58 protein-coding genes (2 of these 58 only partly in view) are annotated in these 54,712 nt (G+C 67.9%); 30 read left to right on the plus strand and 28 right to left on the minus strand.

Annotation, left to right across the window (positions count from 1 at the left end; translation table 11 throughout):
• Positions 1–930, minus strand: partial view of a PE-PPE domain-containing protein gene (locus AC5Y3P_RS01910; RefSeq protein ID WP_500044175.1) — the beginning only. It extends 1,338 nt beyond the left edge of the window; only the first 930 of its 2,268 coding nucleotides appear in the window; it begins with the start codon at positions 928–930; its stop codon lies off the left edge, out of view.
• A gap of 696 nt (positions 931–1,626) precedes the next feature.
• Between AC5Y3P_RS01910 and AC5Y3P_RS01915 the strand changes: the two genes are divergently transcribed.
• Together AC5Y3P_RS01915 and AC5Y3P_RS01920 are read left to right on the plus strand one after the other, a co-directional pair.
• Entirely contained in the window at positions 1,627–3,693 is a 2,067-nt protein-coding gene (locus tag AC5Y3P_RS01915; RefSeq protein ID WP_500044176.1) for a hypothetical protein, read from the plus strand.
• Between the two features lie 99 nt (positions 3,694–3,792).
• The gene (locus AC5Y3P_RS01920) at positions 3,793–4,665 is read left to right on the plus strand and encodes a peptidoglycan recognition protein family protein (protein ID WP_500044177.1); all 873 of its coding nucleotides are present in this window, start codon (positions 3,793–3,795) and stop codon (positions 4,663–4,665) included.
• Here AC5Y3P_RS01920 and AC5Y3P_RS01925 read toward each other — a convergent pair.
• Genes AC5Y3P_RS01925 through AC5Y3P_RS01935 form a run of 3 tightly spaced genes read right to left on the minus strand, consistent with a single transcriptional unit; the run spans position 4,660 to position 6,928 of the window.
• Positions 4,660–6,021 (minus strand): alpha/beta hydrolase-fold protein, encoded by a 1,362-nt coding sequence (locus tag AC5Y3P_RS01925; protein WP_500044178.1) that lies wholly within the window; start codon positions 6,019–6,021, stop codon positions 4,660–4,662. The two genes, AC5Y3P_RS01920 and AC5Y3P_RS01925, sit on opposite strands and share 6 nt — an antisense overlap.
• 14 nt (positions 6,022–6,035) lie before the next feature.
• Positions 6,036–6,242 (minus strand): hypothetical protein, encoded by a 207-nt coding sequence (locus AC5Y3P_RS01930; RefSeq protein ID WP_500044179.1) that lies wholly within the window; start codon positions 6,240–6,242, stop codon positions 6,036–6,038.
• Positions 6,243–6,268: 26 nt separating this feature from the next.
• The gene (locus tag AC5Y3P_RS01935) at positions 6,269–6,928 is read right to left on the minus strand and encodes a nitroreductase family protein (RefSeq protein ID WP_500044276.1); all 660 of its coding nucleotides are present in this window, start codon (positions 6,926–6,928) and stop codon (positions 6,269–6,271) included.
• Positions 6,929–7,179: 251 nt separating this feature from the next.
• On the opposite strand from AC5Y3P_RS01935, the gene AC5Y3P_RS01940 reads away from it, so the two are divergent.
• Together AC5Y3P_RS01940 and AC5Y3P_RS01945 are read left to right on the plus strand one after the other, a co-directional pair.
• A complete protein-coding gene (locus tag AC5Y3P_RS01940) occupies positions 7,180–7,407 on the plus strand; it encodes a hypothetical protein (RefSeq protein ID WP_500044180.1) in 228 nt (75 codons plus the stop codon).
• Positions 7,408–7,533: 126 nt separating this feature from the next.
• A complete protein-coding gene (locus AC5Y3P_RS01945) occupies positions 7,534–8,169 on the plus strand; it encodes a cutinase family protein (protein ID WP_500044181.1) in 636 nt (211 codons plus the stop codon).
• A gap of 1 nt (position 8,170) precedes the next feature.
• Here the strand turns inward: AC5Y3P_RS01945 and AC5Y3P_RS01950 are convergent, their stop codons facing one another.
• From AC5Y3P_RS01950 to AC5Y3P_RS01965, 4 genes are all read right to left on the minus strand, one after another.
• A complete protein-coding gene (locus tag AC5Y3P_RS01950) occupies positions 8,171–8,644 on the minus strand; it encodes a hemerythrin domain-containing protein (RefSeq protein WP_500044182.1) in 474 nt (157 codons plus the stop codon).
• Entirely contained in the window at positions 8,641–9,078 is a 438-nt protein-coding gene (locus AC5Y3P_RS01955; RefSeq protein WP_500044183.1) for an OsmC family peroxiredoxin, read from the minus strand. The genes AC5Y3P_RS01950 and AC5Y3P_RS01955 overlap by 4 nt, the downstream gene beginning before the upstream one ends.
• 132 nt (positions 9,079–9,210) lie before the next feature.
• Positions 9,211–9,690 carry a MarR family winged helix-turn-helix transcriptional regulator gene (locus tag AC5Y3P_RS01960; RefSeq protein ID WP_500044184.1) on the minus strand — a complete coding sequence of 160 codons (480 nt, stop codon included), beginning with the start codon at positions 9,688–9,690 and terminating at the stop codon, positions 9,211–9,213.
• A 19-nt stretch (positions 9,691–9,709) separates the two neighbouring features.
• Positions 9,710–10,123, minus strand: coding sequence for a PAS domain-containing protein (locus AC5Y3P_RS01965; RefSeq protein WP_500044185.1), 414 nt, complete (start codon positions 10,121–10,123; stop codon positions 9,710–9,712).
• Positions 10,124–10,214: 91 nt separating this feature from the next.
• Between AC5Y3P_RS01965 and AC5Y3P_RS01970 the strand changes: the two genes are divergently transcribed.
• Together AC5Y3P_RS01970 and AC5Y3P_RS01975 are read left to right on the plus strand one after the other, a co-directional pair.
• Positions 10,215–10,640 carry a Fur family transcriptional regulator gene (locus AC5Y3P_RS01970; protein ID WP_500044186.1) on the plus strand — a complete coding sequence of 142 codons (426 nt, stop codon included), beginning with the start codon at positions 10,215–10,217 and terminating at the stop codon, positions 10,638–10,640.
• 13 nt (positions 10,641–10,653) lie between these two features.
• Entirely contained in the window at positions 10,654–12,147 is a 1,494-nt protein-coding gene (locus AC5Y3P_RS01975) for a catalase (protein ID WP_500044187.1), read from the plus strand.
• 79 nt (positions 12,148–12,226) lie between these two features.
• Here AC5Y3P_RS01975 and AC5Y3P_RS01980 read toward each other — a convergent pair whose 3' ends face one another.
• Positions 12,227–12,925: a cutinase family protein gene (locus AC5Y3P_RS01980; RefSeq protein WP_500044188.1), complete on the minus strand. Its 699-nt coding sequence runs from the start codon at positions 12,923–12,925 to the stop codon at positions 12,227–12,229.
• A 100-nt stretch (positions 12,926–13,025) separates the two neighbouring features.
• Positions 13,026–13,751, minus strand: coding sequence for a hypothetical protein (locus AC5Y3P_RS01985; protein ID WP_500044189.1), 726 nt, complete (start codon positions 13,749–13,751; stop codon positions 13,026–13,028).
• 195 nt (positions 13,752–13,946) lie between these two features.
• Between AC5Y3P_RS01985 and AC5Y3P_RS01990 the strand changes: the two genes are divergently transcribed.
• Positions 13,947–15,272 (plus strand): ClC family H(+)/Cl(-) exchange transporter, encoded by a 1,326-nt coding sequence (locus AC5Y3P_RS01990; RefSeq protein ID WP_500044190.1) that lies wholly within the window; start codon positions 13,947–13,949, stop codon positions 15,270–15,272.
• 5 nt (positions 15,273–15,277) lie between these two features.
• Here the strand turns inward: AC5Y3P_RS01990 and AC5Y3P_RS01995 are convergent, their stop codons facing one another.
• On the minus strand, positions 15,278–16,105 hold the full coding sequence (locus AC5Y3P_RS01995; protein ID WP_500044277.1) for a class I SAM-dependent methyltransferase: 828 nt from the start codon (positions 16,103–16,105) through the stop codon (positions 15,278–15,280).
• A gap of 1,787 nt (positions 16,106–17,892) precedes the next feature.
• Here AC5Y3P_RS01995 and AC5Y3P_RS02000 point away from each other — a divergent pair.
• Positions 17,893–18,705 (plus strand): class I SAM-dependent methyltransferase, encoded by an 813-nt coding sequence (locus AC5Y3P_RS02000; RefSeq protein WP_500044278.1) that lies wholly within the window; start codon positions 17,893–17,895, stop codon positions 18,703–18,705.
• Between the two features lie 61 nt (positions 18,706–18,766).
• Complete coding sequence (locus AC5Y3P_RS02005) at positions 18,767–19,420, plus strand: sensor domain-containing protein (protein ID WP_500044191.1); 654 nt, start codon at positions 18,767–18,769, stop codon at positions 19,418–19,420.
• A 28-nt stretch (positions 19,421–19,448) separates the two neighbouring features.
• On the opposite strand, the gene AC5Y3P_RS02010 is transcribed toward AC5Y3P_RS02005, so the two are convergent.
• The 4 genes from AC5Y3P_RS02010 to AC5Y3P_RS02025 form a co-directional block, all read right to left on the minus strand.
• Positions 19,449–20,150, minus strand: coding sequence for a hypothetical protein (locus AC5Y3P_RS02010; protein ID WP_500044192.1), 702 nt, complete (start codon positions 20,148–20,150; stop codon positions 19,449–19,451).
• Between the two features lie 5 nt (positions 20,151–20,155).
• Positions 20,156–20,923, minus strand: coding sequence for an amino acid ABC transporter ATP-binding protein (locus AC5Y3P_RS02015; protein WP_500044193.1), 768 nt, complete (start codon positions 20,921–20,923; stop codon positions 20,156–20,158).
• Complete coding sequence (locus tag AC5Y3P_RS02020; RefSeq protein ID WP_500044194.1) at positions 20,920–22,398, minus strand: amino acid ABC transporter substrate-binding protein/permease; 1,479 nt, start codon at positions 22,396–22,398, stop codon at positions 20,920–20,922. Before AC5Y3P_RS02020 ends, AC5Y3P_RS02015 begins: the two co-directional genes overlap by 4 nt.
• 80 nt (positions 22,399–22,478) lie before the next feature.
• Positions 22,479–23,129: a DUF3060 domain-containing protein gene (locus tag AC5Y3P_RS02025; RefSeq protein WP_500044195.1), complete on the minus strand. Its 651-nt coding sequence runs from the start codon at positions 23,127–23,129 to the stop codon at positions 22,479–22,481.
• A gap of 560 nt (positions 23,130–23,689) precedes the next feature.
• Between AC5Y3P_RS02025 and AC5Y3P_RS02030 the strand changes: the two genes are divergently transcribed.
• Positions 23,690–24,856: a YncE family protein gene (locus tag AC5Y3P_RS02030; RefSeq protein ID WP_500044196.1), complete on the plus strand. Its 1,167-nt coding sequence runs from the start codon at positions 23,690–23,692 to the stop codon at positions 24,854–24,856.
• 71 nt (positions 24,857–24,927) lie between these two features.
• Here the strand turns inward: AC5Y3P_RS02030 and AC5Y3P_RS02035 are convergent, their stop codons facing one another.
• Positions 24,928–25,248, minus strand: a complete 321-nt coding sequence (locus AC5Y3P_RS02035) for a hypothetical protein (protein WP_500044197.1) — start codon at positions 25,246–25,248, stop codon at positions 24,928–24,930.
• A gap of 184 nt (positions 25,249–25,432) precedes the next feature.
• Here AC5Y3P_RS02035 and AC5Y3P_RS02040 point away from each other — a divergent pair, with 184 nt between their 5' ends.
• Genes AC5Y3P_RS02040 through AC5Y3P_RS02065 form a run of 6 tightly spaced genes read left to right on the plus strand, consistent with a single transcriptional unit; the run spans position 25,433 to position 31,016 of the window.
• Entirely contained in the window at positions 25,433–27,067 is a 1,635-nt protein-coding gene (locus AC5Y3P_RS02040; protein WP_500044198.1) for a fatty acid--CoA ligase, read from the plus strand.
• A complete protein-coding gene (locus AC5Y3P_RS02045; RefSeq protein ID WP_500044199.1) occupies positions 27,064–28,122 on the plus strand; it encodes an NAD(P)H-dependent amine dehydrogenase family protein in 1,059 nt (352 codons plus the stop codon). Before AC5Y3P_RS02040 ends, AC5Y3P_RS02045 begins: the two co-directional genes overlap by 4 nt.
• 11 nt (positions 28,123–28,133) lie before the next feature.
• Positions 28,134–28,607, plus strand: a complete 474-nt coding sequence (locus tag AC5Y3P_RS02050) for an SRPBCC family protein (protein WP_500044200.1) — start codon at positions 28,134–28,136, stop codon at positions 28,605–28,607.
• Complete coding sequence (locus tag AC5Y3P_RS02055; protein ID WP_500044201.1) at positions 28,607–29,479, plus strand: class II glutamine amidotransferase; 873 nt, start codon at positions 28,607–28,609, stop codon at positions 29,477–29,479. The genes AC5Y3P_RS02050 and AC5Y3P_RS02055 overlap by 1 nt, the downstream gene beginning before the upstream one ends.
• Positions 29,476–30,168, plus strand: a complete 693-nt coding sequence (locus AC5Y3P_RS02060) for a dienelactone hydrolase family protein (RefSeq protein ID WP_500044202.1) — start codon at positions 29,476–29,478, stop codon at positions 30,166–30,168. The genes AC5Y3P_RS02055 and AC5Y3P_RS02060 overlap by 4 nt, the downstream gene beginning before the upstream one ends.
• A complete protein-coding gene (locus tag AC5Y3P_RS02065; RefSeq protein ID WP_500044203.1) occupies positions 30,168–31,016 on the plus strand; it encodes a patatin-like phospholipase family protein in 849 nt (282 codons plus the stop codon). Before AC5Y3P_RS02060 ends, AC5Y3P_RS02065 begins: the two co-directional genes overlap by 1 nt.
• A gap of 28 nt (positions 31,017–31,044) precedes the next feature.
• Here the strand turns inward: AC5Y3P_RS02065 and AC5Y3P_RS02070 are convergent, their stop codons facing one another.
• Positions 31,045–32,031, minus strand: coding sequence for a patatin-like phospholipase family protein (locus tag AC5Y3P_RS02070; RefSeq protein WP_500044204.1), 987 nt, complete (start codon positions 32,029–32,031; stop codon positions 31,045–31,047).
• A gap of 118 nt (positions 32,032–32,149) precedes the next feature.
• Between AC5Y3P_RS02070 and AC5Y3P_RS02075 the strand changes: the two genes are divergently transcribed.
• The gene (locus AC5Y3P_RS02075; protein WP_500044205.1) at positions 32,150–32,512 is read left to right on the plus strand and encodes a VOC family protein; all 363 of its coding nucleotides are present in this window, start codon (positions 32,150–32,152) and stop codon (positions 32,510–32,512) included.
• A gap of 7 nt (positions 32,513–32,519) precedes the next feature.
• On the opposite strand, the gene AC5Y3P_RS02080 is transcribed toward AC5Y3P_RS02075, so the two are convergent.
• Positions 32,520–32,972: a lipoprotein LpqV gene (locus AC5Y3P_RS02080; protein WP_500044206.1), complete on the minus strand. Its 453-nt coding sequence runs from the start codon at positions 32,970–32,972 to the stop codon at positions 32,520–32,522.
• 232 nt (positions 32,973–33,204) lie between these two features.
• Here AC5Y3P_RS02080 and AC5Y3P_RS02085 point away from each other — a divergent pair, with 232 nt between their 5' ends.
• Positions 33,205–33,753: a cysteine dioxygenase gene (locus AC5Y3P_RS02085; RefSeq protein WP_500044207.1), complete on the plus strand. Its 549-nt coding sequence runs from the start codon at positions 33,205–33,207 to the stop codon at positions 33,751–33,753.
• Positions 33,750–34,136 (plus strand): rhodanese-like domain-containing protein, encoded by a 387-nt coding sequence (locus tag AC5Y3P_RS02090; protein ID WP_500044208.1) that lies wholly within the window; start codon positions 33,750–33,752, stop codon positions 34,134–34,136. The genes AC5Y3P_RS02085 and AC5Y3P_RS02090 overlap by 4 nt, the downstream gene beginning before the upstream one ends.
• Here the strand turns inward: AC5Y3P_RS02090 and AC5Y3P_RS02095 are convergent.
• The 3 genes from AC5Y3P_RS02095 to AC5Y3P_RS02105 all read right to left on the minus strand — a co-directional run bounded on the left by AC5Y3P_RS02095 (position 34,120) and on the right by AC5Y3P_RS02105 (position 37,688).
• Positions 34,120–35,796, minus strand: a complete 1,677-nt coding sequence (locus AC5Y3P_RS02095) for an alpha/beta hydrolase (RefSeq protein ID WP_500044279.1) — start codon at positions 35,794–35,796, stop codon at positions 34,120–34,122. The two genes, AC5Y3P_RS02090 and AC5Y3P_RS02095, sit on opposite strands and share 17 nt — an antisense overlap.
• 69 nt (positions 35,797–35,865) lie before the next feature.
• Entirely contained in the window at positions 35,866–36,642 is a 777-nt protein-coding gene (locus AC5Y3P_RS02100) for an enoyl-CoA hydratase (protein WP_500044209.1), read from the minus strand.
• Between the two features lie 11 nt (positions 36,643–36,653).
• The gene (locus tag AC5Y3P_RS02105) at positions 36,654–37,688 is read right to left on the minus strand and encodes an enoyl-CoA hydratase/isomerase family protein (protein ID WP_500044210.1); all 1,035 of its coding nucleotides are present in this window, start codon (positions 37,686–37,688) and stop codon (positions 36,654–36,656) included.
• Between the two features lie 221 nt (positions 37,689–37,909).
• Here AC5Y3P_RS02105 and AC5Y3P_RS02110 point away from each other — a divergent pair, with 221 nt between their 5' ends.
• The 3 genes from AC5Y3P_RS02110 (at position 37,910) to AC5Y3P_RS02120 (ending at position 40,562) form a co-directional block, all read left to right on the plus strand.
• Positions 37,910–38,755 carry a Bax inhibitor-1/YccA family protein gene (locus AC5Y3P_RS02110; protein ID WP_500044211.1) on the plus strand — a complete coding sequence of 282 codons (846 nt, stop codon included), beginning with the start codon at positions 37,910–37,912 and terminating at the stop codon, positions 38,753–38,755.
• A 193-nt stretch (positions 38,756–38,948) separates the two neighbouring features.
• Complete coding sequence (locus tag AC5Y3P_RS02115) at positions 38,949–39,815, plus strand: endonuclease domain-containing protein (RefSeq protein WP_500044212.1); 867 nt, start codon at positions 38,949–38,951, stop codon at positions 39,813–39,815.
• Between the two features lie 210 nt (positions 39,816–40,025).
• Positions 40,026–40,562 (plus strand): hypothetical protein, encoded by a 537-nt coding sequence (locus tag AC5Y3P_RS02120; protein WP_500044213.1) that lies wholly within the window; start codon positions 40,026–40,028, stop codon positions 40,560–40,562.
• A gap of 78 nt (positions 40,563–40,640) precedes the next feature.
• Here the strand turns inward: AC5Y3P_RS02120 and AC5Y3P_RS02125 are convergent, their stop codons facing one another.
• Both AC5Y3P_RS02125 and AC5Y3P_RS02130 read right to left on the minus strand, forming a co-directional pair.
• Entirely contained in the window at positions 40,641–41,858 is a 1,218-nt protein-coding gene (locus AC5Y3P_RS02125; protein WP_500044214.1) for an acetyl-CoA C-acetyltransferase, read from the minus strand.
• Positions 41,859–41,900: 42 nt separating this feature from the next.
• Positions 41,901–42,857 carry an SGNH/GDSL hydrolase family protein gene (locus tag AC5Y3P_RS02130; RefSeq protein ID WP_500044215.1) on the minus strand — a complete coding sequence of 319 codons (957 nt, stop codon included), beginning with the start codon at positions 42,855–42,857 and terminating at the stop codon, positions 41,901–41,903.
• A 206-nt stretch (positions 42,858–43,063) separates the two neighbouring features.
• Between AC5Y3P_RS02130 and AC5Y3P_RS02135 the strand changes: the two genes are divergently transcribed.
• Complete coding sequence (locus tag AC5Y3P_RS02135) at positions 43,064–44,119, plus strand: alpha/beta hydrolase (RefSeq protein ID WP_500044216.1); 1,056 nt, start codon at positions 43,064–43,066, stop codon at positions 44,117–44,119.
• 138 nt (positions 44,120–44,257) lie between these two features.
• On the opposite strand, the gene AC5Y3P_RS02140 is transcribed toward AC5Y3P_RS02135, so the two are convergent.
• On the minus strand, positions 44,258–44,767 hold the full coding sequence (locus tag AC5Y3P_RS02140; protein WP_500044217.1) for a TM2 domain-containing protein: 510 nt from the start codon (positions 44,765–44,767) through the stop codon (positions 44,258–44,260).
• 142 nt (positions 44,768–44,909) lie between these two features.
• Here AC5Y3P_RS02140 and AC5Y3P_RS02145 point away from each other — a divergent pair, with 142 nt between their 5' ends.
• From AC5Y3P_RS02145 to AC5Y3P_RS02155, 3 genes are all read left to right on the plus strand, one after another.
• Positions 44,910–46,319 (plus strand): cystathionine beta-synthase, encoded by a 1,410-nt coding sequence (locus AC5Y3P_RS02145; protein WP_500044218.1) that lies wholly within the window; start codon positions 44,910–44,912, stop codon positions 46,317–46,319.
• A gap of 76 nt (positions 46,320–46,395) precedes the next feature.
• The gene (locus AC5Y3P_RS02150; RefSeq protein WP_500044219.1) at positions 46,396–47,298 is read left to right on the plus strand and encodes a DUF2189 domain-containing protein; all 903 of its coding nucleotides are present in this window, start codon (positions 46,396–46,398) and stop codon (positions 47,296–47,298) included.
• A 71-nt stretch (positions 47,299–47,369) separates the two neighbouring features.
• Positions 47,370–48,545 carry a cystathionine gamma-synthase gene (locus AC5Y3P_RS02155; RefSeq protein WP_500044220.1) on the plus strand — a complete coding sequence of 392 codons (1,176 nt, stop codon included), beginning with the start codon at positions 47,370–47,372 and terminating at the stop codon, positions 48,543–48,545.
• An 18-nt stretch (positions 48,546–48,563) separates the two neighbouring features.
• Here AC5Y3P_RS02155 and AC5Y3P_RS02160 read toward each other — a convergent pair whose 3' ends face one another.
• From AC5Y3P_RS02160 to AC5Y3P_RS02170, 3 genes are all read right to left on the minus strand, one after another.
• On the minus strand, positions 48,564–49,301 hold the full coding sequence (locus AC5Y3P_RS02160; protein ID WP_500044221.1) for a GOLPH3/VPS74 family protein: 738 nt from the start codon (positions 49,299–49,301) through the stop codon (positions 48,564–48,566).
• 36 nt (positions 49,302–49,337) lie between these two features.
• Complete coding sequence (greA, locus tag AC5Y3P_RS02165; RefSeq protein WP_500044222.1) at positions 49,338–49,832, minus strand: transcription elongation factor GreA; 495 nt, start codon at positions 49,830–49,832, stop codon at positions 49,338–49,340.
• Positions 49,833–50,077: 245 nt separating this feature from the next.
• Positions 50,078–50,521 (minus strand): DUF4307 domain-containing protein, encoded by a 444-nt coding sequence (locus tag AC5Y3P_RS02170; protein WP_500044223.1) that lies wholly within the window; start codon positions 50,519–50,521, stop codon positions 50,078–50,080.
• A gap of 128 nt (positions 50,522–50,649) precedes the next feature.
• Here AC5Y3P_RS02170 and mca point away from each other — a divergent pair, with 128 nt between their 5' ends.
• The 4 genes from mca to AC5Y3P_RS02190 are packed head-to-tail and all read left to right on the plus strand — an operon-like array spanning position 50,650 to position 54,170.
• Positions 50,650–51,516 carry a mycothiol conjugate amidase Mca gene (gene mca / locus AC5Y3P_RS02175; protein WP_500044224.1) on the plus strand — a complete coding sequence of 289 codons (867 nt, stop codon included), beginning with the start codon at positions 50,650–50,652 and terminating at the stop codon, positions 51,514–51,516.
• Positions 51,513–51,824: a hypothetical protein gene (locus tag AC5Y3P_RS02180; protein ID WP_500044225.1), complete on the plus strand. Its 312-nt coding sequence runs from the start codon at positions 51,513–51,515 to the stop codon at positions 51,822–51,824. The genes mca and AC5Y3P_RS02180 overlap by 4 nt, the downstream gene beginning before the upstream one ends.
• A complete protein-coding gene (locus AC5Y3P_RS02185; protein ID WP_500044226.1) occupies positions 51,805–53,793 on the plus strand; it encodes a thioredoxin domain-containing protein in 1,989 nt (662 codons plus the stop codon). The genes AC5Y3P_RS02180 and AC5Y3P_RS02185 overlap by 20 nt, the downstream gene beginning before the upstream one ends.
• Before the next feature lie 11 nt (positions 53,794–53,804).
• Positions 53,805–54,170, plus strand: a complete 366-nt coding sequence (locus tag AC5Y3P_RS02190) for a nuclear transport factor 2 family protein (RefSeq protein WP_500044227.1) — start codon at positions 53,805–53,807, stop codon at positions 54,168–54,170.
• Between the two features lie 20 nt (positions 54,171–54,190).
• On the opposite strand, the gene trhA is transcribed toward AC5Y3P_RS02190, so the two are convergent.
• On the minus strand, positions 54,191–54,712 hold the 3' portion of the coding sequence (gene trhA / locus AC5Y3P_RS02195; RefSeq protein ID WP_500044228.1) for a PAQR family membrane homeostasis protein TrhA. It continues 228 nt past the right edge of the window; only the last 522 of its 750 coding nucleotides appear in the window; its start codon lies off the right edge, out of view; it ends in the stop codon at positions 54,191–54,193.

Genomic DNA, 54,712 nt, shown 5'->3' on the forward strand with positions numbered 1-54,712 from the left:
CGCCAACGGGTTCAACGTCGTCGGCGCGTCCGACCAGATGTTGTACGCGGCGGTGATGTCCAGTACGGACGTGTTGAGGATCTTCGTTGGGTCGTCGGGATCGTTGGTGTAGCTGCCGCCGTCAGGCGTCGAGAGGTTCAGTCCAAAGAGGTTGGTGAAAGGCGTTGCAAGCGCTGCCAACCCGCCGCCCGGCCGGCTGGGGTTGTTGATGAAAACCAGCCACTGTCCAGTGACACCCTCGCCCCAGTCGTCGCTGTCGGAGGTAACCGCTTCGATCATGTCGCGGTACGCAAGCGATGTCGTCAACCCACCCAAGCCCTCGGACAGAATGATGGCCCGCCGCTGGTTGACGATCGGAGTCCGGGCAACGATGGCCTGCGCGGCCTCGCCGAATGTGGAATTCCATGCGACTATGTCGTCGCCGAGAAAGAGATTCACCAATGCTGCGCCAGCAAGGGTGATAGGGAGGTCGCGAACGGCCTCCGGAACCAATCCGAGCACTAGATCGCCGGTGTACTCCAGGCCGTTGACCGCGTTGTAGACGTCGCTCGGAAGCGGGCCGGGTGCACCCATCTCGACGGGGGTGATGGCGTCGAGGAGATCAACGATTGCAGAGAGCTCGTCGCCTCCAATGGCGCCCAATACCGTTTTGGCGAGGTCGATCGGTGTGAGGCCGAGCGCGTCGGCCACCCAGAAGATCGGCCCCACGCCGTACACACCGACGATATCGGGTATCTCAATGTCGAGTGGAAGAGCTGCGAGGTCGACGGGTAGCTGCTCAGCGGCAATCGTCTGCTGCTGCAGTGGCTGAGCCTGGAACATCGGGGACGTTACGCCCACGGTCAAGGCTGCAGTCGTGGCCACCGCGGCCGCAGTAACGGCAGCGGCCTTGGCTTTGCTGAGCTTGGGTGGCGTTGGGCGTGACGTCATCGTTGACTCCCCCTGGGCTGTGATCTGGGTAACGCTGGCGCGCTGAACCATAGCAAACGATCTCAGGAAAAACTCAGGCTTTTGGTTAGCTGTGGATTCCACGCCCCTATTGGCGACCTGGAAACACCAGGTAGGGCCGATTTCAGGGCCGTTGGAATTAGCTGAAACGAGTCTGAGTGCGCCGACTGCAACGAAATCCGTGGTCAGGCGCGCGTCGGTACGGCTGCGGGCCGCGGCTAGGTGGTGAGCGGACATCGACCGCCTGATGCCGACCTGCCGGTATCGCCCATTTAGGCAGGTTGTGCCACTTCACTGAACCCGCAGCTGACCTGGCGGAACAGCCGACCCGATGCTGCCCGGCCCAACCGCGTCGGCGCAGGGGGCTGCATTCGCTCGTGGTCGCCGCGGCCCACGTACTGCGACTGCCCGGGCCCGTGCGGTGCCGCCTTGGGTGTGGGCAACCTAACCGATGCATCTCGGAAACCCCGACAGGACGCCGCAAGTGCGCCCGAACTCCCCTTTGCCCGCCCCGGTCCGGGCGGGCGTGGTGTTCGCTGAAGATTGGTACCGCCGTACTCGAAACGCCGTTGTCGCCGCAGCCGGGCCGAGAAGGCGACGCCAGTCCACGCAAATACACCTTGGCGGTGTGCCGAAAACGCTAGCGTGCCCAACGGTGACAACGGAAAAGGGGCGAGGATGACACGGGTCGGGGCGTGGGTCGGTGCCGGAATGTTCACCGCGGGGGTATCGGCAGCCATGCTCGCCGGTGCGGGCGTCGCCACAGCCGATGACGACGCCGGCCCCCAGTCGGACACCAAGCCGACGGCCACGCAAGACCGTGCTGAGCGCGGACCACAGACCCGCGCCCAACGCGCCGGGGCGCACCGGCCGAAAGCCAAGGTTTCGGGTGTCGAGGCCACCCGCACCGCGACCGATGCGTCCACCGCCGTGGGTCCGGGGGCTCACACCAACGCCGCCAAGATCGCCGACGGCGCCAAGGCCGACACCACCGACGCCGACGCCGAGAAGCCGGCCCGCGTTCGCTCCGGCTCGATCACTCGGACCGCAGACTCGGTGCGCACGAAGGTCCGCGGCGCGCTGCGCGAGGCCACCGACGCGGCCCGGGACACCAGCACGGACTTCGCCGGTGAGGTCGCGGCCAGCCTGGCCGACACCGCTGCCGGCGCCGCCGAGACCGCGCCGGTCGAGATTCGGGTCCGCCCGCCGATCAGCATCCGCTCGGCGGCGGAGTCGTTGCGCGTCGAACGGGTCGGCCCGTCGGCGCTGAAACCGGCAGCGGTGCAACCGGATGCGGACCCCGCCGCGGCGCTGCCGCCCGAGCCGCCGAAACCCGCCGCCGACCCCGCCGTCGACGCGTCGGCCCGCACCGCAGCCGACGTCGTCGCACCACGGGCAGCCGAGTCGGCGCCCAACAGCACCGGCCGCCCGGATCCGGTCGAGGCGATCCACGATGTGCTGCGCGGCCTCGGCGCGCTGTTCCTCAACCCGGAACCGCAGGACTACCCCAAGCCGCTGTCGCTGCTCGGCGACGTCGTGTTCGACACGTTGGCCACGTTGGAACGCGTCGTCGGTGGCGACCCGGTGGTGCCGCCCGAACTGCGCAATCAGGTGCAGGTCAGCAGTTCGACGCTGAAGGTTTCCGAAGGCCACGTAGTCGAATCCAATTGGTATTTCCCCATTGTCGGTGAAGGAGAGTCCCAGCCGGACCGAATGATCTACCTGCAGCACGGCTTCTTGGCCAACGGGCCGCTGTACAGCTACACGGCGTCCTATCTGGCCAAGTCGACCAACAGCATCGTCGTCACCACCACGTTCACGTCAAACCCGTTCGAGGCCGACGGGATGTGGCTGGGCGGGGACAACCTGCACGAGGCGGTGGCGCAGCTGTTCCTCGACCCGGACCGGGAAGCGCTCAACGCCAGCATGGACACCGCGGAGATGAACGCCGGCGGCGACGGCACGCTCACCGTGCCGGAGGACTTCGTGCTGGTCGGGCACTCGCTCGGCGGCGGGTTCGGGCCCGGGGTGGCCGGCTACTACGCCGAGGGTCTGACCCGTCGACGCGAACAGGGCCTGTCAGCACCCAATGATCTTGCCGGCGTGGTGATCTACGACGCGGTGCCGATGGGTTCGATCCTGCCCGAGGCCATGGACCGGCTCGACCGGCTGCAGACCAACGGCACCCCCGAGACCGGCGACGACGATCCGCTCGACTACATCCCGGTCTACGAGATCGGCGCCCCGCTGAACTTCCTCAACGTGTTCAGCGACGTCAACGACCAACTCAGCGACGCGCGGCCGGACCAGTTCGTCGGGGTGGTGCTCGAAGACGGCGTGCACATGGACCCGATGCAGGGCGGCAACCCGCTGATCCAGGCCGTCGCCTACCTGATCGCCGGATTCCCGCAACCGCAGAACCCGTTGGCCGTTCGGCAGTTGTCGGCGGGCTGGATCAACGACATGTTCGATGAGAAGATCGATCCGGACACCGGGGCCTGCAAGGAGAGCGAGGATGTCAAATGCGCGGGCCAGTACGGGGATGACGACGGCAACGACTGGTTCACCATCAGCACCACAGAAGGCGACGCGGTCGCGGTGCTGATCGGCACCCAGACCGCCACCGACATCACCTCGCTGCGCGCGATCAGCGCGACCGACTTCGTCACGGCGTTGCCCGCCAACGTGCTCAACGGTCTGGCGACCACCTGCGATTTGTTCTTCGGCGGTACCTGCCCGGTATAGAGCTGTACCCGGGGCTTGTGGCGCAACGGGTTTCGCGCGACTACCTTCGGTGGGGCAACAGCAGAAATTTGCCGCGAAGACACCGATGAGGACGACACCGTGCCCCAGATAGCGCGATGGATCGGTGACCCGGTGTGGTTGGCCGACGTGCTGCGCGACGAGGGTGTCGACCTCGTCGAGTTCCCCGGCTGGCGCAACCGCGGCCACGGCGACTTCAAGGACATCCGCGGTGTCATGGTGCACCACACCGGATCCGACCACGCCAGTGCAGCCTCGATCGCGCACGGCCGACCGGATCTGCCGGGACCGCTGTCGCAACTGCACATCGCCCGCGACGGCACGGTGACCGTGGTGGCACTCGGTGTCGCCTGGCACGCCGGCGTCGGGATGTACCCGTGGCTACCCGCCAACATGGGCAACTGGCATCTGATCGGAATCGAATGCGCCAACAGCGGCACCAGTCCGACTGCGCGGCACCGCACCAACTGGCCCGACGCCCAATACGACGCGCTGGTCCGTTGCTGCGCGGCGATCAACCGCCGGCTCACCCAGAACGCCAACCGCACCATCGGGCACAAGGAGTATGCCGGTCGCGCCCAAGGGAAATGGGATCCCGGCGCGATCGACATGGACATCCTGCGCAACGACATTCAAGCCAGGATCGGCGTCATCGACCAGCCGGCGCCGACGCCGCGCCCGCCGGTGCCGGTCGGGGAGTACGCCCACGTGCTGTTGTTCCGCGGCTCGGACGGGCCGCAGGTTGCCGAACTACAACGACGGCTCAAATACGGCTATCCCAGCTACGCCGGCGACCTGGTGGTCGACGGGATCTTCGGTCCGGAGACCGAGGCCGCCGTCCGACAGTTTCAGCGCCGCACCCCAGGACTGCGGGTCGACGGGATCGTGGGGCCGGCCACGGCCGCCGCGTTGAATCTGAAGGTGGTGGCACCGGACAGCGGCGAGCTGTCATAGCTGGGTCGGCGCGCCCGCGGCAGCAGCGGGGCGCAGCCGGGCGATCATGCCGTCGAGGTCGCGGACGAACATCTCGGGTCGAAAGACGTGGCCGCCGAGCGCTTCATGGCCCTCATGCGGTATGCCGGCCGCGCTGAGCCGCTCACGGAACTCGCGTTGACCGGCCAGCACCTGCGTCTCGTTGACGCTGTCGAACCAGTTCAGCGGATCCGGGCTGGTGCCGGCGACCAGGAAGATCCGTTTGTTGCGGTAACTGTCGATCCGCTCGACCGGGTTGTCGGCGCTCACCCGGGCCTGATCCCACAGCGGTGCGCCGTAGACCGTGCCGCCGGCCAGGTCCAGCACCGCCGAAGTGATGTTCGCCCAATGCACCACCAGGCCGAAATCACGGCGCAGACTGGCCGGCCCGGAGTGGCTGCTGACCGAAGCGAAGTGGCCGTAGTACTTTGCGGCGTACTTCAGCGCACCGAAACCACCCATCGAGAACCCGGAGACCGCGCGGCCGTCGTACTCGGCGTAAGTGCGGAAGTTCGCCTCGATCCACGGCAACAGTTGGGCGATGTGGAAGGTCTCCCAATTCCGCGGGCCGACAAAGGAACTGACCGGGTTGGAGTACCAACCCGCGCCGCCGCCGTCGGGCATGACCACGATGAGCGGCTTGCCCGCGGTCAGCTCTCGCACGCCCAGGAAGTCGAACTGGCGGAAGTCCGCAGCGCCGCCGTGCAGCAGATACAGCACCGGGTAGCGGTGTCCGCTGGTGCGGTAGTCATCCGGCAGCAACACGTTGATCCCGGGGTTCCAGCCGATCGCCGCGGTCTGGAAGCGGTAGTACCACAGCCGTGCATCGCTCTCGTTGCGGTCCACGATCCGCAATCCGAACCCGTCACTGCGCCCGACGAAGACGACCAGCACCTGCCCGGTGCGGATGACGGCGGGATCGGCGATCCCGTTCACCCGAGCGATCAGCGGGTAGAGGTCGGCGTCGCCGTAGGCACGGTTCGCAATCGCGGCCAGGGTGTCGCCGGCGACGACGGTGTGACGCGTGATGTCCGGGATGATCAAAGGCTGGCCCGGGCTCAGGCCGCTGCCGGGAGCCAGGCCGTTGGCCGCGCCGATCAGCCAATCCAGTTGCGCGTCCCCGTAGAAGCGGTTCGCCACCGCCGCCGGGGTGTCGCCGGCGACGGCCGCATACCGTGCGTAGTCCGGGATGATCAACCGTTGTCCCGGGTTGATGACATCGGGGTCGGAGATGCCGCTGGCGGCGACGATCAGCCGATACAGGCCGGGGTCGCCGTAGAAGCGCAAGGCCAACGCCGACAGCGTTTCCCCCGCCGCAACCGTGTGTGTTCGGACCATGACGGCTCACTCCTTCATCGGCGCTGATCTCCATTCTGCGCCCGCCGCAAGGCCCGTGTTGCCGCGATCACCACACTGGATCCGACCGACAGTGCGAACACCGCGAGCACGGCACTGCGCGCGTTCTGGGTGCTGATGAACGCCCAACCCTGCAGTCCACCCGCGGTCAGCGCCAGCACCCCGAAAGCCAGTGCTGCCAGGGCAAGTCGCCTACTGGTCACGTCTGCGAGTCCCGCCGCGTCGGGGCTCAGCTCGACGGCTGCCGGAACGCGCGGTTGCCGTAGCGGTCCAGCGACACCAGCTCACCGACCGGACGACGCGTGGTGGGTCCGTACTTGCCCTTGGGCCAGCCCATCGGGATCACCGCGCACGGTGTCACGTTCCACGGCAATCCGAGTGCGCGGCGAGCCAGGAACTTGCTCCACAACGGGATGGTGATCAGAGCGGCGCCCAGACCCGCCGCGCGTGCGGCCAGCAGCAGGTTCTGCACCGCCGGGTAGATGGAGCCGTAGGAGCTGGTGGTCGCGATCGGCGGCCACGGCGGGACGACCCCGTTGAGGCAGGCCACCACGACCACCGGGATCTCGTCGAAGTGCTCGGCCTGCCAGCGCACCGCCTTCTCGATGCGCTGCATCTGGTCGTCGGCTTCGGCGTCGCCGGCGTTGCGACGGCTCGCGATCCGCGAGTAGATCCCCGCCCCGACGTTCAACGCGCGCCGATTCAGCCGCCCCAGTTTCGCCACCACGGCGCGGTCCTTGACCACGATGAACTCCCAGTTCTGCGCGTTGGAACCGGTCGGGGCCTTCATGGCGAGCTCGAGCAGGTGCAGCAGCAACTCGTCGTCGACCGGGTCGGGTTTGAGCCGGCGGATCGCCCGCTGGGTGCGCATGGCCTCTTCGAGCGGCATGGTCAAGGGCAGTTGTGGGTTCATCGTTCGATTCGAACACGATCAGCCTGGTGCGGGGGCGACTCGGGCCAAACAGCCGGGCCGGGGATGACTTCGCTGCCTCGTTGTCCCCCGATCGGGGGACACCCGATTCATCCTGCGTAACCGCCGACTGCCGGACAGACCCGACGGCGGATCGGCGCGATAGTTGTATCAACGCCGGAACACACCGGCAGGAGAACCCAAAAGTCAACTAGCACAGGAGAATTCAAATGACCACCATCGCCCGCCGGATCGCCTCAGGTGCCCTCATCGCCGTCGCCCCCGCCCTGCTCGCCATCGGTGTCGCCACCGCCAGCCAGGCCGAGACCGCGCCGGTGGACCGGGGCCCGAACATGAGCCAGCCGGTGCACCACGAAGCCTTCCCGCACCAGGACAAGTCGTTCCACCAGCCCGGCAGCGTCGCACACCACCACCACCAGTACAACCGCAACCGCTGAATCGAGGGGGACGGCGGGGACTGACCACACGGTCAGTCCCCGCCGTGTTGTTGTTGTATGCCGTGTTGCTGTATGCGGTACCGGTTACACCTGCCCCGCGGTCAGCGACATGCCAACATGGGGAAGATGACCGCACGCGCGACCCTGTTCGCCGGCTGCGCCGCCTGGGTGCTGGCCGGGACGGCACCCGTGATCATTGCTCCGGACTCGGCCGCCGAGCCCTGCCCCGACGTCGAGGTCGTGTTCGCTCGCGGCACCGGCGAGCCGCCGGGAGTCGGCGGAGTAGGCCAGGCGTTCGTCGACGCGCTGCGCGCACGCCTGGCCGACCGTTCGGTGCAGGCCTACCCGGTGAACTACCCGGCCAGCCACGACTTCGACCGCAGCACACCGGCCGGTGCCGACGACGCGCGGGTGCACATCCAGTCCACCGCCGCGGCCTGCCCGGACACCAAGCTGGTGCTCGGCGGCTTCTCGCAGGGCGCGGGCGTGATCGACCTGGCCACCTCGGGTCTGCTGGCTGACGTCGCCGATCACGTCGCCGCGGTTGCCGACTTCGGTGGCCCACGTACGTCGTTCGCCGACGCACTCTCCCCGGGCGCGTTACCGGTGATCGACCCTGCCTACGCCGGCAAGCTGATCGATCAGTGCGTACCCAACGATCCGATCTGCTTTCCAGGCGGCTTGGACATGAACGCGCACAACGCCTACATCCAGACCGGGCTGGTCGATCAGGCCGCCGACTTCGCCGCCGGCCGGCTCTGAGTCAGTCGACAGTCACCCCGCCGCAGGTCCAACCGGTGGGAAGTTCGGCCGTGCCCAACAAGCCGGTCAGCTCCGCGAGCTCCTCGGCGGGCAGGGTCGCCTCGGCCTCCGGGTACAGGATCCGCTCTTCCTTCATGTTGTGAGAGTTCAGTTTCTCCAACAGATTTCGGCACAGCTGGGCCGCGGTGCCGTAGTCGCGGGCCTCGACCAACTGCTCGACCTGATCCAGCAGCGGCCACATCAAACCGTGCTCATGCACCATCACCATCACGGGGCCGACCAGACCGGCCGCGCGCAACGGCGGGAACAGGTACTGCTCTTCCAGGTAGATGTGCCGGCGCAACACCGCGATGGCGTCCAGCAGCGCGGTGCGCTGCTGTTCGGTCACCGCCGCCGGATCCGCGCCGGCGAAGAGCAGAATTCCGTCGTCGATGACGCGGTGCTCGCGTTCCAGGGCAGCGCCCACGGTAGTCATCGAAGTTCGGCTTCCACGCTGATCTTGGCTCCGGCGAACAACCGCGACACCGGACACAGCGCCGCGGTCTCGTCGATGATCTTTTGGAACTTCTCCGGCTCCAGGCCGTTGACCTGCGCCTTGACCACGAGCTTCGACGTGGTGATGGTGGGTAGGCCGTCGACCTCGTCAAGGGTGACGGTGGCCTGCACGTCCAGACGCTCCGGCGTCAGCTGCTGCTCGCCGAGCTTGAGTGCCAGCGCCATCGAAAAGCACGACGAGTGCGCGGCGGCCGCCAACTCCTCCGGGCTGGTCTTGCCGCCGGGAGCCTCGGTGCGCGCGGCCCAGGTCACGTCCAGTCCGGTCAGCGCTCCGCTGCCGGAGCGCAACTGGCCGGTCCCCGAGGCCAGCGGGCCCTCCCAGACGGTGCTGGTGCTGCGTTCTGCGATGCTCATGGCCGCCCTCCTGTGTTTATACAAGTTTTCCTTGTAAAAACGCTACACCGAACGGTCGGGCCTGACCAGCCCGTGCCACAGAATCGCTGCGTCGGGCGCGAACTCTGCTGGCCGGTGGTCGATTTCGGCCGACTACAACGGCAGTCGGTGGTTCGGTGTGTCGGCCTGCTGCTGGAATTGCTCGTGCATCGCGGTGAGCACGGCCGCGCAGCCGGCGCGCGCGGCCGGGTCGACCCGGTCGAGCACCCGGCTCAGTTCCCGGCGCCGTCGGGCGGCGGCTCGGGTGACCAGCTTGCGTCCCGCCGTCGTCAGCTCCAAGGCCACAATGCGCCGGTTGGACGGGTCGGCCACGCGCACCAGATACCCGGCGGCGTGCAGCCGGTCAGCCAGTCGGGTGACCGACGATCCCGCCACGCCGAGCAGTTTGGCGCACTGGGTCGAGGTGGAGCGGCCATGCTCCTGAAGCACCGCCAGCAGCCGGAACTGGGCCAGGGAGACGTCGAGGTCCTCGAGGCTGCGCAAGGCGACGCCGACCAGGTCGCGGGTGGCCGTCTCGAAGGCCAGCAACTCCGCAGCCGGCGTCTTGGTCGGCGGGGACACTGCGGTGCTCATCTGGGAAGTGTCTCACCCGTCAGCGGTCAGCGAGTTGGCGTCGCAACTCACGGGTCTCCTGGAACCGGGCCGTGACATCGCGCAGGGTGGCCGCGATGCCCAGCAACTGGCCGGCACTGTCGGTGACCGGGTGGATCACGAACTCCACCGACAGTGTGGAACCGTCGGCGTGCGCCGCCGGGACCGCCAGCAGATCGCCGTCCCCGTAACGGCTCTGGCCGGTCTGCATGACCTGATGCCATCCGGCCCAGTGTCGAGCGCGTAACCGCTTCGGGATGATCAGATCCAGGGATTCGCCGATCGCCTGGTCGGCCGAGAATCCGAAAATTCTTTCCGCGCCGGCGTTCCAGAACGTGATCAAGCCGTTTCGGTCTGCGGCCATGATGGCGTCCGGGCCGGACAACAGTGCAGCGGCGATCATCGTCTCATCCATGACCGCCAGTATTGCAGAAAGCAACACTTGCATTCAGCAAGTTTGTGGGCCATGGTGGAACTTGACGCATTCCAATTGGAAGGCAGCGGGCATGACGCTCTGGCACGAAGAACTACGCCGAGTGGGGCTGCGGGTGACTCAGCCCCGACTCGCGGTGCTGGCCGAAGTGCAAGCGCATCCGCACGCTGACGTCGACGCCATCGCGGCCGGTGCCCGCAGGCGTCTCGGATCCCTGTCCACTCAAGCGGTGTACGACGTGCTGTACGCGCTCACCGACGTCGGCTTGTTGCGACGCATCGAACCGGCGCGCTCTGCGGCCCGCTTCGAACTCGATACCGGCGACAACCATCACCATCTGGTGTGCCGATCCTGTGGCGCCATCGCCGACGCGAAATGTGCCACCGGTAAGGCGCCCTGCCTGCACACCGAGGACGACGCCGGATTCCAGGTCGACGAAGCCGAAGTGACCTATTGGGGCGTCTGCCCTGCCTGTCAGCCCAGCACACAGCCCAAGTGAACGGAGATCTGTCATGTCTGCATCCGCATCCGGTTCCACCACCGGCACCGGCGCACCGGCGTTCAGCGATCGCAACTCACTGACCGTCGGCGCCAACGGCCCGATCGTCCTGCATGATGTGCACTTCCTGGAACAGATGGCGCACTTCAACCGCGAGCGGGTGCCCGAGCGCAGCCCGCACGCCAAGGGCTCCGGCGCCTTCGGCGTGCTGCAGGTCACCGAGGACGTCTCGCAGTACACCAAGGCCGCGCTGTTCCAGAAGGGCGCTGAAACCGATGTGCTGGTGCGGTTTTCCACCGTGGCCGGCGAACAGGGCAGCCCGGACACCTGGCGCGACGTACGCGGCTACTCGATGAAGTTCTACACCTCGGAGGGCAACTACGACCTGGTCGGCAACAACACCCCGATCTTCTTCTTGCGCGACCCGATCAAGTTCCCGCACTTCATCCGCAGCCAGAAGCGGCTGCCGGATTCGGGATTGCGCTCGGGGCAGATGCAGTGGGATTTCTGGACCCTCAACCCGGAATCCGCGCATCAGGTCACCTATCTGATGGGGCAGCGCGGCCTGCCCCGAACCTGGCGGCACATGAACGGCTACGGCTCACACACCTACATGTGGGTCAACGCCGGCGGGGAGAAGTTCTGGGTCAAGTACCACTTCCACACCGAGCAGGGCATGGAGTTCTTCTCCAACGCCGAGGCCGCCGCGATGGCCGGCGAGGACGCCGACTTCCACCGCCGCGACCTGTTCGACGCGATCGCCCGCGGTGAGCATCCCAGCTGGCGGGTCTCGGTCCAGGTGATGCCGTACGCCGAGGCCGCCGACTACCGGTTCAACCCGTTCGACCTGACCAAGACCTGGTCGCACGCCGACTACCCGCTGATCCGGGTCGGCACCTACACGTTGAACCGCAACCCGGAGAACTTCTTCGCGCAGATCGAACAGGCCGCGTTCTCGCCGGGTAACACCGTGCCCGGCATCGGACTGTCCCCGGACAAGATGCTGCTCGGTCGGGCGTTCGCCTACAACGACGCGCAGCGCAACCGGATCGGCACCAACTTCCACCAGCTGCCGGTCAACCAGCCGCGCGAAGGTGTGGAGGTGAACACCTATATGTTCGACGGCCAGATGACCTATCAGCACTCCGGTGCCGCGGCGGTGTATGCCCCCAACAGCACCGGCCGGCCGTTCTCGGACACCACCGGACCGGCCGAGGACGGTTGGGAAACCGACGGTGAATTGCTCCGGGCGGCATACACTTTGCGCTCCGAGGACGACGACTTCGGCCAGGCCGGCACGCTGGTGCGCGAGGTGTGGGACGACGCACAGCGCACCGAGGCCGTGGCGACCATCTCGGGGGCGCTCTCCGGCGGCGTCAGTGGCGACGTGCTGGAGCGGGCCTTCCAGTACTGGCGCAACGTCGACGCCGACCTGGGCGCGCGCATCGAGAAGGCCGTGCGCGAAGGCGGTGTGCCCGAACCGGTCGACGGCATGAGCGAGGCCTGAGCGCCGAGGCCCTGATGCTCGCCGGTCCGCCCGGTGCGTGCTCACCGGGCGGGCCGGCTCACGGCGTGCCCGGGCTGCGCTACAGCCGAGCGACGGCGTAACCCGCGGCTTCGTTCACCATCCCGTTGACCGGGTAGAGCACATGCGCGACGGTCGGTGCGGCGTCGGGCGCACCCGAGCAGATGGTGTCGCCCGCGTCGCACAACTCGAGGGTCTTGCCCGCGTAGCGCGGTCCGATGTCCACCGGGGGTGCGCCGTAGCGGCCGAGCAGTTGCGCAGACGGCTTTCCGAACAACACCACGGCCGCGACGTGATCGGCGACCTCGGCCGGCATCGGCGCAGGCACGAACGCCGCCGGGACACCTTCGGGTATCTCCGAGGCCGTGACGAACCCGGTCACCGCGGCTCCCTGCGAATAGCCGCCGAGGATCATCCGGGTGTCCGGGCAATTGGCGGCCATGGTCTGGACGTGGTCGGCTTCGTCACGGATACCGTCGACCACGGTGCGTGCGAACTCGATGCCGTCCCCGAAATTGCTGGCGGCGGCGTAGTTCACGCCGTACACGCCAACTGACTTTCCCGGTGTCTGGGCCCGGACGGCGTCGACGAACGCCTGTCCCACCCCGCCGACCCCGGGTGCCTCGGCGGTGCCGCGGGCGAACACCACCTCCACGTCCGGGCAGGGCGCCGCGACCGCCGGCGCCGGCAGGCCGACGATCACTCCGCACGCCGGGATGGCTGCGCCCGCGAGTAGACGGGCGGATCTACGAATGTCCATGGCGGTACTCCTTCGGGCCGAAACGCCGTCGAGGAGTACCCGCCGCGCACACCGCTTGAACCCGTATTCGGGTCGTGCCGCCCGGCGGCCCGCAATCGGCTCAGATCAGCGAGAACCCACCGCTGCGCTCGCTGCGCTCACCGGAGCGCAGCGCAGCCGGAGCCAAGAAGTCGGCCAGGGCATAGCTGGTGGCGGATTCGCCGCTGGACACTGCCGCGGGCGCACTCGAATCGGGTTGCGCGGCATCGGAGCCCAGATACAGCTCGGTGGCGGCCTTGGCCTGGAACATCGCGATGACAGCATCATTGTGTCGATCGGAGCCGAACTGCGTCAGGGCGGCCGTGAGCTTGCCGTCGACGTAGTCGAGGGTGTGCTCGACCTGCTGCAACTGCGCGGACTCTGCGCGGGCGTCCTGGCGTGCCGCCTGGCCGGCCCGCCATTCTGCAGCGCACCGCATGCCGAGCGCGCCCAGTGCGGCCGACAACACCGGCACGAACACCACCGCGCAGGTCACGCCCAGCGAGTTGTCGAGTGCCACCGACGCGATAACGCTCAGCGTGGCCAGAATCCCGAGCAGCCCGAGCAGCAGGGCCATCGGCGAGGCCGCGGCCACCCGTTCGCCGGCCAACCGCGCGAACGGCGTGAGCTTGGAGGTCACGGTCGCGGCCTGCCGTTTCGCCGCTGCCGTCCACGCCGGTTTGTCCTGCGCGGGAGCGGCCGACGCGTCGCTCACAGCCGCCAACGTCGGAGCCGGGGCTGGTGACACCGGATCGGTAGCGGACTGGGTGTCGTCGGGTGACTGCTGAACTTCGGCAGGAGCGGACATGGGGCCATTGTTACGCGTGTGACCCAAGATATTGGGGAGGCTGCCCGGCGCGTGCGCGGTGAACCCGCGCACTCGCGGCGCCCGGCGGCCGTCGTTCTGCCAAACTGGGGGCGTGTGCACGCTCCGGGTGCCGCGGTCGTCCATGATCCGGTATTGCGCCACGGCACCTGCGATGCCGGAAGGGTATGTCGAACGGTGACGAAACCCGGTTCGGTGCAGCAAGACCCGGCCGAGTCGGCGCGGGGCATGGTGTTCATCTGTGTGCTCGCCATGCTTGCCGGACTGGCGATCGGGGCCGTCGGGGGTGCGTTTCGGTGGTGTCTGGACCTCGCTGATGAGCTGCGGATAGATCTGGTGGACTGGGCGCATCGGGTGCCCGGACCGGGGTGGCTGGCGCCGATTGCCTTCGCGGCCCTGGGTGCGGTGTTGGCCGGGCTGATCGTGGGGTGGATGCCGGTGGCCGCGGGAAGTGGCATCCAGCACGTGGAAGCGGTGCACCGGGGCCAGGCCCGGCCGTCCGGCCTCGGTTTGGTGCCGGTGAAGTTCATCGGGGGAGTGCTGGCCATCGGCTCCGGCGGTGTGCTGGGCCGGGAAGGCCCGACCGTGCACATGGGTGCGGCCATCGGAGCCGCGACGGCCCAGCGGGCCCGCCTGTCCGACGCCGACACCCGATTCATGCAGACCGCACTCGGCGGTGCGGGCCTGGCGGTGGCGTTCAATGCGCCGATCGGCGGCACCCTGTTCGCGCTCGAAGAGGTCAACAAGGCTTTCCAGCTACGCATCGTGCTGCCCACCCTGGTGGCCACCGCGACCGCGGTCGGGTGCTCTCGGCTGATCAACGGGAACCGCCCCGACTTCATCGTCGAACCTGTTGCTGCCGAGCCGCTTTCGTTGCTGCCCATCTTCATCGTGTTCGGATTGCTGACTGGCCTGCTCGGTGTGCTCTACAACCGGCTGGTGCTGGGCATGTTGGACCGGGTGGCGGCACTGCGCCGGCTGCCACCGCTGCTGTGGGCTGGCGTGGTGGGCGCGCTGCTCGGCCTGGCGATGTTCATCGACCCGCACACCGTCGGCGGCGGTGACGATCTGACCCAATCACTGCTCACCGGCCAGCGGTTCGGGATCGCGGTGGTCGTCGGCTATCTGGCGGTGCGGTTCCTGGCCGGCCCGCTGTCCTATTCGACCGGGCTGCCGGGCGGCTTGTTCGCGCCGTTGCTCGCCGTCGGAGCACTGTGGGGCGTGGCGTCCGCCGCGGTCGTGGATGTCCTGCTGCCCGGTGAGCAGAGCGGGCTGGCGATCTCGATGGCGATCATCGGCATGGGCGCGTTCTTCGGTGCGGTGGTCCGGGCGCCACTGACCGGCGCCGTCATCGTGATCGAGATGACGGCGACCACCGCGGTCGCGATCCCGCTGCTCGGTGCCACCGCAGCGGCCGTGCTGGTCGCGGAACTGCTGAGGTCAGAGCCCATCTACGACAGTCTTCGCGAGCGCATGCGCCCGGACTCCGACGCTGAGCGCTGACAGACTCAGAACGCGTAGCGGTGGAACTGCGCCATGGTGCGCAGCCCGGGCACCCGATTCATTGCCGCGGCCAGCAGGCGGTATTGGCCGGACAGGTGGCTGAACGCCTCGGACTCGAATACCGGAACCCAGGCCAGCAGGCGGGTCCCCGGCACCGCAGACAGGATGTCGTCGGGCCCGTTGACGGCCCAGTGCAGCTTGGCCCCGGAGCGCCGCACGGGTGTGTTGGTCCATTGCGATTTGATGCCCAGGATGTTGAACGCGTCGAATTGCAGTTCACCAGAAGGGAACTCATCGACGATGCGGCGCAACATCGCCAGCCCCTCGGCCTTGGTCAGATACATGGTCAGGCCCTCGCCGAGCATCAGAGTGGGCCGGTCGTGGGTCACCTCGGTGAGCCAGCCGGGGTCGGTGACCGAGCTGCCGAGGACATGGCACCCGTCGGCGTCGGGCAGCAGGTCGCGGCGCAGGCGCGCAACCTCTGGGTAGTCGACGTCGTACCAGGCCACCTCGGGGCCCGGGGCCACCCGGAAGTAGCGGCTGTCGAGCCCGCAGCCGAGGTGCAGGACGGTCGCCCTCGGATGTGCGGCCAGGAATTGCCTGGCCCAGGTGTCGAAGTGCAGTGATCGAAGTGCGACGGCGGGGCTGTTCCGTACGGTGATCCCGGTTCTGGCCCAGTCGTAGTCGATTCGGTCGACGGTCTCTCGCGCCCATCGGTCGTGCAGCAGTGAATTCGGCCGGCCGGCGTCCAGGGCCCGCCCGTAGAGCGTGGCGAGCAGGGTCTCCGGAGCGCCGGTCAGATCGGTCCTGAGCTTCTGGTTACCACCCACCATCGCCAATCTAGTCCTCGCGGTGCGAGACAGCGCTGCTTGATAATGAAAACCGTTTTCATTATCGTCGTCGAAATGGCGAAGGACAGGCAGTCGGCGATCGGGGTCCGCGATGTGCCGGAGCACTTGCGCTGGGTAGGCGCGGTGTCGTCGGCCGCGGTGCTGGTGGGCGGTTATGTGGCCGAGAGTGTTCCGCGGTCGGCGGACGTCGCCTCGGCCGCGGCCGTCGCGACGACGCGCGAGCTCCCGGTGCGCAAAACCGCGGTGCAACTGATGAACCAGCACCGGCCCTTGGCGCCGTCGGACACCTCGGATGGCGGCCCGCGCGCTGATGCGGACAAGTCCACGCCGGACCGGGCCCGCAACGCCAAGGACGAATCCACGGCACGACGTTCGGTCGTGGGCGGGGCCCGTACCGGATCGAAGCCCCCGTCGGAGCCTGCCGCCGGCGAGGCCCGCACCGAACCTCGGGACTCGTTGCGTGGCCGGGCCACCGGACAGCGGACGGCCGGGGAGGCTCGCACCGAACCTCGGGACTCGTTGCGTGGCCGGGTCACCGGACAGCGGACGGCCGGGGAGGCTCGCACCGAACCTCGGGACGCGTCGCGCGGCCGGGTCATCGGACAGCGGACGACCGATACCAGTGCTGAACCGTTGTCCGACAAGGTTTCTGGTCGCGCGGTCAGTCGGTTGACGTTCACCGGCGCGAAGCGCCGGGCGGTGGTCACCGCCCCCGTCGACGATCACGAACACGACGACCACGATCACGACGGCCATGATCATGAACTCGGCGACGATCACGACCATGACCACGAGGGTGATGGTGGGGATCACGACGGCGATCACGACCATGACCACGAGGGTGATGGTGGGGATCACGACGGCGATCACGACCATGACCACGAGGGTGATGGTGGGGATCACGACGGCGATCACGATCACGATCACGAGGGTGATGGTGGGGATCACGACGGCGATCACGATCACGATCACGAGGGTGATGGTGAGGATCACGACGGCGATCACGACCATGACCACGAAGGTGACGGCGGGGATCACGACCACGACCATGACGGTGGCGACGGACATGACCACAGCCATGGCGGCGGCGGTGGTGGACATGACCACAGCCATGGCGGCGGCGGACACGACCACAGCCATGGAAACGCCGGCACGGTCGGGGCGCATGATCACGTGCACGGCGCCGGCGCGCACGACCACGCCCACGGCGCTGCCGGAACACTGGGCGGGGGCCACGACCACGAGCACGGCGCCGGTTTCCTCGTCGACGAGCACGGGCACAGCCATGACCACGAGGGCACCGGCGACGGGCATGACCACGACCACGCGCTGGGCTGGCATGACCATGACCACGGCACGCATGACCATGACCACGGCGCGCACGACCACGACCATGATCTGCACGACCACGACGGCCATGATCACGACGGTCATTCACACGACGGTCATTCACACGACCATGACCATGACCACAGCACCACTGGCACCGACGAAGAGCCTGGGCGCACCGGCGGTCCCGAAGAACAGCGCGCGGTCCGAGAAACCGCTTGGCACGCACCGCTGACGTCGAACGGGCTACTGGTGACGCTGGGGGCGCTGGGAGTGCTGCTGGCCGGCCTGGCCGCAGTGCCGATGGCTGCGGTGAGCTGGGCGCGCCGGCGTGGTCGGCGTTCGTAGCCGTGCGCCCCACACCCGATGGTTCGGACTCGAGGAGATACCTAGTGACAGAAGTGGGATCGGCGGTCCTGGACACCGGCGTGACGATCGACCTGGCGGTGCCCGGCAGCGAGCAGCCTGCCCGCGACACCGGTGAAAAGCAGGTGTTCTCTTCACTGTTCGGCTACCTCGAGGAGCTGCACGCAGATCGGCGGTGGGGCAGCGTGCTCGACGCCGGGACTGGCGTGAACTCGCTGCGCTGGATCCAGACCCTGCCCACCGAGCAGTGGACTGCGGTGACCGCGGCGCAGCGCATGGCCGACCAGATTCGTGCTGCGCTCGACGTGCGCGAGCGGCCCCGTGATCGGCTGCTGGTCGGCAACTGGATGAACGACAGTCTGCTCACCGGCGAAACCTTCGACGCGGTCCTAGTGGACTACCTGGTCGGCGCCATTGAAGGCTTCGCGCCGTACTGGCAGGAGCGCGTCTTCGAGCGCCTGCGCCCCCTGGTCGCCGAGCAGGGCCGGCTCTACGTCATCGGCCTGGAGCCCTACGTGCAGTTCGAACCGAACACCGAAAGCGGGCGGATCATCTGGGAAATCGGCCGGCTCCGCGACGCCTGCCTGCTGCTGGCCGGGGAACGCCCGTACCGCGAGTTTCCGATGGACTGGGTGTTGCGCCAATTGGGCCGAGCGGGTTTCCGCCTGGTCGAGGCCCGCAGCTTCCCGATCCGCTACCGGGAGCGCTTCATCCACGGCCAACTCGACATGTGCCTGGACCGCATCGAGCGGTTCCCCTCCGCACAGCTGGGCACCGAGATGCGCAGCTACGTAGAGGATCTTCGGCGCCGGGCGCTCGAGGCCAACCAGCGCTCCGACGGCCTGCGGCACGGCAGCGACTACGTCATCGCGGCCGAGCCGATGTGATCGGGCCGGGACGCTCAAAGAGGTGCGTCCGACTGCGCTCAACCGCCGTTAGGCTGCTGGCATGGCATGCCGGAAATGGGTCAGGGCTGTGCTGGCCATTCCCGGCATCGCGGCAATGCTGCTGTACGGCAGTCCAATTGCGGCGGCCAACTCCGGTGACGATCTCGAATCGCTGCTGCTCACGGTCGAGGAGGTGCGGGCGATCACCGGCATACCGGAGCTCGACGGGTCTCCGGTCGTCGACGAGCCAACCGCACCGCCGGATGAGTCGGCACCGCCGCCCGACCATCAGTCCGACATCGTGATCCCGGATCCGTGCCTGCCCGTGTTCGGCCCGGTGGATGCGGTCGGGGAAGGTGCGGAGTTCGCGAGCTCCGACTTCACCGCCATGGTCACCACCACCGGTCCCATCCCGGTTTCCTTTCTCTCCTCGATCACCCAGAGCGTCGGCGGGCACGCCGATGAGACCGCTGCCCGCATGGCGTTCGCGGCACTGTCGGTGAAGTTGGCGACCTGTTCGGCCCTGGGCGCCGAAAACTTCGACTTCAGCACCGAATGGCCGGATCCCGACACGATCACCTTGGTCGGGCCGGCGTTCGTGGCCATGTACCGAGTCCGCGGCTCTGTGCTGACCTACGTCCTCACGATGGCGCTGCCCGAGCCGCGCCAACACACCGCGGCGCTGCTCGACGCGATCACCGACCGGATCGAATGAGCCCGACCCCGCCGCTCGAGACCAGCCGTCATTCAACGCGCAAACCGGTGACCGCGAACACCTCGACCTCGGCGATATGACCGCCACTCGACGCGATCAGGGTGAGCACGCCCGGTTCGGCGTCGGCGATGCTCACCTGCCCCGACCACGGAGCCTGCTGCCCGCCGGCCGGTATGCAGCAGGCTTCGCCCACGACGTCGGCCGCCGTGGTCTGGCGCACCTGCAGCCGGATCGACTCGTCCACACCGGTGATGGTGCCGCCCGCCTCGATGCTGTCTGCGACAGTGCCGCCGTACGGCGGGGTGGTCAGCGTCAGCACGTCATCCTCGGTGCCGACGACCACCCAGGGAGCGTCTTCGGCGCTGCCGTAACGCGCCAGGTGCAGCGTCGCGACGGTCTTCGGCTCGCCATCGGGAAGCAGGTAACCGACCCCGGCCCAGGCCTCGTCGCCGTCGGTCGTGACCACGGTGGTGCGGTCAATCTCGTTGAAACCCAGGTATTCCCGGGTGAAGGTCAGCGCGGTCGAGCTGACGTCGGAACCGTTGTCGCCGGCGCGCTGCTGGGCCTCGGGGCTGGAACTGAACGGCCACAGCGGCAGGTAGTCGAAGGCCACTGGTGCTGCCGTCGTCTGAGGTGTGCCGTCGGTCTCGGCCGGCGGTGCCGAACCGCCGCAGCCGACCAGACCGATGCTCAAGAGCAGAACCGCGATGCCGGCTGCCACGCGTCGCATGCTGATCACAGTACCTTTGACAGGAACTCTTGCAGCCGAGGATGTTTCGGGTTTCCGAAGACCTCGGCCGGCACGTCATCCTCGACGATATGGCCGTCGGCCATGAAGATCACCCGGGACGCGACCTCACGGGCGAAACCCATCTCGTGGGTGACCACCACCATGGTCATGCCGTCCTCGGCGAGCTGGCGCAGCACCGCCAGCACATCGCCCACCATCTCCGGGTCCAGCGCGCTGGTGGCCTCGTCGAACAGCATGATCGACGGATTCATCGCCAGGGCCCGGGCGATCGCCACCCGCTGCTTCTGCCCGCCGGACAGGGTGGCCGGTTTGACGTGGGCCTTCTCGGCCAATCCGACCTGGCCGAGCAGCTCCAGGGCGCGTTTCTCGGCGTCGGCCTTGTTCATCTTCTTGGTCAGAAGCGGTGCCAGCGTGACGTTGTCGATCACGCTCATGTGCGGGAACAGGTTGAAGTGTTGGAACACCATGCCGATGTGCTGGCGCACCTTGTCCAGGTCCACCTTGGGGTCGGTCAGGTCGAACCCGTCGACCACCACGCGGCCCGCGGTGATGTCCTCCAGCTTGTTCAGGCAACGCAGGAAGGTGGACTTGCCCGAGCCCGACGGCCCGATCACGCAGACCACCTCGCCGTGCTTGACGGTGGTGCTGATGCCGTCGAGCACCACCAGATCGCCGAATGCCTTGTGTAGATCGGCGATCTCGATTTTGACGGCGCCGGCCCGGTCGGAGGCTGCGGTGCTGATGTCGGTCATTTCACGAGCCTCTTCTCCACCCGATCCGAGAACTTGGTGAGCGCCATGATCACCACGAAGTAGATGATGCCGATGATCAGCCACATGTTGAAGGACTGGAAGTTGCGGGCGATGATGATCCGGCCGGTCTGGGTCAGCTCGGCGATGCCGATCACCGACAGGATCGAGGTGTCCTTGAGGGTGATCACGAACTGGTTGATGTAGGACGGCACCATGGTCCGGATGGCCTGCGGCAGAATTACTTTGCGCATGGTGGGCAGATAGCCGATGCCCAGGCTGCGGGCCGCTTCCATCTGGCCCTTGTCCACCGATTGAATGCCGCCGCGCACGATCTCGGTCATGTATGCCCCGGCGTTCAACGACAGCGTGATGATGCCCGCCGTCACCGCGGTCATGGTGAAGCCGAGCGCGGCCGGGATGCCGAAGTAGATGAAGAAGGCCTGCACCAGAAGCGGTGTGCCGCGGAAGATGTCGACATAGGTGGTGCCGATCGCGCGCAGCCAGATCGACCGTGAAACTCGCATCAGACCGAAAACGATGCCGAGCACCAGGGCGACTGCGATCGAGACGACCGTCAGGATCATGGTCCATTTCAGGCCGGCCATCAGCAGCGGGAAGGTGCTCTTCAGCAGGCCGAAGAACGAGTTGTCGGCGGCGACCGCGTCCTCGCCGAGGTAGGTCTGCAGGATCTCGTCGTAGCGGCCAGATGCCTTGAGGTTTTCCAGCCCGGCGTTGAACTTGGCCAGCAGTTCGGCGTTGTGGCCCTTGTTGACCGCGAAGCCGTAGTCGGCGCCCTTCTCCTTCGGGGTCACGGTCTTGAAACCGCTGCCCTGCTGGATGCCGTAGTTGAGCACCGGGTAGTCCTCGAACGCGGCTGTCGAGTTTCCGGTGCGCACTTCGTCGAACATCGTCGAGGAATCGGCGAACGACACGATCGAGAATCCATACTGGTCTTTGATCGATTCGGCGAAGGCCGCACCTTCGGTGCCGTTCTTGACCGCGACGCGCTTTCCGCTCAGATCGGCATAGGACTTGATGTCGTCGTTGCTGGCCAACACCGCCATCTGGACGCCGGATTCGAAGTACGGCTCGGAGAAGTCGAAGCTCTGCTTGCGGGCATCGGTGATCGACATGCCGGCGATGACGCCGTCGACCTGGTTGGACTGCACGGCCTGCAGCGCGGCGTCGAAGCCGAGCGGCTTGATGTCGACGGTGAAGCCCTGGTCTTCGGCGATCGCCCGCAGCAGATCCATGTCGATGCCGACGTAGTTGCCGGTGTTGTCTTGGAACTCGAAGGGCGCGAACGTGATATCCGTGGCGACCACGTAATGCTCGCCTTCGGCGGCGGCCGGCTGCGGCGAGATCAGGGCCATGCCGAACAGACCGAGGAGCACTGCGCCGAAGGCCACGAGTGATCCCTGCACCCGCCGCGCGGCCTGCGGTCTGCCCGGGGATAGGGATCGTTCGGCTCGCATGCGGTCTCCCATCGCGCCTCGGTGGACGCCTCACGCTAACGCCAGAAGCGTCCGCGGCGTTGGAGGTTGGGCCGGGGCGCTCAGCCGGGTTCGACGACGTTGTCGAAGCCGGACGTGCTGATCTGCGGATCGCCGCCGAAGCTGACCCGGTTCTCGAAACCGGAAACCCCGATGGCGTTGGCGGATTCGACGGTGACCGTGTTGCGCATCCCGGAGACGGTGACCTGGTCGCACGGACCGGTCAATGCAACGGTGTTGTCCACGCCGCTGATGGTGACGTCGTTGCCGGTGCACGCCAAGCTGCGGTCGCTGCCCACACCGGCCAGGCTGATGGAGTCATCAGTGCCCGATACCACCTCCGGCGCCGAGATGACGACGTCGGGCAGCGCGGTGGATGGGATCACGGGTAGGTCGCCGGCGGACACCGGTGGCACCGGCGGCGCGGCCTCGGCGCTGGAGGGTTCCATCGACGCACGGTCGGCCGACTCCGGGGACCGGCCCGCGAACAGCGCAGCGACGACCGTGCCGACGAGCACGGCAACCACTGCGACCGCGACCGCCGGGCCCACCCAACCGGGGCGCTTGGGCGGGTCGGTTTCCTGCCACGGCGGGGGTTGCCGCGGCGCCGCGTGCGACGTCGTCGTCGAAGGTTCGGTGAGCTCCTGACGGCCGGCGGACAGGGAACGCTCCAAGTCGCGGATCCGCTGCTCGGGGTCGCCGCGCTGCTCCATCAGCCGATGGTGTCACGGCACCGCGGCGCCGTCGCGGGTTCGGCGGAACGCCGCGGGCGGACCGGCGCCGCGTTGGTGATCGACGTCACCAACACCGTTTCGTGCATCACCTTGCGATTCCAGCGAATTCTTGCTTGTGCGTCACGAGTTGTCCCGGTGCAGTCGCGGGCCCTGCGGTGCTGCGCGATTCGTCGCGGCCGGCTCAGCGGCTGGACACTCGGGAAAACGCATTGTGATTTAGCACTCATTTGGCCGGTATTCCGCTGAAGAAAACTTATTAAGGGAATTCGAAGAATCTTCGGGTACTGCTTAGCTGAGTGAAACGTCTGCAGAGGTAGACACGTTTGCATCTGATTGCCGCCAGCAAACAACACGATTGCATAACGGCTTTACCTGTGCGTCGCTTAAGCGAAACCTGCGGGCCCTTCAAGATCACCGCGAAAGTTCGAATTTCGTTGTCGGAATCGTCGCTAGACTCGACGTGGGCCCGCGCCGGAGTGGCGCGTCACGGCGCCGGCTGCTACGCCGCGTCGGACTTGGGCAGGGAGGTAGTGACGAGCATGGCAAACAACGAGACGGATGTGGACGCAGTGACCAAGGTGATGGGTGGGGTTGCACTCGCCGAGCGCGAAACGTCCCCGTTGCGGCCCGACTGGCTGTCCGCCGTCCGCGACGCCCGGGATCTGCCGGCTCGCATCGTGCGCGGTCAACTGCAGCGTCTGCCGGCGACCACTACGGTGGTCAACCCGGCCGCCGCGGTCGAGTTCGCCGCGCTGCGCCACATCGTGATCGGCCGCGGCCCGATCGCCGACATGGCGGTTGACGCCACCGACGGCCGGCTGTACCTGGCCAACCACGCTGACCACAGCGTCTCGGTGGTCGACCCCAAGTCGCTGGCCGTCGTCGAGACGGTGTCCGACATCGAGGAGCCGTTCGCCATCACCGCGACCGCTGGGCGCGCGTTCGTCAGCACCGTCACGGTGTCCTACGACGCGGTCACCGTCGTCGAGCCGGCCGTTGCGTCCTCGGCGATCCTCCCGGTCGCGCGCACCGTGCGCGACATCGCCGTCGACCGTGACGGCAGCCGGGTCTACCTGGCCCGGATCGGCCGCGACGGCGTCGACGTCGGCGTGCTGACCACCGCCGATGGCCGGGTGCAGCCGATCTCGCTGGGCACCTCGCCCGACGCCTCGGCTGAGGCCATCGCCGTCAGCCCGGTCGGCGCGCGGGCCTACGTCGCGGTCGCCGAGGGCGACGGCGGCGCGCTGGTCGCCATCGACCTCGAAGAGCAGCGCAAGGTCGGCAGCTTGCCGATGACGAGCGCCCCGCGCGACGTCGTACTCAGCGCCGACGGCCGCACCCTCTACGTGGTGTCCTTCGACCCCGCCCGCGGCAGCGTGCTCGACGTCGTCGACGCCACCACCCTGCAGGTGGTCAGCAGCGTCGTACTGTCCGGCATCGTGATCAGCCTGGCGCTGGGCTCGTCGGGTCGGCTCTACGCCGTCGGCGACACCGTTGCGGTGGTCAGCACCACCACCTTGGATGTGGTCGACACCATCACATCGGTCACCGATCCGGCGGTCGTGGCCGAATGCGCCGACGGCACCCGGTTGTACATTGCCGACTACCACGGCGCTATCACCGTGCTGAGCATCGGCGCGGTCGAGCCGGCCGTGGTTGCGCTGCCCGAGCAGGCCCTGGACGCGCCGGTGCCCGCGCTCACCTGATCTGATCGCTTTACCGAGACCGCATTCCGAGCAGTTCCTGCCGGATGCGGTCTCGGTGTTCTCGGGACCGATCAGCGAGTGCAGTCCAACGAGACCGACACCGACTTGGCGTAGGTGCTCTGCACCAGGACGTTGCCGTCGCCACTGTCCTGACCCAGCAGCGGGCCGACCACCGGGACCCACTGGGAGAACTGCTGGCGGTTGCGCACCCCGGTGACCACGCACTCCGAGATCGGGGCGGTCCCCATCTTGTCGATCGTGACCGTGTAGCCCTGCGCAGTCAGCTCGTCGATGGTCTCCTGCGCCGACTTCTCATCTGCGCTCGCCAGCCCGGCCGGTGCCGTGAGTACGCCGAATGCCGCGACGGCGACGGCCAGGATTGCGGTGCGCATGGTTCCTCCTCGGATGAGACCCCTCGATCCTCCCATCTGAACCGGCCCGGCGCGAGGTCCCGCCCCGCCCGGCGTCAGGTGGCCACGCGGTCGGGGCCGTCCCGGGGACCAAAACCGACTTCCGGAAAGCGCGCGGCGCTAGCGTAGGCGTACCACCCGTGAGCACCTGGAGGTTCGTTCGCCGATGCAGAGCACCATGCAAGAGTTCCCACTCACCGTCGCGGCGATCTTGCGCTACGCGAGCACCGTGCACGGCGACCGGACGGTGACCACGGCCACCGGCGACGGCGACGTCCGCACGGCCACCTACCGCGAGGTCGGGCAACGCGCTGCCCAATTGGCCAATGCGCTGCGGCGGTTGGGCATCGGCGGCGACGAACGGGTCGCCACCTTCATGTGGAACAACCAGGAACATCTGGAGGCCTACGTAGCGGTGCCGTCGATGGGCGCGGTGCTGCACACGCTGAACATCCGGTTGTTCCCGGAGCAGATCGAGTTCGTCGCCTACGAGGCCAACGACCAGGTGGTGATCGTCGACGCCTCGCTGATCGGAGTGTTCGCGCCGATCCTGCGCACGCTGGAGACCGTGCACACCGTGCTGGTGGTCGGGGACGGCGACCTGGCGCCGTTGGCCGCATCCGGAAAGCAGGTGCTGCGGCACGCCGACGTGCTGGCTGCCGAGTCGGATCAGTTCGACTGGCCCGACATCTATGAAAACAGCGCCGCTGCAATGTGTTACACCAGCGGTACCACGGGTCATCCCAAGGGAGTGGTGTACAGCCACCGGTCCAACTACCTGCATTCGATGGCGCTGTGCGGTGGCAACGGCATGGCGCTGGGATTCGAGGACAAGGCCCTGCCGATCGTCCCGATGTTCCACGCGAACGCCTGGGGGCTGCCGTATGCGGCACTGATGGCCGGCGCGGATCTGGTGCTGCCGGATCGGTTCATGGATGCCGCGTCGCTGGTGAAGCTGATCGAAACGCAACGGCCGACGGTGGCCGGTGCGGTACCGACCATCTGGAACGACGTGCTGCACTACCTGGAAGCCAACCCCGGCCACGACATCTCGTCGCTGCGGTTGGTGGGGTGCGGTGGATCCGCGGTGCCGGTGTCGCTGATGCGGGCGTTCGAGGACTCGTTCGGGGTGCAGATCCGTCAACTGTGGGGGATGACCGAAACCTCGCCGATCGCCACCCTGGCCTGGCCGCCACCCGGCGTCAGCGAGGAGCGGTTCTGGCAGATCCGCGGGACCCAGGGCCGGCCGATGTGCGGCGTGGAGGCCCGCATCGTCGACGACGCCGGCGCCCCACTGCCGAACGACGGCGTCGCGGTCGGGGAACTCGAGGTACGCGGGCCGTGGATCACCGGTTCCTACTACCGGAATGCCGACGCCTCCAAGTTCGAATCCGGCTGGCTGCGCACCGGCGACGTCGGACACATCGACGAGCAGGGCTACGTGACGCTGACCGACCGGGCCAAGGACGTGATCAAGTCCGGCGGCGAATGGATCTCCTCGGTGGAGTTGGAGAACCACCTGATCGGGCATCCCGCGGTGCTGGAGGCCGCGGTCGTCGGGGTGCCCGACGAGCGCTGGCAGGAACGCCCGCTGGCCACCGTGCTGGTCGAGGAAGGCGTCACCGTCAGCGCCGACGAACTGCGAGAATACCTGTCCGACAAGGTGGCTCGCTGGTGGCTGCCCGAGCGCTGGGCGTTCGTCGACGAGATCCCACGCACCAGCGTCGGCAAGTATGACAAGAAGGAGATCCGCAGCCGGCACGCCGACGGCGCCTACGACGTCATCACACTGGGTTCATGATCTACAAAGTCGTGCAGTGGGCAACCGGCGGGGTGGGCACCGCGGCGATCAGAGGCATCCTCGAACACCCCGACCTGGAACTGGTCGGCTGCTGGGTGCACTCGGAAGCCAAGTGCGGCAAGGATGTTGGTGAACTCATCGGCACCTCGCCGCTGAGCGTGACCGCCACCAACAGCATCGACGACATCCTGGCGCTCGACGCCGACGCGGTGATCTACGCGCCGCTGCTGCCCAACCCCGACGAAGTTGCCGCGCTGCTGCGCTCCGGCAAGAACGTCATCACCCCGGTCGGCTGGTTGTATCCGAGCGAACGGATCGCCGCACCGATGCGCGAGGCGGCGCTGGCCGGTCGGGCGACGCTGCACGGCACCGGAATAGCGCCGGGCGGCTTCAGCGAGAAGTTCCCGCTGCTGCTCTCGTCGCTGTCCACCGGGGTCCGGTTCGTGCGCGCCGAGGAATTCTCGGACCTGCGCACCTACCACGCGCCCGATGTGGTGCGGCATGTGATGGGCTTCGGCGACACCCCGGACCGCGCGCTCAGCGGGCCCATGCAGAAGTTGCTGGACGGCGGCTTCATCCAGGCCGTGCAGATGGTGGTCGACACCGTCGGATTCCCGGCCGACCCCAAGATCCGCGCGCAGCAGGAGATCGCGGTGGCCACCGCGCCGATCGACTCGCCGATCGGCGTGATCGAACCCGGACAGGTGGCCGCCCGCAGGTTCGTCTGGGAAGCACTGGTGGACGGCCAACCAGCGGTGCAGGTGGCAGTCAACTGGCTGATGGGTGAGGAAAACCTGGACCCGCCATGGTCTTTCGGGGCCGAGGGGCAACGCTACGAGATGGCGGTGGCCGGCAACCCGGACTTCACCGTGGTGGTCAAGGGTTTTCAGGGTGAACTCGGCGACGAGGTCGAGACCGGCGTGGTGGGGACCGCGGCGCACTGCGTGAACTCGGTGCCTGCCGTGTGCGCGGCCGCACCTGGCATCGCCACCTACCTCGACCTGCCGTTGGTGACCGGCAAGGCGGCCCGGCGCGGATCCACCAGTTCCGGTTAGCATCGGAGATCATGACCCGTCCCCGCCGGATGCAGGCCGCGCGAGCCATCCCCGTCCCCGTCGATGCAGCATTCGACACTACCTTGCCGATGTCGCTGACCATCCTGTTCAGCCGCTGGTACGGGCCGCTGGGCCCGGTGCGGGCGATCCGCGACCAGGATGGGCCGTGGGGGACGGTCGGGCAGACCCGCACCGTGGTGCAGGCCGGCGGGACCACGCTGCGTGAGGAACTGACCCGGGTCGACCGGCCGCATGTCTTCGGCTACACGCTGGACCAGATCACCGGCCCGTTGGCACCGTTGGTGGACCACATCGACGGGGAGTGGGAGTTCGCGGCGGCCGGCACCGGCACCGAGGTGACCTGGCGCTGGGCGGTGTATCCGAAATTCGCGGCGGCGGCAGTGGCCCTGCCGGCGTTCGAACGGCTGTGGCGCGGTTTCGCGCGGCAGAGCCTGGAGCAACTGTCCACCGAGTTGCTGCGCTGATGTGCCGACTCTTCGGACTGCACGCCGGCCGCGCAGCGGTGCCCGCCACCTTCTGGCTGCTCGACGCGCCCGACAACTTGGCTGCTCAGAGCCGCCGCAACCCGGACGGCACCGGGCTGGGTGTGTTCGATCCGGGCGGACACCCGGTCCTGCGCAAGCAGCCGATCGCGGCCTACCAGGACACCGAATTTGCTACTGAAGCACAGGAACTGACCGGCACCACGTTCATCGCGCACGTGCGCTACGCCACCACCGGCGGCCTGGACGTGGCCAACACACACCCCTTTCTGCAAGATGGCCGGCTGCTGGCGCACAACGGCGTGGTCACCGGCCTCGACGTCCTCGACGCTCGGATCGCCGAGTTGGGGACCACCGATCTGGTTGTCGGCCAATCGGATTCCGAACGGGTCTTCGCCTTGATCAGCGGCTACATCCGGGCCTGCGGCGGCGACGTCGAGCGGGGCCTGCGGGCGGCGCTGAGCTGGCTGGCCGGCAACGTCGAGATGTACGCACTCAACCTGCTGCTGTGCACGGCTACCGAGTTCTGGGCGCTGCGCTATCCCGACGTGCACGAGCTCTATCTGCTGGACCGTCGCAACCCCGGTCGGCACGCGCGTTTCGAACTGTCCAGCAACCGAATTCACGCCAAGTCGAATGATCTGGTCGGTGCGCCGTCGGTGGTATTCGCCAGTGAGCGCATGGACGACGACCCGGACTGGTCGGCCCTGCAGCCCGGCGAACTGGTGCACGTCGACGCCGACCTGAACATCGCCCGCAACATCGTGTTGCCCGATCCGCCGCGGTATCGCTTGCAGCTGGCCGACCTCACCGGATCCGCCGCCCAGGCACAACGCCAACTAGGAGACCAATGACTGACCGAATCGAGTTCCCCACGCCCACCGGCCCGTTGGCCGGCGAGATCGCGGTGCCGACCGGCGCCGGACCCTGGCCCGCCGTGGTGGTGGTGCACGACGCGCTCGGCCTCAGCGATGACATTCGTCGCCACACCGAACGATTCGCGGCGCACGGCTATCTGGCGTTGGCACCGCAACTGTATGCCCGCGGCGGGGTGCGCTGCGTGGTGTCCACTCTGATGGCGCTGCAGCGCGGGCGCGGGCAAGCCGTCGACGACATCCTGGCTGCCCGCGACTACGTGCGCGATCGGCCGGACTGCACCGGCAAGGTCGGTATCGCCGGTTTCTGTATGGGCGGCGGCTTCGCGCTGATCCTGGCGCCCAACGGCTTCGATGCATCGGCGCCGTTCTACCCGTCCACCACCGCCGATTACGACGAGGTGTTGTCCGGAAGTTGCCCGGTGGTGGCCAGTTACGGCCGACGCGATGTGCTCAACATCGGCCGGGGCCCCAAGTTGCAACAAACCCTGCAGCGCCTGGAGGTCCCGCACGACGTGCACACCTATCCGGAAGTCGGGCATTCGTTCGCCAACGAGCTGCCCGGACAGGCCATGCTGCGCGTGGTCGGTTTCGGCCATGACGCCGCGGTCACCGAGGATGCCTACCGTCGGGTGTTCGCGTTCTTCGGCGAACACCTGGATAAGTAATGCGCGCACTGGTGCTGGCCGGCGGTGGAATTGCCGGAATCGCCTGGGAGACCGGGGTCTTGGCAGGTATCGCCGACGCCAACCCGGCGGTGGCCGAAGCGTTGCTGGGCGCCGATGTGCTACTGGGCACCTCGGCCGGCTCGGCGGTGTCGGCGCAGCTGGGCAGTGGCTTGTCGGTCGAGGAGCTCTACGCGCGGCAGGTCGGCGAGGAGTCCCACGAGATCGATCCCGGTGTGCAGATCGACGGCATCGCCGAGTTGTTCTTGTCGGCGCTGACCACGCCCGGCGCCACCAAACCGCAAATGCTGCAACGCATCGGCGAGGTCGCGGCGGCCACCGAAACCGTGCCCGAACCGGTGCGCCGGGCGGTGATCGAACACCGGTTGCCCAGCCACGACTGGCCGCAGCGGGTGCTGCGGGTGACGGCCAGCGACATCAGCACCGGTGAATTGGTGGTGTTCGACGCTTCCTCGGGTGTCGATCTGGTCGACGCGGTCGCCGCCAGTTGCGCGGTGCCCGGCGTGTGGCCGCCGGTGACCATCGGGGACCGCCGCTACATCGACGGCGGCGTCGCGAGTTCGGTCAACATGTCCGCGGTCGGCGACTGTGCCGCCGCGGTGGTGTTGGTGCCCTCGGGCGAGGATGCGCCCTCGCCGTGGCCGGTGACTGCGGCCGCGGAGATCGCCGGGTTCCCGGGCGCCACCGTGGCGGTGTTCGCCGATCCTGAATCCATCGCCGCGTTCGGCCGCAACCCGCTGGATCCGAATGTCCGGATTCCGTCGGCGCAGGCCGGTCGGGCACAGGGGCGCCGCGAGGCCGATCGGCTGGCCGCAGTCCTGGGCCTTTGAGCCGTCGTCCGTTCCCGTCGCGGCGCAGTCAGTCCTCGGTGTCGGCGGATTCCTGCAGGCCGTCGAGCGCGGTGGCGGCCAGCTGCCGGCCCAACTCGATGATTTCGGCGGCCCGGTGGAATTCCAGGCTGCGGCATGCGGTGCGCGGCACCTCGATCAGCAGGTCGGCCGGGTAGGCCGCCAGGGTGTGCCGGGCCAGCGCAGACTGCGCGATGTCGATGGTCCGGTTCATCACCTCGAATCCGCCCAGCCGGGGCACCACCACGGCCTGCGGATCGTCGGTGTCGGCGCCCTCGACGGGAGCCGGCTCGTCATCGACCGCCGCGAACCGCCCCAGCATGGTCCGGCCGGCCTGGGTGTCCAGCAGCGAACGTGCCGCCTTGCTGTCGAGCAGAGACGCCGAGGTGTTGCGCCACAGCCGATTCCAGCGTTCTGCCGTCGGCCGGGCGGGCGGCTCCGCGTCCGCGTCCGGATCGTCGCCACTGAGACTGACCGCGATCGTCAGGTCTGCGTGCACAGCGGCGATCGGCGCCATCGGGATCGGGATCAGGATGCCGCCGTCGGCCAGCAGTCGGCCGTCGAGCACGTGCGGTGCGATCACGCCGGGGATCGCGATCGAGGCGCGGATCGCGTGATCGAGCGGACCGCGCTGCAGCCACACCGTCTTGCCGGCGATCAGGTCGGTGGCCACCGCGGTGAACGGGATCGGCAGGTCTTCGATGGTCTGGTCGCCGATCAGCTCGCGCACCGCATCGAGTAGCTTCTCGGCCCGCAGCACGCCCGGGGTGGACAGTGCCGGGTCGAGCAGGCGCAGCACCGAACGTTGGGTCAGCGTCTTGGCCCAGGCGGTGTAGGGACCGAGCTGGTCGGCTGCGGCCAGGCCGCCGACCAGGGCGCCCATCGACGAACCCGCGATGCCGACCACCTCATGGCCGCGATCGCGCAACTCCTCGAGCACCCCGATGTGCGCGTAGCCGCGCGCCCCGCCGCTGCCGAGCGCCAGTGCAATCCGCATGCCCTTCATTGTGCGACGGGGGGCGTGACCCCGGAAACCAGCACAGCTGGAACCAGCTGGGTCAGGGCTGGCGCGAAACGGCAACCCCGTGTCCATGATCGGAACATTGCATTCTGTCGTGATCGACGCCCCCGACCCGCAGGCGTTGGCGGCCTTCTGGGCCGGAGTCCTCGGCGGCACCGTCTCCCAGGACGAAGGCCAGGACTGGGTGGTGCTGCTGACCGGCAACGGGCGGCGCCTGGCATTCCAGCCCTCCCCGGAGCACCGGGCGCCGCCGTTCCCGGACCCGTCGGGCGCGCAGCAGCTGCACCTCGACATCGTCGTCCATGAACCGGACGCGGCCGAACAGGAGGTGCTGCGGTTGGGCGGCACCCGGGTCAAAGATGCGGTCGAGGACGGGGACTTCCGGGTCTTCCGCGACCCGGCCGGGCATCCGTTCTGCCTGGTGCGGGGACCCGACAGCCAGGGCCCCGACGGATAGACCGCCGCTAGCCGCACATTTCGGTGGCGGCTCCGGTGACCGCCAGGATGACCCCGGCCCGCTGGCCCGAGGTCAGGTCCGCCCACGGCGTGTTGAAGTTGCCCGGGTCGACGAAGCCGGGCTGCTGCAGGATCGCCAGATACGGTTCGACCAGGGTTGCGGGGTCGCCGCCCTGTTCGTCCATCCACTGCTTGGCAGCCAGGCAGGCCTGCCCGTACTGCGATTCGGTGGCATCGGAGGGCACGTCGACCATGGTGGTGACGCCACCCGGCGAGATGCCGATCGCCTCGGCCGGCGGCGGAGTCGCTTCGGGCAGCGGGGGCGGCTCCGAGATCGTGGTCGGCTCGGTAGCAGTCGTGGCCTCCTGCTCGTCGCCGGTAGAGCACGCCGTGCCGGCCATTGCGGCCAACGCGAGCAGTCCCGCCGCACACGACGCCGTGGTCTTGGAGCAGCTGAGCATGGGGACCAATCTAAGTGCCCGATCGTGGCAGCCGACTCCGGGGTGAGCAGGCCTTTCAAAATCTCACCCTGAGGTTTATTCGGAGCGCTTTCGATCTGTCGTTGGCTCGTGCCACACTGGCCGCATGATGCAGCGAATCGATCGCCGGGAGTGTTGTCGGGCTCTCTAGTCCGCGTCTCCGCACTGGCCGTGCTCGGCCGTCCCCGATCCGCTTTCGCTCAGGAGTCCTGCCATGTCCGTACCCACTCTGGCCCGCCCTGCCGTGCCCGCGGTGTCCGCGCCCACCCGACTGCGGCTGCCCGATCTACTGCACGCCACCGACCGTGCCGCCGCCGACGTCATCGACGGCCACTATGACCACCTGCTGCCGCCGGGCGGCCTGCCGGCCGACGACCGCTGGTTCGTCCGGTTGCACAGCGACGACGAGCACGACATCTGGCTGATCAGCTGGGCGCCCGGGCATCCCACCGAGCTGCACGACCACGGCGGGTCGCTCGGCGCGCTCACCGTACTGTCCGGTGCGCTACACGAATACCGTTGGGATGGAGACAGATTGCGCCGACGTCGGTTGGAGGCCGGGGATCAGGCGGGCTTCCCGCTGGGCTGGGTGCACGACGTGGTGTGGGCTCGCCCGAGCACACCGGCAGCGCCGGAACCGACGCTTTCCGTGCACGCCTATTCGCCGGCGCTGACCGCGATGTCCTACTACGAAGTGACCTCCGGTGCCGCACTGCGCAAGCAACGCACCGAGCTGACCGAATATCCCGAAGGGGCGGCGTGAGCCGGATCGATGATCTGCTGGCCGCGGCCCGTGCCCGGTTGAATCGACTGCCGGCCGAAGAACTTCCGGCTGCGTTGGCGCGTGGTGCGGTGCTGGTCGACATCCGGCCGGCGGCGCAACGCGCCGCTGAGGGCGAGGTGCCCGAGGCGCTGGTGATCGAACGCAACGTGCTGGAATGGCGCTGCGATCCGACCAGCGATGCGCGCATCGGGCAAGCCGTCGACGATGACGTCGAATGGGTGGTGTTGTGCTCGGAGGGCTACACCTCGAGCCTGGCGGCTGCGGCCCTGCAGGACCTCGGGTTGCACAACGCCACCGACGTCGTCGGCGGCTATCAGGCGCTGGCCGCGCTGGGCGAGCCGGCGCTCAGTCGGCGTGCATGATCGGCCGTAGCCGGGCGGTCTTCTCCGGGGTCCAACCGGGCGGCCTCAGTACCGCAGCCCACCCGTTGACCACGTCCTGGACGTAGCGGTGGCCGTGCCCGTCGGGGACGTCGACGGCAACCGCCATGTCCGCCGACACCTGCAGGAAGGTCACCACCGGAATCCACTCCATCCGCGGTGACACATCGGTGCCGCGGGGTTCCTTGAGCCAATCCGGTTCGCGGAACAGCAGATCCGGTGTCCACCAGGAGATCGGGTCGGATGCATGCTGCAGGTAGACCACGCGTGGATCACGCCACGGCGCCTGCGGCCGGTTCAGGTTGTCCGGGGCGGACACGAAGCGCACACTGACGCCGTCCTGGTAGATCGGCAGCCACATCGGCGAACCAGGATCCCGGCGGGCGGTCAGGTCGGTCCAGATCGAGTTGTTGAACGTCGGGCCGGAGAACAGCGCCCCGTCGGTGCGGGCCACCAGGTTGTTCAGGCTCAGGAACGGTGCCTCGCCACCGAACGAGCCCAGGCTCTCGCCGAACACCACCAGCTTGGGTCGCTCGCCCTCGGGCATGCCCCGGACCAGGGTGTCGACCGCCTCGAACAACGCCCGACCGGCCTGCTGCGCGTTCTCCCGGTCCACCAGGAACGAAATCCAGCTGGGCAGGAAGGAATACTGCATCGACACGATCGCAGTGTCGCCGTTGTACATGTACTCCAGCGCGTCGGCCTCGGCTTCGTTGATCCAACCGGTTCCGGTCGTGGTTGCCACCGCCACCACCTCGCGGTCGAGCCCACCGGTGCGCTGCAACTCACGCGCGGCCAGCGCCGCGGTGGCCCGGATGTCGTCGGCACTGCCCAGACCCGCGTAGGCGCGGATCGGCTCGGTGGCCGGGGCGCCGTTGAATTCGCTCAGTTCTGTCACGCTGGGTCCGCCGGCGACGAAGATGCGTCCCTGATGCCCGAGCGATTCCCAGGACACCAGTGATTCCGGGCCGCCCGAGCGCAATCGCGTGGTCGGCGGTCGGAAATCCGGTGAGTCCTCGTCGTTGACCGCGGCGAATGTGCTGTTGAGCCAGTCCATTCCGACCCGGGCAACCACACCGTTGAGCAGCGCCACCGACAGCGCCACCACCAAGCCCACCGCAACCACACCCGAAACCCGCGGCGGGGCAACCCGTTCCAGCTGCCGAACCAGGAACAGCACCAGTTTGCGGATCTGCTGTCCTATCTCGACCAACACGAACAGCACGACCAGCCCGATCAGTGCGGCCTGCGGATAGTTGTACCAACGCAGATGCTCGACGCCCATCAGGTCACGAACCGCGTCCTGCCAACGGTGGAAGAAATACAAACTGATGGCGATGCCGGCCACACCGGCCGCCACCAGGGTGATCCAGGCCCAGCCGGGCGCGGTGGGGCTGGACGGCTTGCTGCGCATATAGCGCACCAGCCACACGCAGAACACGCCCAGTAGGTAGCCGATGGCACCGGCCGAACCGCTGACCAAACCCTGGAACAGTGGTCCGCGTGGCAGCAGCGACGGCGTCAACGACAGGCAGATGAAGGCCAGCCCGAATGCGGTGCCGAAGAAGGTGTAATGCCGGGCCCACCAAGGCTCGTCGTAGCGGTGCCGATAGCGTTCCGGTGTGACCAGCACCGGGTCGATGGTGGTGACACCGTCCTCGTCCTTGTAGGGCCCGGTCACACCTGCGTCAGCATCAGCCACGGATGCACCTTAGCGATGCTTGAAGTTGGCTGCTCGCTTCTCGGTGAACGCTGCCATACCCTCGCTTTGGTCTTCGGTCGCGAAGGCCGAGTGGAACAGTCGGCGTTCGTAGAGCAGGCCCTCGCTCAGCGTCGACTCGAAGGCCCGGTCGACGGCCTCCTTGGCCATCCGGGCGGCCGACAGCGACATCTGCGAGATGGTCTGCGCGACGGCCTTGGCCTCGGTCAGCAGGTCGGCGGCCGGCACTACGCGCGACACCAGTCCGGCCCGCTCGGCTTCCTCGGCGTCCATGTTGCGGCCGGTCAGGATCAGGTCCATGGCTTTGGCCTTGCCGATCGCGCGGGTCAGTCGCTGGCTGCCACCCATGCCGGGCAGCACACCCAGCTTGATCTCCGGCTGACCGAACTTGGCGCTGTCGGCCGCGATCAGGATGTCGCACATCATCGCCAGCTCGCAGCCGCCGCCCAGGGCGTAGCCGGACACCGCGGCGATGGTCGGGGTGCGGGTGGCCGCGAATTCGCCCCATTTGGCGAAGAAGTCGGAACCGAACACGTCGGCGAACGACAGGTCGGCCATCTCCTTGATGTCGGCGCCGGCCGCGAAGGCCTTCTCGCTGCCGGTCAGCACGATCGCGCCGATACCCGGGTCGGCGTCGAATTCGGCTGCCGCAGCGGTCACTTCGTTCATCACCTGGCTGTTGAGCGCATTGAGCGCCTTGGGCCGGTTCAGCGTGATGATGCCGACGCGGTCCTCGCGCTCGACGATGATCGTTTCGTACTGGGACATCTGCGACTCCTCTAGAACGTCAGGTCGGGATCGGCTGGGGCGAAATAGCTTTCGACGTCGGCAGCGGTGACGTCGGACAGGTTCTTGGGCGACCACTGCGGGTTGCGGTCCTTGTCGACCAACTGGGCGCGGATGCCCTCGACGAAGTCGTGCGACCGCGCAGACGCCAGCGACACCCGGAACTCCTGGACCAGGGTGTCTTCCAGGGTGTTCAGCTTGGCGGCCCGGCGCACGGCTTCCAGGGTCACCGACAGCGCGATCGGGGAGCGCCCGGCGATGACGTCGGCCGCGGCATCCGCAGCGCTGTCGGCGTGGTCGCGCAGGTTCGCGACGATATCGGTGACGGTGTCGGCAGAGAAGCATTCCTCAATCCAGTGCCGCTGCGCGACAAGTGGGCTGGCCGGCGGTTCGATGGCGTATCGGGCGAGTGCGCTGGGCACGTCGGCGCTGATGACGTCGGCGGTGAAGGCGGCCAACTGATCGTGCGGGACGAAGTGGTCGGCGAAGCCGAGCGCGATGGCGTCGGCCCCAGAGAACGGTGAGCCGGTCAGCGCGGCGTGCAGGCCCAGCGCACCGGCCCGGGCCAACAGATAGGTGCCACCGACGTCGGGAATGAAACCGATGCCCACCTCGGGCATCGCCATCTTGGTGGCGTCGGTGACCACCCGGACGTTGCCGTGTGCACCCACACCGACGCCGCCGCCCATCACGATGCCGTCCATCAGTGAGACATACGGCTTGGGATAGCGGCCGATGAAGGCGTTGAGCCGGTACTCGTCGAACCAGAACTTGCGTGCGGCCGCGCCGTCGGCGCGCGCGCTGTGATAGAGCGCTACGACGTCGCCGCCGGCGCACAAACCGCGCTCGCCGGCGCCCTCGAGCACCACCGCGCGGATGCTGTCGTCGCCGGCCCATTCGGTCAGCACCGGGGTCATCGCGTCGATCATGTTCTGGGTCAGCGAGTTGATGGCCTTCGGGCGGTTGAGCGTCAACACGCCCACTCCGCTCTCGACCCGGGTCAGGATCTCTTGCGCGTCACCGGTCACGGGTGGTCATCCTGTCATGTAGGGGACGACGGTCAATAGTTGGATATCCTAGTATCTCGTCGGCGGCGGCAGTGCAGGTGGTCGCGCTCGGCTGACGACTACGTCCGGCGGCCGGCACGGGTACGGTTTAGTCACAGAGACGGGAACCGGGGAGGGTTCCTGTTCGTTGGGCCAGTATTCGTGTCACACTTTCAGGGACCTCACAGGAAAGGGATCCGACGGTGCGGGAAACCAGCAATCCGATACTCCGCAACCTGCCCAAGCAGCAGGGCGGGTATGCGACCTTTGGGCCCGGCATCGCCGGCGCCACGGCCGCTGTACAGCAGGGTTATGAGCCCTACGTAGAACAACAGCGGGGCGTCGCGCGACCGCTGACCATCGACGACGTGGTCACCAAGACCGGCATGACGCTCGGCGTGCTGTCCGTGGTCGCCGTCATCTCCTACTTCTTGGTGGCCGGCAACCTCGCCTTGGCCATGCCGTTCGCGCTGATCGGCGGCCTGGGCGGTCTGGTGCTGGTGCTGGTTGCCAGCTTCGGCCGCAAGCAGGACAACCCAGCGATCGTGCTCAGCTACGCCGCGCTCGAGGGTCTGTTCCTCGGTGCGCTGTCGTTCCTGTTCGCCAACTTCACCGTCGGCGGCGGTTCGACCTCCACCAGTGCGGGCGCCCTGATCGGGCAGGCCATCCTCGGCACCTTCGGTGTGTTCTTCGGCATGCTGATCGTCTACAAGACCGGTGCGATCCGGGTGACCCCGAAGTTCACCCGGATGATGGTCGCCGCCATGGTCGGCGTTCTGGTGCTGATGCTGGGCAACCTGGTGTTGAGCTTCTTCGTCGATGGTGCCGGACCGCTGCGCAACGGCGGCCCGATCGCGATCATCTTCTCGCTGGTGTGCATCGGCATCGCGGCGTTCAGCTTCCTGATCGACTTCGATGCTGCCGATCAGGCCATCCGGGCCGGTGCGCCGGAGAAGGCCGCGTGGGGCATCGCCCTGGGCCTGACCGTCACCCTGGTCTGGCTGTACATCGAGATCCTGCGACTGCTGAGCTACTTCAACAGCGATTAGCCTTCGCATTTCGGAGAACGGCCCGGCAATAGCCGGGCCGTTCTGCTTTGCGGGTGTCTTCGTGCCCGGTCCCGTGCCGTCAATCCTGTACTGAGAGCGAAAATCTGCGGCAACTTTCGCTCTCAGTACAGGATTGACGGGGCTGTGGATGGCGGTCGGCGTGGATTGCCGATCATCGGCAGTCTTTCGGGGCATGAGCGTGGCGTTCATCGGCAGCGAGGCGGTGGCGGCCGGCCGGGTCAGCAAGTACCACCTGCGGACCCGCTACCAGCGGGTGTTTCCCGACGTGTATGCCCCGCCGGGGCGACTGCTGACATTGGCCGAACGCACTGGAGCGGCGTGGCTGTGGTCGAAACGGCAAGGCGTCGTCTCCGGGTTGGCGGCGTCCGCGATGCACGGTGCGAAATGGGTCGACAGCCAGATACCGATCGACCTCAACTATGCGAGCACCCGCCCACCCGCTGGTATCGCCACCCATACCGACATCTTGCTGCCCAACGAATACCAGCTCATGGGCGGCATCGGCGTCACGACCCCGGCGCGTACGGCCTTCGACCTGGCGCGGTGGATACGCGACGACGACGACGCCGTCGTCGTGCTGGATGCGTTGGGCAATGCGACCGGATTACGTGCGCAGGCGGTGGAGGCGGTGGCCCGCGCGCATCCCGGTGCCCGCCGGCTCAGAGACGTCGAAGCAGTGCTGGATCTCTATGATCCCGGTGCCCAGTCACCGCAGGAGAGTCGGTTGCGGTTGCTGGTGGTGCATGCGGGCTTCCGCAGACCCGTCACCCAGATCCCGGTCGACTGCGGTGACGGCTATCCGCGCTACTACCTCGACATGGGCTGGCCCGACCTGATGATCGCGTTGGAGTACGACGGCCAATACCACTACGACGATGCAGCTCAGATCCGCAACGACATTCGGCGGTACGAGACCCTGGCCGCGATGGACTGGATTGTGGTGCGGGTGGTTGCAGGAATGTCGGTCAGCGAGGTCTTGTACCGGCTGCGCCGGGCCGCCCGGGAGGCCCACGCCGAGCGCGAGATCTTGGCCGGCTGATTGCCCGCAGCAAGACCACCAGGGCAGCTGCGAACGGGCGGGGCCTCTCAGCACCGACAACCCTGTACTGAGAGCGAGATTTCGGCTGAATGATCGCTCTCAGTACAACTTTGACGGGGTTTGGCCAGCAAGAAATTGGTGACCGGGCACCACTGCCCAGCGCCATAGGCTTACCGGGAACAGCTTTCCCACCGAGAAGGATGCCCACCGATGTCGACCCCACCGCCGCCGACGCCGTACGCCGGTTGGCCGGCAGGCCCGGCCTACGAATACCCGGGTGACATCGCGCCCAAGAAGAAGAACAACAACGTCGTCATCGGCATCATCGTGGCCGTCGCGCTGGTGGCCGGGATCGCGCTGTTCGCGGTGCCCGTGGTGATGTTCAGCAAGGTGATGGGCTCGGCCGGCGACACGTTGCGCGAACTCAACGGCGAGAACACCGCTGAAATCCTGGAAACCGAACTCGACGTGACGTTCGGCTCGTTCACGGTCTCCACCGAGTACGGGCGCGAGCGCGCGAAACTGCCCGTCACGTTCAAGAACACGGGCGCGCAGCGTCGCACGTTCCAGGTGAAGATCGAAGCCGTCGACGACGCCGGCGACCGGATCGCGGAGGACAGCGTCGTCGTCGACCATCTCGGTCCCGGCCAGTCGGTCACCGAGGCCGCGTTCAGCTTCGGACACGACGATCAACTCGATGCCCTCGAAGACGCGAGTTTCAACGTGTTGAGCATCGCGCGGACGTGAGCTCAACCCATCAGATCCAGAAACCAGCGCGGCACTGAGGGCAACCGGATTGCCCTCAGTGCCGCTGCACAATCGAGGTCAGCTGAGCCGCTCCAGCACCATCGCCATACCCTGACCGCCGCCGACGCACATGCTCTCGATGCCGAACGTCTTGTCGTAGGTGTTCAGGTTGTTCAGCAGGGTCGCGGTGATCCGGGCACCGGTCATGCCGAACGGATGGCCCAGGGCGATCGCGCCGCCGGAGACGTTGAGCTTGTCCTCGTCCATGCCCAACGCGCGGGCCGAACCCACCACCTGCACGGCGAAGGCCTCGTTGATCTCGAACAGGTCGATGTCGCTCAACGTCATCTTGGCGTTGCCCAGCGCCTTCTTGATCGCCTCGATCGGGCCCAGGCCCATGATCTCCGGCGACAGGCCGGACACCCCGGTGGACACGATGCGCGCCAGCGGGGTCAGGCCCAGCTCCTTGGCCTTGACGTCGCTCATGATCACCACGGCGGCGGCGCCGTCGTTGAGCGGACAGGCGTTGCCCGCGGTCACGGTGCCGTTGGGCCGGAACACCGGCTTGAGGCCCGAGATGCCCTCATAGGTAGTACCGGCGCGGGGGCCGTCGTCAGTCGAGACCACGGTGCCGTCGGGCAGCGTGACAGGGCTGATCTCGCGGGCGAAGAAGCCGCTCTTGATGGCCTCCTCGGCGCGGTTCTGGCTGCGCACACCCCAACGGTCCTGCTCCTCGCGGGTGATCCCGGTGTGCAGCGCGACGTTCTCAGCGGTCTGGCCCATCGCGATGTAGACGTCGGGGATGTTGCCGTCGTCGCGCGGGTCGTGCCACTCGGTGGCGCCCTCGGCCTGCTTGGCGGTACGCGCCTGGGCCTCGTCGAACAGCGGGTTCTTGCTGTTCGGGGCGCCGTCGGCGGAGCCGACCCCGAACCGGGACACGGTCTCGACACCCGCCGAGATGAACACGTCGCCTTCGCCGGCCTTGATTGCGTGGAAGGCCATCCGGGTGGTCTGCAGCGAAGACGAGCAGTACCGGTTCACGGTGGTGCCGGGCAGGAAGTCGTAGCCGAGCTGCACGGCCACCGAACGGGCGATGTTGTAGCCGGCCTCACCGGCCGGCTGCGCGCAGCCCATCATCAGATCGTCGATCTGGGTGGGGTCCAGTGCGGGCACCTTGTCCAGGGCGGCGCGCACCATCTGAGCAGCGAGATCGTCGGGCCGCATGGTGGCCAGCGAGCCCTTGACCGCGCGGCCGATCGGGGAACGGGCGACGGAGACGATGACGGCTTCGGGCATGACGGACACTCCTTCGGGCGAAACGTGCTGTTGCCCGAAACGCTAGCCCCCCGCCACCACCAGAGGGGCGGGGACCCCGGTGGTGCGCCGCGGCCAGCGTCGCGCCAGCATCCGCAGCCGGGTGAGCAGCGAGCGGGTCTCGGCAGAGCGGGAATCCCAGGCCGGCGCTTCGGAGGTTTCGCCGAGCGCATAACACAGCGCGGGAAGTAGTTGCTGGGCGGCGAGCTGGTAACCGGCTGCGGACGGGTGATAGCCGTCCGGTGAGAACAATTCGTCGGGTGCCTGACGGAATTCCGGGGCCAACAGATCGGCCAGCGGCACCGGCACGCCGTCGGCCGCCCGCACCGCCTTGGCCTGGTGTCGGGCCAGTCGCAGACCGCGGTCGCGGGCCACCCAGCGCAGCGGCTGCGGGATGGCGTGGATGACGCCGAAGTCCGGGCAGGTCCCGACGACCACGATCGCGCCGCTGGCCCGCAACCGTTCCACCGCCTCCCCGAGCCGACGGGCCGACTGCGGTATGCCGTTGAGTGCGGTGATGTCGTTGGCGCCGATCATGATCACCGCCGCGTCCGGCGGCGGGCCGGCCACGAACATGGCATCCACCTGACCGGACAGCCCTTTCGAGGTGGCGCCGACGATTGCCTTGGTACTCAACCGGATTCGCATGCCGGACTGCTCGGCCAGGCCGCGCGCGATCAGCACGCCGGGGACCTCGTCGGCGTCGTGGCAGCCGTAGCCGGTAGCGGTGGAATCGCCGAACACCATCAGGTGCAGATCGAACGGGACGTCGCGCTCCCAGCGCTGCACGGGGCCGCCATCCGGGCTGTAGACACCGTCGGCGCGGGGCGGGACGTCCCAGGCCTTCGGGATCACCTGCCGGGCCTGGGCGGCCTGCGCGGCCAGCAGATTGCGGGCGCTGATCACGCCCAGACCGGTGGAGGCCAGAACTCCCGCGGCCGCGAACGCGACCGCCGACCAGCGCGACGAGCGGGTGTCCACGGCGACCAGTCTAAGGGTGCGCCGGACCCGAGACGGTGTTGCCCGTTGATGGGCCGCGGTCACGGTCGGAGGAGGATGCGGTAACGAATTCACAATCTTGATTGTTGAAACTCTAAGAAGTGTCAAGCTAAGTACTCGGAGTTGGCTGGCCAGCCCGCACCGACGCCACAGACAGGCCGCTACAACGACGTAGGGGAGTGTTGAGAATGACCGCACCAAGCAAGGTCTCCGGAGCGCCCCGGAGCCACGTCACCGCACTCCGACCCGTGCGCCGACCGCGCAAGTTCCCGGTCAGCGACGGAGCGCCGATCGAGCTGGTGGAGTCGGGACCGAGTCTGCGTGGCCGGCTGGTCGCGCTGGGCTGCCGGGCCACCATCCGGCCTGCCCTGACACTCGGGAGCTACCTGCCGCACCTGCCCTGGCCGTTCGGCGTGGTCGACCAGATGTGCCGGGCGCTGACACCCACCCCGGGCACCGTGCGCGCCACCATCGGGTTGCCCAACGCCGACGCCCAGCTGGTGCGCGCGCCCGGTGTGCTGCCCGCCGACGGCAAGCGCCGGGTCATCCTGTACATGCACGGTGGTGCGTTCCTGACCTGCGGGGTCAACTCGCACAGCCGGATCGCGATCAAACTGTCCGAACTCGCCGATGCGCCGGTGCTGGTGGTCAACTACCGGTTGATCCCCAAGCACAGCATCGGGCAGGCCGTCGACGACTGTCGTGATGCCTACGACTGGCTGCGGTTGCGCGGTTATGACCCGGACCAGATCGTGCTGGCCGGCGACTCGGCGGGCGGCTACCTGGCGATGACGCTGGCGCAGCGACTGCAGGCCGACGGCGAGACCCCGGCCGCGCTGGTGGCGATCTCGCCGCTGCTGCAGTTGGCCAAGGAGCCCAAGCAGGCGCACCCGAACATCAAGACCGATGCGATGTTCCCGCCCAACGCATTCGACGCGTTGGCCGAGATCGTGGCGCGGGCCGCGGCCAAGAACGTCGTCGACGGTGAACCCGAGCAGATCTACGAGCCGGTCGACCACATCGAACCGGGCCTGCCGCGCACCCTGATCCATGTGTCGGGCTCGGAGGTGCTGCTGCACGACGCCCGGCTGGCGGCCCGACGGCTGGCGGCAGCCGGAGTGCCCACCGAGGTGCGGGTCTGGCGCGGCCAGATCCACGACTTCCAGCTGGCCTCGCCGATCATCCCGGAGGCCGACCGCTCGCTGCGGCAGATCGGTGCCTACATCCGGGAGGCGACGGGCTAGCGGTACCGGCCACGCGGGTGCCCTGGTCGGTCCCCGCCACCTCGGTCGTCCCGCCACGACTGCGGTTTCATCCGCAACACGCCGGGGCAGGCGGATGAAACTGCAGCCTCGACGGTGATGGTGCTGGTCGAGTCGGAGTTAACGCAGTTTGCGGCCCTGCGGGTCGCGCACCGAACCGGTGAACATCATCACGGCGTCGACCAGCGCCCAGATGCCGACGCCGGCCACCAAGAAGATGCCGATGACTACGATCGACAGCACCAGACCGAGCACCATCAATCCGAGTTGGATGCCGCCGATCTTGTTGTCGCCGATGTAGAAGCGGCCGACGCCGAAACCGCCCAGGAACAGCTGCAGCAGCCCAGCGGTGAGCGCGGTCTTGTCCGACAGCGGCTCACCGGTGTACGGGTCGCGACCGAAGGGCGCCGACGGGTCGGTGGGACCGTAGCCGGGCTGCGGATAGCCGGGCTGCGCGCCGTAACCGGGCTGCGCGCCGAAACCGGGCTGCGCGCCGTAACCGGGCTGCGGATAGCCGGGCTGCGCCGGGTAGCCCGACGGCGGCGGGTACTGCGGTGCCTGCCAGGACGGCTGCTGCGGATCCGGCCAGGACGGCTGGTTCGGTTCCGGGGGACCGGCGGGATAACTCATTTCCGTAGCGTCTCACAGCTTGGTTGCTCGCGGCGACGCGGATTGGCCACACACCGCGACACAGAGCGCAGCTCCGGGGACGGCGGCGTCGAAGAACCGAGCTTGGTCACCGGCGGGGTCGGACACCTGAGACGATGGACGCATGCGGATCGCCCGGCACATCAGTGAGCTCATCGGTAACACACCCCTGGTCCAGTTGACTTCCGTGGTTCCGGAAGGCGCTGGCACCGTCGTCGCCAAGATCGAGTACCTCAACCCGGGCGGCAGCTCCAAGGACCGCATCGCGATCAAGATGATCGACGCCGCCGAGGCCAGCGGGGAGCTGCGCCCGGGCGGCACCATCGTCGAGCCCACGTCGGGCAACACCGGCGTCGGTTTGGCGCTGGTCGCCCAGCAGCGCGGCTACAAGTGCATCTTCGTCTGCCCGGACAAGGTCAGCGAGGACAAGCAGAACGTGTTGCGCGCCTACGGCGCCGAGGTCGTGGTGTGCCCGACGGCCGTGCCGCCGGATCACCCGGATTCCTACTACAGCGTGTCCGATCGGCTGGTCCGGGAGATCGACGGTGCCTGGAAACCGGACCAGTACTCCAACCCGATGGGCCCGGAAAGCCACTACGAGACCACCGGACCGGAGATCTGGGCCGACACCGCGGGCACCGTCACGCACTTCGTGGCGGGCGTCGGCACCGGCGGCACCATCACCGGCGCCGGCCGCTACCTCAAGGAGATCTCGAAAGACCGACCCGGTGGGCCGGTGCAGGTGGTGGGCGCCGACCCGGAGGGGTCGGTGTATTCCGGTGGCACCGGCCGGCCCTACCTGGTGGAGGGCGTGGGCGAGGACTTCTGGCCCAAGGCCTACGACCCGCAGGTGCCGGACCAGATCATCGCGGTGTCCGACGCCGATTCGTTCGAGATGACCCGTCGACTGGCCCGCGAGGAAGCGCTGCTGGTCGGCGGTTCCTGCGGGATGGCCGTGGTGGCCGCGATCCAGGCGGCCGTGGAGGCCGGCCCGGATTCGCTGGTCGTGGTGCTGCTGCCGGACGGCGGTCGCGGCTATCTGTCCAAGATCTTCAACGACGCCTGGATGTCGTCGTACGGGTTCCTGCGCAGTCGGCTCGACGGTTCGAAGGCCGAGCCCACCGTCGGCGACGTGCTGCGCGGCAAGTCCGGGCTGCTGCCGGACCTGGTGCACACCCATCCGTCGGAGACCGTGCGTGACGCCATCGGCATCCTGCGTGAGTACGGCGTTTCGCAGATGCCCGTGGTCGGTGCCGAACCGCCGGTGATGGCTGGTGAGGTGGCCGGCAGTGTCTCCGAACGTGAGTTGCTCTCAGCGGTTTTCGAGGGCCGCGCCAAACTCGCCGACGCGGTGGCCGAGCACATGAGCGCGGCGCTGCCACTGATCGGGGCCGGCGAACCGGCGACTGCCGCGGCCGTCGCACTGCGTGACTGCGATGCGGTGATGGTGGTAGAAGACGGCAAGCCGGTCGGCGTGATCACCCGCAGTGACCTGCTGGGCCTGTTGTCCGAAGTGAATCTGGCCAAGAAGTAGCCGCTGCCGGCACCGCCCCGACCGCACCCGGCGCGCTGATCTGGGATTGCGTCGAATTTCGAAAGGGATTGTCCGCGTGACCGAACTGCCACCGAACCAACCGCCCGGTTACGGCCCGCCACCCGGTTACGGCGCACCGCAGGGCTACGGCCCGCCGCAGGGCTACGGCCCGCCGCCCGGTTACGGGCCGCCGCAGGGCTACGGCCCGCCCCCGGGTTACGGTCCGCCCGGCTATCCGGTGCCCGGGCCGTATCCGGGCGCACCCGGTCCGTACCCGCAGTCCTTCGATGTGGGTGCGGCGTTCTCCTGGTCCTGGAACAAGTTCAGTAAGAACGTCGGCGCGATGATCGGCGCGATCTTGCTGTACCTGCTGGCCATCGGCGTGGTGAGCGGCCTGATGGCTGCCCTGATCATTGCCTTCTCGCCGGACGTGCAGAGCACCTCGACGCGCTATGACGGCGGTTACGAGACTTCGGCATCAGCGGCGATGAGTCCCGCCTCGGGCGTCGTTCTGTTCGTGGGCCTGATCGGGATCTTCGTCTTGGCGGCGGCCATCAATTCGGCCTCGCTGTGCGGCGCACTGGCCATCGCCAACGGTCAGCCGGTCACCGTGGGATCGTTTCTTCGGCCGCGACGGATCGGTGCGGTGCTGGGCCTGACCGCGCTGACCGGGGTGCTCTACCTGGTCGGCACCTTACTGTGCATCGTCCCGGGTCTGGCGGTCATGTTGTTCATGATGTTCGCCACGGTGGCGCTGCTGGACCGCAACCTCGGCATCATCGACGCGATGAAGTTCAGCTTCGAACTTGTCAAGGCCAACTTCGGCAATGCCCTGATCGTCTACCTGGTGATGATGGTGATCGTGCTGGCCGGCGAACTCGCTTGCTTCGTCGGTTTGTTGGTCGCCATTCCGCTCAGCTGGCTCTTTTCGGTGTACAGCTACCGCAAACTCAGCGGCGGGCAGATCGCGCCAGTTTGACCCCGCGCCCGAGCCGGTTTCGGCCAACCGGTTGCGCGGCGACCCGAAGTCGTGACGACTAGGCTCGGGGCATGAGCGAGCAACGTAGCCGCGCGGATCGGCATAGTTGGCAGGGCTTGGCCACCAGGGCAATTCACGCCGGATACCGACCCGACCCGGCCACCGGCGCGGTCAACCCGCCGATCTTCGCCAGTTCCACCTTCGCCCAGGACGGCGTCGGGGGCCTGCGCGGTGGCTACGAATACGCCCGCACCGGCAACCCGACCCGCACCGCGTTGGAGGCCGCGCTCGCGGCCGTGGAAGGCGGCGCGTTCGGTCGGGCCTTCGGCTCCGGCATGGCGGCCACCGACACCGCACTGCGCGCGCTGCTGCGCCCCGGCGACCACATCGTCATCCCCAACGACGCCTACGGCGGCACCTTCCGCCTGATCGACAAGGTGTTCACCCACTGGGGCATCACCCACACACCGGTGCCGTTGGGTGACCTCGACGCCGTGCGCGGCGCGCTCACTGACGCCACCAAGCTGATCTGGGTCGAGACGCCGAGCAACCCGCTGTTGTCCATCGCCGACGTGGCCGGCCTGGCCGAACTGGCCGCCGAACACTCGGCAAAGGTGTTGGTGGACAACACGTTCGCCTCGCCGGCCCTGCAGCAGCCGCTGGCTCTGGGTGCGCATGTGGTGCTGCATTCGACCACCAAGTACATCGGTGGGCACTCCGACGTGGTGGGCGGCGCGTTGATCACCGACGACGAGGAACTCGACGAGGCGTTCGCCTTCCTGCAGAACGGCGCCGGTGCGGTGCCCGGACCGTTCGACGCCTACCTGACCCTGCGCGGCCTCAAAACCTTGGCGTTGCGCATGCAGCGGCACAGCGAAAATGCCGCGGCGGTAGCCGAATTCCTGGCCGGACACCCCGCCGTCGAGCACGTGCTCTACCCGGGACTGCCCGACCATCCCGGCCACGACGTCGCGGCTCGGCAGATGAGCGGGTTCGGCGGCATGGTGTCGGTGCGGATGCGCGGCGGCGCCGAGGCGGCGCGCCAATTGTGCTCGCGCACCGAGATCTTCATCCTGGCCGAGTCACTCGGCGGCGTGGAGTCGCTGATCGAGCATCCCGGCGCCATGACGCACGCATCCACCGCGGGCTCGCAACTCGAAGTGCCCGACGACCTGGTTCGGCTCTCGGTCGGCATCGAGGACATGGCCGATCTGATCGGCGACCTGGAGCACGCGCTGGCCGACTGAGCGGGCCAGCGCCGGTCGCTACGGCAGCGCCGGTCGCACCGCGGCCAGCGTGACCGCGAGGTTGATTTCCGCCACCCCTTGATCAACCACGCCTTGATCGGCCACGTCCTGGTCGAGCACCCCGGCAACGGGCTCGGACTCGCGTGGTGTGTCGGTCGAGCGCTCGGGTATCCAATTGCCGCCTGCGATGTCGCCGGCGCGCTGATCGACCACGCGCCAACTGATCTCGTCGAACGAGAACAGCTCACGCAATGCTCCGCTGGCGTGCAGCAGCGCGATCACCGCCGCAGTCACCGGATCCGGAACCATCTCGTCGGCCAGTACCGCCAGCACGGTGGCCCGGATCTGACCGGCCCGACCGCGATCCGCCAGCGGCCAAGCCGCGCCGCGTCGAGAACCCTTGGTGTGCACATCCATTCGATGCACCACGCCGGTCTGCTCGAACCGTTCCAGCAGTGCCGCTTCGACGCCGCGGCTGAGCTTGCGGATCGCCTTGGCCGGTCGAATCGGCTTTCGCTCCAGCAGCTTCAGCGCCATCTCGGTGGCCGGGTCCGGTGCCGGCGGGCCGGCCAACAACACCAGATACCCATGTTCGGCGTGGTCCCCGGGCAGCGACGGCCGGGTCCGGCAGGCGTATGCCAGATCCAGCAGGGTGGCCGCGGCCAACAGCCGGTGCCGACGCGAATCGTCGAGCACGGGCTGCGCGGAGGCATTGTCGAGCAGCAGTAAGAGCAGCTGGTCGCTGATTATCGCCATGAGCGTCCGCTCAAGCGCCGGTGCGGCGCTCGGTGCCTAGGACTGGTAGGGCTCCGCGCTGACCAGAGTGACCTTGACCGTGCTGCCGCTGGGCACGCTGTAGGAGCGGGTTTCGCCGACCTTGGCGTTCAGCAGCGCGCCGCCGAGCGGCGAGTTGGGCGAGTACACCTCGAGGTCGCCGTCGTTGACGGCCTGCTCACGGGTGCCGATCAGGAACGTCTCGGTATCGTCCTCGTCGCCGTCGTAATAGACCTTGACCACCGAACCGGGCAGCGCCACACCGGACTGCTTGGGCGCCTCGCCCACCTTGGCGTTGTTCAGCAACTCCTGCAACTGGCGGATCCGGGCTTCCTGCTGACCCTGTTCCTCACGCGCCGCGTGGTAGCCGCCGTTCTCGCGCAGGTCACCCTCCTCGCGGCGATCGTTGATCTCCGCGGCGATCACGGGCCGGTTGGCGATCAGCTGATCCAGCTCGGCCTTCAGGCGGTCGTAGGACTCTTCGGTAAGCCAGGTCACCTGGGTGTCGGTCATGGGGTGCTCCCTGTCGTTGTTCGACGCCGTTGCCGCTCTTCTTGCGGTCGGGCCGGCCATCGGGTCTCGATGTCGCGTGGCTGCCGGGGCACGGCGGGTCGGCCGCAGGTACTGCCATCTCAGTGCGCGCTCGGGCGTCGCGTATAAGAAGCAATACACGGCCCCAGCAGGAACCGTGTATGTGTGAAGCATACCACTTGCCGGGGTGCGCCCGACTCGGCGCGAAGCCGGGCGGGTAGCGGCGGTCAGCCCCCGACCAGGTAATCGGGCACTTCCGGGCCGCAGCCGTAAACATCGCCGACGACGGCTTTGCGGCTGGTCTTCACCTGGCCGGTGACCTGCACGGTCGGCTGGTCCGAGGGCGGCACCAGGAACTCGCGCCGGCCGGTCTCGGCGCCGTCCTTGGAGCGCGCCCGCACGATGCACACCGCCGGCTGGCTGGGATCGGTTCGGGTAACGCTCACGGTGACGTCAACGGTGTGGTCGTCGATCAGCTGGTACCCCACCATTTCGCCGCGCACGTCACTGCTGCCCGCGCCCAACCGCTGATAGCCCAGCACGGCCAGCGCCACCCCGGCCAGTACCACCAGCGCCAGCAGCGCGACGGCGATTCGCCGGCGCGCGGTCGGGGACAGCCGTTGCCGGCCGTAACGGGACTCGGGCCGGCCCGGGACGGTGTTGCTGGTCATGATGTGGGGTACGTCTCTGCTCGGTGAACGGGTTTTTGCCCGGATGCGCAGGGATGAAATCATGGACCCGGGAGCCTTGAGGATATATAGGTGTCCCAGCAACGGGCCGAAGCGAGTGAAGGTAGACGGTGAGCGGACTGCGGTTGATGGCGGTGCACGCCCATCCGGACGATGAGTCGTCCAAGGGGGCTGCCACCACCGCGCGGTACGCCGCCGAGGGCCACCGGGTGATGGTGGTTTCGCTCACCGGTGGTGAGCGCGGCGACATCCTCAACCCGGCGATGGACCTGCCCGACGTGCGCGGCCGGATCGCCGAGATCCGCCGCGACGAGATGGCCAAGGCCGCCAGCATCCTCGGCGTCGAGCACACCTGGCTGGGGTTCGTCGACTCCGGCCTGCCCGAAGGCGACCCGCCGCCTCCGCTGCCGGACGGCTGCTTTGCGCTGGCCGCACTGGACGAAGCCACCGAACGACTGGTCCGGGTGATCCGTGAGTTCCGCCCGCACGTCATGACCACCTACGACGAGAACGGCGGCTATCCGCACCCGGACCACATCCGTTGCCATCAGGTGTCGGTGGCTGCCTACGAGGCCGCCGCCGACTTCCGGCTCTACCCGGATGCGGGTGCGCCCTGGAGTGTGTCCAAGCTCTACTACAACCACGGTTTCCTGCGGCAACGCATGCAGCTGCTGCAGGACGAGTTCGTCAAACACGGCCGGGTCGGGCCGTTCGAGAAATGGCTGGCGCGCTGGGACCCACACAGCGACCCGATCGCCAACCGGGTCACCACCCGGGTGCAGTGCGCAGAGTACTTTGGCCAACGTGACGATGCGCTCCGTGCGCACGCCACCCAAATCGATCCCAACGGTGACTTCTTCACCGCGCCGATCGAATGGCAGCAGCGGCTGTGGCCGACCGAGGAGTTCGAATTGGCCCGATCCCGGGTCCCGGTGCGACTACCGGAAGACGACTTGTTCTGGGGTATTGAGCGATGAGAAGTGTCCTGTACAGCGTGTTGGCCGATGGACCGCGCCAGACCGGCCCGGATTTCGGCAAGGCCAGCCCGGTCGGACTGCTGGTGCTCGTACTGCTGCTGATCGGCACCTTCGCGCTGGTGTGGTCGATGAACAGGCAACTGCGCAAGGTGCCTGCGTCCTTCGACGCCCCCGACACCCCTGGCGATCCGGACGGCGCCGCCACCTCGGGTGCGCCGCCGACGTCGTCGGCCGTGGAGGCTGACCCGGCCGGGACCGAACTCGGGGTGGCCGAACCCAAGGAGCCGGGTGGTCAATCGCCTGGGTGAGGCCACCAGCCCCTATCTGCGCCAGCACGCCGACAATCCGGTGCACTGGGTGCAGTGGTCTGCTGAGGCGTTGGCCGAAGCCGCCCGGCGCGATGTGCCGATCCTGCTGTCGATCGGCTACGCAGCATGTCACTGGTGTCACGTGATGGCCCACGAGTCGTTCGAGGACGACCAGGTGGCCGCCGCGATGAACTCCGGGTTCGTCTGCATCAAGGTCGACCGTGAGGAGCGCCCCGACCTGGATGCGGTCTACATGAACGCCACGGTGGCGCTGACCGGGCAGGGTGGCTGGCCGATGACCTGCTTCCTGACCCCGGACGGTCGGCCGTTCTTCTGCGGAACCTATTACCCCAAACCGCAATTCCTGCAGCTGTTGGACGCGGTCGGCGAGACCTGGCGGCAGCGTCGCGACGAGGTCGAGCAAGCCTCCGATCAGATCACCACCGAGCTGCGAAAGATCTCCCAGCAGCTACCGGCCGGTGCTACGCCGGTGTCGCCGCAGCTGTGCGACCACGCGGTGGCCGCTGTGTTGCGCGACGAGGACCGTGCGCGCGGCGGTTTTGGTGCCGCCCCGAAGTTCCCGCCGTCGTCGTTGTTGGGCGCTTTGCTGCGCCACCACGAACGCACCGGCTCGGCCGAGTCGCTGGCGGCCGTGGCGCGCGCCGGGACGGCGATGGCCCGCGGCGGGATCCACGACCAACTGGCCGGTGGTTTCGCGCGCTACAGCGTCGATGCCGACTGGGTGGTCCCGCATTTCGAGAAGATGCTCTACGACAACGCGCTGCTGCTGCGCGGCTACGCGCACTGGGCCCGCCGCACCCAGGATCCGTTGGCGGTGCGGGTGGCCGGGATGACCGCCGACTTCCTGCTGCGGGATCTGTCCGACGGCGACCTGTTCACCTCGTCGCTGGACGCCGACGCCGACGGCGTCGAGGGCTCCACCTACGTCTGGACCCCGGGGCAACTACGCGAAGTTCTCGGCGACGACGACGGATCTTGGGCGGCAACGGTTTTCCATGTCACCGCGGCCGGGACCTTCGAGCACGGTGCCTCGGTACTGCAACTGCTGACCGACCCCGACGATGCCGAACGGCTGCGCCGGGTCAGCGCGGCGCTGCTGGCCGCGCGGGCCGAACGAGTGCAGCCCGACCGCGACGACAAGGTGGTCACGGCCTGGAACGGGCTGGCGATCACCGCGCTCACCGAAGCCGCCGTCGCACTGGACCGGCCGGAGTTGCTGGCTGCGGCGCAGCGCTGCGCGGCGTCGCTGCTGACCACCCATCTGGTGGACGGCCGGCTGCGTCGGGCCAGCCTGGGTGGCCAGATCGGTGACAGTGCAGCAATTTTGGAGGATTACGCGGCGCTGGCCATCGGTCTGTTGGGCCTGCACCAGCTGACCGGCGCGCAGCGCTGGTTGACCGATGCGACGGCTCTGCTGGATGCCGCCCTGGCCCACTTCGCCGACCCGCAGCGCCCCGGTCGCTGGTTCGACACCGCCGACGACGCCGAAACTCTGATGGTGCGACCCGCCGACCCGATGGACGGTGCCACCCCGTCGGGGGCGTCGTTGATCGCCGAAGCTCTGCTGACCGCAGCACATTTGGTGCCTGCCGACAAGACCGCGCTCTACGCACAGGCCGCCACCGACACGTTGGCGGCGCACTCGGTGCTGCTGGAGCGGGCTCCGCGCTCGGCCGGGCACTGGCTGGCGGTTGCCGAGACCGCGGTGCGCGGGCCGCTGCAGATCGCGGTGGCCGGAGATCCGGACTCCGAGCTGCTGGCCGCCGCACGGCGGCTGGCACCGGGCGGAGCCGTCGTCGTCGCGGGCGCCGTCGACTCCGGCGAGTTGCTGATCGGACGGGACCGGGTGCACGGACAGGACGCCGCGTACGTGTGCCGGGGCACGGCCTGCGATTTGCCGGTCACCACGATCCAGGATCTGGCCGACGCGCTGGGAGCGTCCGTGTAGCGTGTCGGGCCATGAGCCACGATGCCGCCACCTTGGAAGCCTTCGTCAAGCGTTACCTGGATACGGTGGTGACCGGTTCGGCCGAGGACATCGCGGCGCTCTACACCGAGGACGCCACCCTCGAGGATCCGGTCGGCGGCGGGCAGGTGCACATCGGCCGGCAGGCCATCGCCGGGTTCTACAAGAACACCGACGGTATGGAACTGAAGACCGAACTGCTGTCGTTCCGGCCCGGCGGGCACGAGGCGGCGTTCGTGTTCGCCATCACGGTCGGCACCATGCGGATCGAACCGATCGAGGTGATGACGTTCAACGGCGACGGTCTGATCACCTCGATGAAGGCGTACTGGTCGCCGGCCGACGTCACCCAGCTCTGAGCGCGGTCCGAAAGCGTGGTCTAAAAGACCGCGAACCACATCGCGATGTAGTGGCAGATCGCGGCGACCGCCGTGCAGGCGTGGAAGAACTCGTGATGACCGAAGGTGTTCGGCCACGGGTTGGGCCATTTCAGCGCGTACAGCACCCCGCCCACCGAGTACAGCGCACCACCGACGATCAGCAGCACCACCGCGGCCACCCCGGCGCCGTCCATGATCGGGCCGATGAACCAGGCCGCGACCCAGCCCAACAGGATGTACAGCGGCACCCCCAGCCAGCGCGGCGCTGACGGCCACAACATCTTCAGCGCCACCCCGGCCAGCGCACCGCCCCACACGATCCAGAACAGCAGCCACCCGCTGTCGGGCAGCGTGAGCAGGGCGAACGGCGTGTAGCTACCGGCGATGAAGATGAAGATCATCGAGTGGTCGAGCCGCTTCATCCACTTGCGCGCGGTCGCCGAGCGCCAGTTCACCCGGTGGTAGGTCGCGCTGACCGCGAACATCGCCACGATGGTGAAGGTGTAGAGCAGCGTCGCCAA

The organism is Mycobacterium sp. NGS45, assembly GCF_059812645.1.

What these genes read in the sequence shown, in the direction of transcription:
- AC5Y3P_RS02080 (WP_500044206.1), bottom strand. Translation starts at nt 32,972, where the DNA reads ATGCTCAGCTGCTCCAAGACCACGGCGTCGTGTGCGGCGGGACTGCTC.
- AC5Y3P_RS01915 (WP_500044176.1), top strand. Translation starts at nt 1,627, where the DNA reads ATGACACGGGTCGGGGCGTGGGTCGGTGCCGGAATGTTCACCGCGGGG.
- AC5Y3P_RS01965 (WP_500044185.1), bottom strand. Translation starts at nt 10,123, where the DNA reads ATGGATGAGACGATGATCGCCGCTGCACTGTTGTCCGGCCCGGACGCC.
- AC5Y3P_RS02030 (WP_500044196.1), top strand. Translation starts at nt 23,690, where the DNA reads ATGGCAAACAACGAGACGGATGTGGACGCAGTGACCAAGGTGATGGGT.
- AC5Y3P_RS01925 (WP_500044178.1), bottom strand. Translation starts at nt 6,021, where the DNA reads ATGGTCCGAACACACACGGTTGCGGCGGGGGAAACGCTGTCGGCGTTG.
- AC5Y3P_RS01960 (WP_500044184.1), bottom strand. Translation starts at nt 9,690, where the DNA reads ATGAGCACCGCAGTGTCCCCGCCGACCAAGACGCCGGCTGCGGAGTTG.
- AC5Y3P_RS02020 (WP_500044194.1), bottom strand. Translation starts at nt 22,398, where the DNA reads ATGCGAGCCGAACGATCCCTATCCCCGGGCAGACCGCAGGCCGCGCGG.
- AC5Y3P_RS01980 (WP_500044188.1), bottom strand. Translation starts at nt 12,925, where the DNA reads ATGGACATTCGTAGATCCGCCCGTCTACTCGCGGGCGCAGCCATCCCG.
- AC5Y3P_RS01995 (WP_500044277.1), bottom strand. Translation starts at nt 16,105, where the DNA reads ATGGTGGGTGGTAACCAGAAGCTCAGGACCGATCTGACCGGCGCTCCG.
- AC5Y3P_RS01955 (WP_500044183.1), bottom strand. Translation starts at nt 9,078, where the DNA reads ATGAGCATCGCAGAACGCAGCACCAGCACCGTCTGGGAGGGCCCGCTG.
- AC5Y3P_RS02035 (WP_500044197.1), bottom strand. Translation starts at nt 25,248, where the DNA reads ATGCGCACCGCAATCCTGGCCGTCGCCGTCGCGGCATTCGGCGTACTC.
- AC5Y3P_RS02145 (WP_500044218.1), top strand. Translation starts at nt 44,910, where the DNA reads ATGCGGATCGCCCGGCACATCAGTGAGCTCATCGGTAACACACCCCTG.
- AC5Y3P_RS02070 (WP_500044204.1), bottom strand. Translation starts at nt 32,031, where the DNA reads ATGCGGATTGCACTGGCGCTCGGCAGCGGCGGGGCGCGCGGCTACGCG.
- AC5Y3P_RS01985 (WP_500044189.1), bottom strand. Translation starts at nt 13,751, where the DNA reads ATGTCCGCTCCTGCCGAAGTTCAGCAGTCACCCGACGACACCCAGTCC.
- AC5Y3P_RS02190 (WP_500044227.1), top strand. Translation starts at nt 53,805, where the DNA reads ATGAGCCACGATGCCGCCACCTTGGAAGCCTTCGTCAAGCGTTACCTG.
- AC5Y3P_RS02010 (WP_500044192.1), bottom strand. Translation starts at nt 20,150, where the DNA reads ATGCGACGCGTGGCAGCCGGCATCGCGGTTCTGCTCTTGAGCATCGGT.
- AC5Y3P_RS01940 (WP_500044180.1), top strand. Translation starts at nt 7,180, where the DNA reads ATGACCACCATCGCCCGCCGGATCGCCTCAGGTGCCCTCATCGCCGTC.
- AC5Y3P_RS02015 (WP_500044193.1), bottom strand. Translation starts at nt 20,923, where the DNA reads ATGACCGACATCAGCACCGCAGCCTCCGACCGGGCCGGCGCCGTCAAA.
- greA (WP_500044222.1), bottom strand. Translation starts at nt 49,832, where the DNA reads ATGACCGACACCCAGGTGACCTGGCTTACCGAAGAGTCCTACGACCGC.
- AC5Y3P_RS02180 (WP_500044225.1), top strand. Translation starts at nt 51,513, where the DNA reads ATGAGAAGTGTCCTGTACAGCGTGTTGGCCGATGGACCGCGCCAGACC.
- AC5Y3P_RS02120 (WP_500044213.1), top strand. Translation starts at nt 40,026, where the DNA reads ATGTCGACCCCACCGCCGCCGACGCCGTACGCCGGTTGGCCGGCAGGC.
- AC5Y3P_RS01950 (WP_500044182.1), bottom strand. Translation starts at nt 8,644, where the DNA reads ATGACTACCGTGGGCGCTGCCCTGGAACGCGAGCACCGCGTCATCGAC.
- AC5Y3P_RS02005 (WP_500044191.1), top strand. Translation starts at nt 18,767, where the DNA reads ATGGCATGCCGGAAATGGGTCAGGGCTGTGCTGGCCATTCCCGGCATC.
- AC5Y3P_RS02155 (WP_500044220.1), top strand. Translation starts at nt 47,370, where the DNA reads ATGAGCGAGCAACGTAGCCGCGCGGATCGGCATAGTTGGCAGGGCTTG.
- AC5Y3P_RS02085 (WP_500044207.1), top strand. Translation starts at nt 33,205, where the DNA reads ATGTCCGTACCCACTCTGGCCCGCCCTGCCGTGCCCGCGGTGTCCGCG.
- AC5Y3P_RS02140 (WP_500044217.1), bottom strand. Translation starts at nt 44,767, where the DNA reads ATGAGTTATCCCGCCGGTCCCCCGGAACCGAACCAGCCGTCCTGGCCG.
- AC5Y3P_RS02050 (WP_500044200.1), top strand. Translation starts at nt 28,134, where the DNA reads ATGACCCGTCCCCGCCGGATGCAGGCCGCGCGAGCCATCCCCGTCCCC.
- AC5Y3P_RS01970 (WP_500044186.1), top strand. Translation starts at nt 10,215, where the DNA reads ATGACGCTCTGGCACGAAGAACTACGCCGAGTGGGGCTGCGGGTGACT.
- AC5Y3P_RS02160 (WP_500044221.1), bottom strand. Translation starts at nt 49,301, where the DNA reads ATGGCGATAATCAGCGACCAGCTGCTCTTACTGCTGCTCGACAATGCC.
- AC5Y3P_RS02040 (WP_500044198.1), top strand. Translation starts at nt 25,433, where the DNA reads ATGCAGAGCACCATGCAAGAGTTCCCACTCACCGTCGCGGCGATCTTG.
- AC5Y3P_RS02025 (WP_500044195.1), bottom strand. Translation starts at nt 23,129, where the DNA reads ATGGAGCAGCGCGGCGACCCCGAGCAGCGGATCCGCGACTTGGAGCGT.
- AC5Y3P_RS02045 (WP_500044199.1), top strand. Translation starts at nt 27,064, where the DNA reads ATGATCTACAAAGTCGTGCAGTGGGCAACCGGCGGGGTGGGCACCGCG.
- AC5Y3P_RS01945 (WP_500044181.1), top strand. Translation starts at nt 7,534, where the DNA reads ATGACCGCACGCGCGACCCTGTTCGCCGGCTGCGCCGCCTGGGTGCTG.
- AC5Y3P_RS02065 (WP_500044203.1), top strand. Translation starts at nt 30,168, where the DNA reads ATGCGCGCACTGGTGCTGGCCGGCGGTGGAATTGCCGGAATCGCCTGG.
- AC5Y3P_RS02115 (WP_500044212.1), top strand. Translation starts at nt 38,949, where the DNA reads ATGAGCGTGGCGTTCATCGGCAGCGAGGCGGTGGCGGCCGGCCGGGTC.
- AC5Y3P_RS02055 (WP_500044201.1), top strand. Translation starts at nt 28,607, where the DNA reads ATGTGCCGACTCTTCGGACTGCACGCCGGCCGCGCAGCGGTGCCCGCC.
- AC5Y3P_RS01935 (WP_500044276.1), bottom strand. Translation starts at nt 6,928, where the DNA reads ATGCCGCTCGAAGAGGCCATGCGCACCCAGCGGGCGATCCGCCGGCTC.
- AC5Y3P_RS02170 (WP_500044223.1), bottom strand. Translation starts at nt 50,521, where the DNA reads ATGACCAGCAACACCGTCCCGGGCCGGCCCGAGTCCCGTTACGGCCGG.
- AC5Y3P_RS02125 (WP_500044214.1), bottom strand. Translation starts at nt 41,858, where the DNA reads ATGCCCGAAGCCGTCATCGTCTCCGTCGCCCGTTCCCCGATCGGCCGC.
- AC5Y3P_RS02100 (WP_500044209.1), bottom strand. Translation starts at nt 36,642, where the DNA reads ATGTCCCAGTACGAAACGATCATCGTCGAGCGCGAGGACCGCGTCGGC.
- AC5Y3P_RS01975 (WP_500044187.1), top strand. Translation starts at nt 10,654, where the DNA reads ATGTCTGCATCCGCATCCGGTTCCACCACCGGCACCGGCGCACCGGCG.
- AC5Y3P_RS02060 (WP_500044202.1), top strand. Translation starts at nt 29,476, where the DNA reads ATGACTGACCGAATCGAGTTCCCCACGCCCACCGGCCCGTTGGCCGGC.
- AC5Y3P_RS02135 (WP_500044216.1), top strand. Translation starts at nt 43,064, where the DNA reads ATGACCGCACCAAGCAAGGTCTCCGGAGCGCCCCGGAGCCACGTCACC.